General features: G+C 71.1%; 50 protein-coding genes (1 of these 50 only partly in view). 30 read left to right on the top strand and 20 right to left on the bottom strand.

The window, feature by feature from the left end:
• Window positions 1–69 precede the first annotated feature (69 nt).
• The 11 genes from AB0J58_RS05585 (at window position 70) to AB0J58_RS05635 (ending at window position 10,052) form a co-directional block, all read left to right on the top strand.
• Window positions 70–369, top strand: coding sequence for a DUF503 domain-containing protein (locus AB0J58_RS05585; protein WP_030904200.1), 300 nt, complete (start codon window positions 70–72; stop codon window positions 367–369).
• 67 nt (window positions 370–436) lie between these two features.
• On the top strand, window positions 437–919 hold the full coding sequence (gene rbfA, locus AB0J58_RS05590; protein WP_364210686.1) for a 30S ribosome-binding factor RbfA: 483 nt from the start codon (window positions 437–439) through the stop codon (window positions 917–919).
• Window positions 916–1,914 carry a DHH family phosphoesterase gene (locus AB0J58_RS05595; protein ID WP_343973853.1) on the top strand — a complete coding sequence of 333 codons (999 nt, stop codon included), beginning with the start codon at window positions 916–918 and terminating at the stop codon, window positions 1,912–1,914. Before rbfA ends, AB0J58_RS05595 begins: the two co-directional genes overlap by 4 nt.
• 33 nt (window positions 1,915–1,947) lie before the next feature.
• Window positions 1,948–2,847: a tRNA pseudouridine(55) synthase TruB gene (gene truB / locus AB0J58_RS05600; RefSeq protein WP_364210690.1), complete on the top strand. Its 900-nt coding sequence runs from the start codon at window positions 1,948–1,950 to the stop codon at window positions 2,845–2,847.
• Between the two features lie 136 nt (window positions 2,848–2,983).
• On the top strand, window positions 2,984–3,937 hold the full coding sequence (locus AB0J58_RS05605) for a bifunctional riboflavin kinase/FAD synthetase (protein ID WP_343973847.1): 954 nt from the start codon (window positions 2,984–2,986) through the stop codon (window positions 3,935–3,937).
• 257 nt (window positions 3,938–4,194) lie between these two features.
• Window positions 4,195–4,464, top strand: coding sequence for a 30S ribosomal protein S15 (rpsO, locus tag AB0J58_RS05610; protein WP_030904195.1), 270 nt, complete (start codon window positions 4,195–4,197; stop codon window positions 4,462–4,464).
• Between the two features lie 318 nt (window positions 4,465–4,782).
• A complete protein-coding gene (locus tag AB0J58_RS05615) occupies window positions 4,783–7,107 on the top strand; it encodes a polyribonucleotide nucleotidyltransferase (RefSeq protein ID WP_343973843.1) in 2,325 nt (774 codons plus the stop codon).
• Window positions 7,107–8,420, top strand: coding sequence for a pitrilysin family protein (locus AB0J58_RS05620; RefSeq protein ID WP_364211047.1), 1,314 nt, complete (start codon window positions 7,107–7,109; stop codon window positions 8,418–8,420). The genes AB0J58_RS05615 and AB0J58_RS05620 overlap by 1 nt, the downstream gene beginning before the upstream one ends.
• A gap of 154 nt (window positions 8,421–8,574) precedes the next feature.
• Window positions 8,575–9,312, top strand: coding sequence for a 4-hydroxy-tetrahydrodipicolinate reductase (dapB, locus tag AB0J58_RS05625; protein ID WP_364210693.1), 738 nt, complete (start codon window positions 8,575–8,577; stop codon window positions 9,310–9,312).
• A 79-nt stretch (window positions 9,313–9,391) separates the two neighbouring features.
• Window positions 9,392–9,574 (top strand): hypothetical protein, encoded by a 183-nt coding sequence (locus AB0J58_RS05630; protein ID WP_343973837.1) that lies wholly within the window; start codon window positions 9,392–9,394, stop codon window positions 9,572–9,574.
• Window positions 9,543–10,052 (top strand): GNAT family N-acetyltransferase, encoded by a 510-nt coding sequence (locus AB0J58_RS05635; protein ID WP_364210696.1) that lies wholly within the window; start codon window positions 9,543–9,545, stop codon window positions 10,050–10,052. The genes AB0J58_RS05630 and AB0J58_RS05635 overlap by 32 nt, the downstream gene beginning before the upstream one ends.
• 49 nt (window positions 10,053–10,101) lie before the next feature.
• Here AB0J58_RS05635 and AB0J58_RS05640 read toward each other — a convergent pair whose 3' ends face one another.
• The 4 genes from AB0J58_RS05640 to AB0J58_RS05655 form a co-directional block, all read right to left on the bottom strand.
• Window positions 10,102–10,971 (bottom strand): 1,4-dihydroxy-2-naphthoate polyprenyltransferase, encoded by an 870-nt coding sequence (locus tag AB0J58_RS05640; RefSeq protein WP_364210699.1) that lies wholly within the window; start codon window positions 10,969–10,971, stop codon window positions 10,102–10,104.
• A 25-nt stretch (window positions 10,972–10,996) separates the two neighbouring features.
• Entirely contained in the window at window positions 10,997–11,608 is a 612-nt protein-coding gene (locus AB0J58_RS05645; RefSeq protein WP_030904184.1) for a GNAT family N-acetyltransferase, read from the bottom strand.
• A gap of 132 nt (window positions 11,609–11,740) precedes the next feature.
• On the bottom strand, window positions 11,741–12,316 hold the full coding sequence (locus AB0J58_RS05650; RefSeq protein WP_364210702.1) for a CGNR zinc finger domain-containing protein: 576 nt from the start codon (window positions 12,314–12,316) through the stop codon (window positions 11,741–11,743).
• 214 nt (window positions 12,317–12,530) lie between these two features.
• The gene (locus AB0J58_RS05655; RefSeq protein ID WP_364210705.1) at window positions 12,531–13,928 is read right to left on the bottom strand and encodes a PLP-dependent aminotransferase family protein; all 1,398 of its coding nucleotides are present in this window, start codon (window positions 13,926–13,928) and stop codon (window positions 12,531–12,533) included.
• Window positions 13,929–14,019: 91 nt separating this feature from the next.
• On the opposite strand from AB0J58_RS05655, the gene AB0J58_RS05660 reads away from it, so the two are divergent.
• Together AB0J58_RS05660 and AB0J58_RS05665 are read left to right on the top strand one after the other, a co-directional pair.
• Window positions 14,020–15,015 carry a DMT family transporter gene (locus AB0J58_RS05660; RefSeq protein WP_364210708.1) on the top strand — a complete coding sequence of 332 codons (996 nt, stop codon included), beginning with the start codon at window positions 14,020–14,022 and terminating at the stop codon, window positions 15,013–15,015.
• A gap of 146 nt (window positions 15,016–15,161) precedes the next feature.
• A complete protein-coding gene (locus tag AB0J58_RS05665) occupies window positions 15,162–15,632 on the top strand; it encodes a peroxiredoxin (protein WP_364211050.1) in 471 nt (156 codons plus the stop codon).
• Window positions 15,633–15,683: 51 nt separating this feature from the next.
• Here AB0J58_RS05665 and AB0J58_RS05670 read toward each other — a convergent pair whose 3' ends face one another.
• Window positions 15,684–16,409: a GntR family transcriptional regulator gene (locus AB0J58_RS05670; protein ID WP_364210711.1), complete on the bottom strand. Its 726-nt coding sequence runs from the start codon at window positions 16,407–16,409 to the stop codon at window positions 15,684–15,686.
• A 540-nt stretch (window positions 16,410–16,949) separates the two neighbouring features.
• Between AB0J58_RS05670 and dapA the strand changes: the two genes are divergently transcribed.
• From dapA to AB0J58_RS05700, 6 genes are all read left to right on the top strand, one after another.
• Window positions 16,950–17,876, top strand: coding sequence for a 4-hydroxy-tetrahydrodipicolinate synthase (dapA, locus tag AB0J58_RS05675; protein WP_364210714.1), 927 nt, complete (start codon window positions 16,950–16,952; stop codon window positions 17,874–17,876).
• A 164-nt stretch (window positions 17,877–18,040) separates the two neighbouring features.
• Window positions 18,041–19,726 (top strand): ribonuclease J, encoded by a 1,686-nt coding sequence (locus tag AB0J58_RS05680; RefSeq protein ID WP_343973813.1) that lies wholly within the window; start codon window positions 18,041–18,043, stop codon window positions 19,724–19,726.
• Between the two features lie 435 nt (window positions 19,727–20,161).
• The gene (gene kduI / locus AB0J58_RS05685) at window positions 20,162–20,974 is read left to right on the top strand and encodes a 5-dehydro-4-deoxy-D-glucuronate isomerase (protein WP_364210717.1); all 813 of its coding nucleotides are present in this window, start codon (window positions 20,162–20,164) and stop codon (window positions 20,972–20,974) included.
• The gene (locus AB0J58_RS05690; protein ID WP_364210720.1) at window positions 20,974–21,711 is read left to right on the top strand and encodes an SDR family oxidoreductase; all 738 of its coding nucleotides are present in this window, start codon (window positions 20,974–20,976) and stop codon (window positions 21,709–21,711) included. The genes kduI and AB0J58_RS05690 overlap by 1 nt, the downstream gene beginning before the upstream one ends.
• Before the next feature lie 17 nt (window positions 21,712–21,728).
• Entirely contained in the window at window positions 21,729–22,496 is a 768-nt protein-coding gene (locus tag AB0J58_RS05695; protein WP_364210723.1) for an IclR family transcriptional regulator, read from the top strand.
• Window positions 22,497–22,582: 86 nt separating this feature from the next.
• Complete coding sequence (locus AB0J58_RS05700) at window positions 22,583–22,801, top strand: tautomerase family protein (protein ID WP_364210726.1); 219 nt, start codon at window positions 22,583–22,585, stop codon at window positions 22,799–22,801.
• A 114-nt stretch (window positions 22,802–22,915) separates the two neighbouring features.
• Here AB0J58_RS05700 and AB0J58_RS05705 read toward each other — a convergent pair whose 3' ends face one another.
• Window positions 22,916–24,412, bottom strand: a complete 1,497-nt coding sequence (locus tag AB0J58_RS05705; protein ID WP_343973798.1) for a sodium:solute symporter family protein — start codon at window positions 24,410–24,412, stop codon at window positions 22,916–22,918.
• Window positions 24,413–24,631: 219 nt separating this feature from the next.
• Here AB0J58_RS05705 and AB0J58_RS05710 point away from each other — a divergent pair, with 219 nt between their 5' ends.
• From AB0J58_RS05710 to AB0J58_RS05735, 6 genes are all read left to right on the top strand, one after another.
• Complete coding sequence (locus AB0J58_RS05710; protein ID WP_364210729.1) at window positions 24,632–27,160, top strand: DNA translocase FtsK; 2,529 nt, start codon at window positions 24,632–24,634, stop codon at window positions 27,158–27,160.
• Window positions 27,161–27,259: 99 nt separating this feature from the next.
• A complete protein-coding gene (locus tag AB0J58_RS05715) occupies window positions 27,260–28,015 on the top strand; it encodes a helix-turn-helix domain-containing protein (RefSeq protein WP_364210732.1) in 756 nt (251 codons plus the stop codon).
• A 216-nt stretch (window positions 28,016–28,231) separates the two neighbouring features.
• Complete coding sequence (gene rimO, locus AB0J58_RS05720) at window positions 28,232–29,641, top strand: 30S ribosomal protein S12 methylthiotransferase RimO (RefSeq protein ID WP_364210735.1); 1,410 nt, start codon at window positions 28,232–28,234, stop codon at window positions 29,639–29,641.
• 25 nt (window positions 29,642–29,666) lie between these two features.
• On the top strand, window positions 29,667–30,272 hold the full coding sequence (gene pgsA, locus AB0J58_RS05725) for a CDP-diacylglycerol--glycerol-3-phosphate 3-phosphatidyltransferase (protein ID WP_364210738.1): 606 nt from the start codon (window positions 29,667–29,669) through the stop codon (window positions 30,270–30,272).
• Window positions 30,269–30,772, top strand: coding sequence for a nicotinamide-nucleotide amidohydrolase family protein (locus tag AB0J58_RS05730; RefSeq protein WP_364210741.1), 504 nt, complete (start codon window positions 30,269–30,271; stop codon window positions 30,770–30,772). Before pgsA ends, AB0J58_RS05730 begins: the two co-directional genes overlap by 4 nt.
• Before the next feature lie 207 nt (window positions 30,773–30,979).
• Window positions 30,980–31,327 carry a helix-turn-helix transcriptional regulator gene (locus AB0J58_RS05735; RefSeq protein WP_030904158.1) on the top strand — a complete coding sequence of 116 codons (348 nt, stop codon included), beginning with the start codon at window positions 30,980–30,982 and terminating at the stop codon, window positions 31,325–31,327.
• Here the strand turns inward: AB0J58_RS05735 and AB0J58_RS05740 are convergent.
• The 3 genes from AB0J58_RS05740 to AB0J58_RS05750 all read right to left on the bottom strand — a co-directional run bounded on the left by AB0J58_RS05740 (window position 31,324) and on the right by AB0J58_RS05750 (window position 34,331).
• Window positions 31,324–32,118 (bottom strand): DNA-formamidopyrimidine glycosylase family protein, encoded by a 795-nt coding sequence (locus AB0J58_RS05740; protein WP_364210744.1) that lies wholly within the window; start codon window positions 32,116–32,118, stop codon window positions 31,324–31,326. The two genes, AB0J58_RS05735 and AB0J58_RS05740, sit on opposite strands and share 4 nt — an antisense overlap.
• A 78-nt stretch (window positions 32,119–32,196) precedes the next feature.
• Complete coding sequence (locus tag AB0J58_RS05745) at window positions 32,197–32,646, bottom strand: Rrf2 family transcriptional regulator (protein WP_326637143.1); 450 nt, start codon at window positions 32,644–32,646, stop codon at window positions 32,197–32,199.
• Between the two features lie 20 nt (window positions 32,647–32,666).
• Entirely contained in the window at window positions 32,667–34,331 is a 1,665-nt protein-coding gene (locus AB0J58_RS05750; protein WP_364210747.1) for a condensation domain-containing protein, read from the bottom strand.
• Window positions 34,332–34,679: 348 nt separating this feature from the next.
• On the opposite strand from AB0J58_RS05750, the gene AB0J58_RS05755 reads away from it, so the two are divergent.
• Complete coding sequence (locus tag AB0J58_RS05755; RefSeq protein WP_364210750.1) at window positions 34,680–35,858, top strand: ROK family protein; 1,179 nt, start codon at window positions 34,680–34,682, stop codon at window positions 35,856–35,858.
• A 114-nt stretch (window positions 35,859–35,972) separates the two neighbouring features.
• Here AB0J58_RS05755 and AB0J58_RS05760 read toward each other — a convergent pair whose 3' ends face one another.
• The gene (locus AB0J58_RS05760) at window positions 35,973–37,484 is read right to left on the bottom strand and encodes a glycoside hydrolase family 3 N-terminal domain-containing protein (RefSeq protein ID WP_364210753.1); all 1,512 of its coding nucleotides are present in this window, start codon (window positions 37,482–37,484) and stop codon (window positions 35,973–35,975) included.
• Window positions 37,485–37,653: 169 nt separating this feature from the next.
• Between AB0J58_RS05760 and AB0J58_RS05765 the strand changes: the two genes are divergently transcribed.
• Window positions 37,654–38,775 carry a condensation domain-containing protein gene (locus AB0J58_RS05765; protein WP_364210755.1) on the top strand — a complete coding sequence of 374 codons (1,122 nt, stop codon included), beginning with the start codon at window positions 37,654–37,656 and terminating at the stop codon, window positions 38,773–38,775.
• 32 nt (window positions 38,776–38,807) lie between these two features.
• On the opposite strand, the gene AB0J58_RS05770 is transcribed toward AB0J58_RS05765, so the two are convergent.
• From AB0J58_RS05770 to AB0J58_RS05785, 4 genes are all read right to left on the bottom strand, one after another.
• Window positions 38,808–40,262 carry a glycoside hydrolase family 3 protein gene (locus AB0J58_RS05770; protein WP_364210758.1) on the bottom strand — a complete coding sequence of 485 codons (1,455 nt, stop codon included), beginning with the start codon at window positions 40,260–40,262 and terminating at the stop codon, window positions 38,808–38,810.
• 107 nt (window positions 40,263–40,369) lie between these two features.
• Window positions 40,370–41,251 carry a carbohydrate ABC transporter permease gene (locus AB0J58_RS05775; protein ID WP_364210761.1) on the bottom strand — a complete coding sequence of 294 codons (882 nt, stop codon included), beginning with the start codon at window positions 41,249–41,251 and terminating at the stop codon, window positions 40,370–40,372.
• Window positions 41,248–42,261, bottom strand: a complete 1,014-nt coding sequence (locus AB0J58_RS05780) for a sugar ABC transporter permease (protein WP_364210764.1) — start codon at window positions 42,259–42,261, stop codon at window positions 41,248–41,250. The genes AB0J58_RS05775 and AB0J58_RS05780 overlap by 4 nt, the downstream gene beginning before the upstream one ends.
• A gap of 2 nt (window positions 42,262–42,263) precedes the next feature.
• Complete coding sequence (locus AB0J58_RS05785; protein ID WP_343982538.1) at window positions 42,264–43,601, bottom strand: extracellular solute-binding protein; 1,338 nt, start codon at window positions 43,599–43,601, stop codon at window positions 42,264–42,266.
• 198 nt (window positions 43,602–43,799) lie between these two features.
• On the opposite strand from AB0J58_RS05785, the gene AB0J58_RS05790 reads away from it, so the two are divergent.
• Both AB0J58_RS05790 and AB0J58_RS05795 read left to right on the top strand, forming a co-directional pair.
• Window positions 43,800–44,972, top strand: coding sequence for an ROK family transcriptional regulator (locus AB0J58_RS05790; RefSeq protein WP_364210767.1), 1,173 nt, complete (start codon window positions 43,800–43,802; stop codon window positions 44,970–44,972).
• A 184-nt stretch (window positions 44,973–45,156) separates the two neighbouring features.
• Complete coding sequence (locus tag AB0J58_RS05795) at window positions 45,157–45,801, top strand: M15 family metallopeptidase (protein WP_364210770.1); 645 nt, start codon at window positions 45,157–45,159, stop codon at window positions 45,799–45,801.
• Here AB0J58_RS05795 and AB0J58_RS05800 read toward each other — a convergent pair.
• The 6 genes from AB0J58_RS05800 to AB0J58_RS05825 all read right to left on the bottom strand — a co-directional run bounded on the left by AB0J58_RS05800 (window position 45,780) and on the right by AB0J58_RS05825 (window position 56,276).
• Window positions 45,780–46,133: a hypothetical protein gene (locus AB0J58_RS05800; RefSeq protein WP_364210772.1), complete on the bottom strand. Its 354-nt coding sequence runs from the start codon at window positions 46,131–46,133 to the stop codon at window positions 45,780–45,782. The genes AB0J58_RS05795 and AB0J58_RS05800 overlap by 22 nt on opposite strands.
• A gap of 9 nt (window positions 46,134–46,142) precedes the next feature.
• The gene (locus tag AB0J58_RS05805; protein ID WP_364210775.1) at window positions 46,143–47,975 is read right to left on the bottom strand and encodes a N,N-dimethylformamidase beta subunit family domain-containing protein; all 1,833 of its coding nucleotides are present in this window, start codon (window positions 47,973–47,975) and stop codon (window positions 46,143–46,145) included.
• A 112-nt stretch (window positions 47,976–48,087) separates the two neighbouring features.
• Complete coding sequence (locus tag AB0J58_RS05810) at window positions 48,088–49,446, bottom strand: condensation domain-containing protein (protein WP_364210778.1); 1,359 nt, start codon at window positions 49,444–49,446, stop codon at window positions 48,088–48,090.
• Between the two features lie 29 nt (window positions 49,447–49,475).
• On the bottom strand, window positions 49,476–49,727 hold the full coding sequence (locus tag AB0J58_RS05815) for an acyl carrier protein (protein WP_364210781.1): 252 nt from the start codon (window positions 49,725–49,727) through the stop codon (window positions 49,476–49,478).
• 47 nt (window positions 49,728–49,774) lie between these two features.
• Window positions 49,775–49,948, bottom strand: a complete 174-nt coding sequence (locus tag AB0J58_RS05820; protein ID WP_364210784.1) for an MbtH family protein — start codon at window positions 49,946–49,948, stop codon at window positions 49,775–49,777.
• Window position 49,949: 1 nt separating this feature from the next.
• On the bottom strand, window positions 49,950–56,276 hold the full coding sequence (locus AB0J58_RS05825) for an amino acid adenylation domain-containing protein (RefSeq protein ID WP_364210786.1): 6,327 nt from the start codon (window positions 56,274–56,276) through the stop codon (window positions 49,950–49,952).
• A gap of 366 nt (window positions 56,277–56,642) precedes the next feature.
• Between AB0J58_RS05825 and AB0J58_RS05830 the strand changes: the two genes are divergently transcribed.
• Window positions 56,643–57,054, top strand: the 5' end (the start) of a protein-coding gene (locus AB0J58_RS05830; protein ID WP_364210789.1) for a class I adenylate-forming enzyme family protein. The gene runs 1,067 nt beyond the window's last position; the window shows 412 of its 1,479 coding nt (coding positions 1–412); the start codon lies at window positions 56,643–56,645; its stop codon lies off the right edge, out of view.

Here is a 57,054-nt window from a genome sequence, read left to right on the forward strand (position 1 = left end):
CCTCCGGGGCGGCCGGCGGACGGTCGGCCCCTGAGGTGGCACAGTGACGATCGTGGCGGGTGATCCACTATGTATGTAGGTGCCCTGACATTGGACATCCTGCTCGGCGAGGTCCACTCGCTGAAGCAGAAGCGCTCGGTGGTGCGTCCCATCGTCGCCGAGGTGCAGCGACGGTTCCCGGGCGTGGCCGTGGCGGAGACCGGTCATCTCGACCTGCACCGCCGTACCGAGATCGGGATCGCGGTCGTCTCCGCCACCGCGGCCAACTGCGGTGCGGTGCTGGACGACTGCGAGCGGCTGATCGCCTTCCGCCCGGAGATCGAGTTGCTGTCCGCCAGACACCGGCTCTACAACGAGGACGAAGACTAGGTGTGGAGACGGCCGGCGGCGGAGGCACCCCTCCCGCTCCGGCCGTTCCCACAAGAAGGGGGGAGCTATGGACGCCGCACGAGCACGCAAGATCGCCGACCGGATCCAGCAGGTCGTGGCGGAGATGCTGGAGCGCCGGATCAAGGACCCCAGGCTGGGGTTCGTGACCGTGACGGACACGCGGATCACCAACGACCTGAGCGACGCCACGGTGTTCTACACCGTTTTCGGCTCTGAGGCGGAGCGAGCCGACTCCGCCCTGGCGCTGGAGAGCGCCAAGGGGCTCATCCGTTCGGAGGTGGGCCGCCAGACGGGTCTGCGGCACACGCCGACGCTGACGTTCACCCACGACCCGCTCCCGGACACCGCCCGTCACCTGGAGGACCTGCTCGCCGAGGCGAAGGCCAGGGACGTGGAGATCGCCAAGCGGGCCGAGGGGGCCCTGCACGCGGGGGACGCCGACCCCTACCGCAAGCCCGAGGACAGGGACCACGATTTCGCGGACGAAGAGGACGAATCCTCGGAGCGTGCGGGACGCTCCGCGACGTGACGCCCGATCCGCGTGACGACGGCCCGGTCTCCGGTCAGGACTGGGACCGGGCCGTCGAGCTCATCTCGGCCGCGGACGAGGTCGCGCTGGCCTGTCATGTCTCGCCCGACGGTGACGCGCTCGGTTCCACGCTGGCCGTCGGGCTCGCGCTGCGCGCGGCGGGCAAGCGGGTCACCGCGTCCTTCGGTGACCGGAGTTTCCAGGTGCCCAGGCTGCTCCGCTTCCTGCCGGGGCAGGACCTGCTGACCGACCCCGCGCACTATCCCGCGGTGCCCGAGGTGATGGTCACCTTCGACGTCCCCACCGTCGAGCGCCTTGGCACGCTGGCCGGAAACGCGGTCAGGGCACGAGAGCTGATCGTGCTGGACCACCATCCGTCCAACACCGGGTTCGGCACGCTCAACCTGATCGATCCCGCCGCCGCCGCCACCGCCGTGCTCGCCGAGGAGTTGATCCGCAGGCTCGGCCTGCCGATCGACGCGGCCATCGCGACCTGCCTGTACGTCGGGCTCGTCACCGACACCGGCTCGTTCCGGCACTCCTCCACCACCCCGCGGGCGCACGCCATGGCCGCCCGGCTGGTGGCATGCGGGCCTGACCCCGAGCAGATCGCCCGCGAGCTGTGGGACCGCTCTCCGTTCGGCTACCTGAAGGTGCTCGGTGCCGCGCTGGAGCGGGTTCGGCTGGAGCCCGAGGTGGGCGGTGGCCTGGTCTGGACGTTCGTCACCCGGGCCGACCGGGCCGCGCACGGGCTGCCGTACGACGAGGTGGAGGGGATCATCGACGTGGTCCGGCGCACCAACGAGGCGGACGTCGCCGCGATCCTCAAGGAGGACGACGAGGGTGCCTGGCAGGTCTCGACGCGCTCCAAGGGCGGGGTGGACGTCTCGCGCGTCTGTGCCGAACTGGGCGGCGGCGGGCACGCCAAGGCGGCGGGTTTCACCTCCCACCTGCCCGTCGAGGAGACGATCGCCAGTCTCCGGGCACTGCTGTAGAACTCCCCTGACACGTCTGTCGAAGGAATCCCATTGAGCACGGCTCGCGCCAAGCGCACCCCGCCGCCGAGCGGGCTGATCATCGTCGACAAGCCCGCCGAGTGGACCTCGCACGATGTCGTGGCCAAGCTCCGCGGCATCGCGGGCACCCGCAAGGTCGGCCACGCGGGCACCCTCGACCCGATGGCCACCGGGGTGCTGGTGGTCGGCGTCGAGAAGGCCACCCGGCTGCTCGGCCACCTCGCGCTCACCGAGAAGGGCTACGACGCCACGATCCGCCTCGGCCAGACCACCAACACCGACGACGCCGAGGGGGAGATCATCGCTACGGCGTCGGCGGCGGGTGTCGTCGAGGAGGACGTCCGCAACGGGGTCGCCGCACTGACCGGTCCGATCATGCAGATCCCGCCGCAGGTCAGCGCCATCAAGGTGAACGGCGAACGAGCCTACAAGCGAGCCAGGGCGGGGGAGGAGGTCGCGCTCAAGCCGCGCCCGGTGACCGTGTCGGGTTTCGAGATCACCGCGGTGCGACGGCACGGTGACCTCGTCGACGTCGACGCCTCGGTCTCCTGCTCCAGCGGCACCTACATCCGCGCGCTCGCCCGCGACCTGGGCGCCGGCCTGGGCGTCGGAGGCCACCTGACCGCGCTGCGCCGTACCCGGGTGGGCCCCTACGACCTGTCGGCGGCCCACACCCTGGAGGGGCTCGCCGCCGAATGCGTGATCCTGCCGATGGCCGACGCCGTCGCGGCGGCCTTTCCCCGCCGGGATGTGACCGCGGCGGAGGCGGGCTCCGTCGCGCACGGTGGCCGGCTTCCCGCGCTGGGCATGGGGGAGGGGCCCATCGGGGTGTTCGGCCCCGACGGCACGCTGGTGGCGCTGGTGGAGGAGCACGGCAAGATCGCCAAGTCCCTGGCGGTGTTCGTCCCCTGACGGCCGTACCGTGGTGGGTGCGCCTTCGACCGACGTCAGGGGGCGCGCCGACGCCAAGGGGCTCCCCGATTGGGGAGAAGGTCCAAGAGCATGGCAGGCTTTAGGGGTCGATCCGCTACAAGGGGAAGAGGCTGCGGTGCGAGGCTGGCACGGATTGGACGACGTGCCCGAGGACTGGGGCAGGTCCGTCGTCACGATCGGCGTCTTCGACGGCGTTCACCGCGGGCATCAGCAGATGGTGGCTAGAGCCGTCGCGATGGCCGCAGATCTTGGTGTGCCCTCGGTGGTGGTGACCTTCGACCCGCATCCGGAGGAGGTGGTGCGGCCCGGCACGCACCCTCCGAGGCTGACGACGGCCAGGCACCGCACCGAGCTTCTGGCCGGGCTGGGGGTCGACGCGGTGTGCGTCCTGCCGTTCACCCTGGAGTTCTCCCGGATGAGCCCCGACGAGTTCGTGCAGACCGTGCTCGTCGACCGGCTGCACGCCGCCGGGGTCGTGGTGGGGGAGAACTTCCGCTTCGGCCACAAGGCCTCCGGCGACGTGGAGACGCTGCGCACCCTCGGCGAGAAGTACGACTTCGTGGCCGAGGCGGTCCCGCTGGTCAGCGACGGTGAGACGATCTCCTCCACGCTGATCCGCGAGCAGATCGCCTCCGGTGACATGGAGGCGGTCAGGCTGACGCTCGGCCGCCCGCACCGGGTCGAGGGCGTGGTGGTCCGCGGCTACCAGCGCGGCCGGCAGCTCGGTTTCCCGACGGCCAACCTGGAGTCGCCGGAGTTCACCGCGATCCCCGCCGACGGTGTCTACGCCGGCTGGCTGCAGGGCGTCGAGACCGGCAACCTGCCCGCCGTGTACGGGGGCGAGCGCTGGCCCGCGGCGATCTCCGTGGGTACCAATCCGACCTTCGAGGGCGTGCCCCGAACCGTCGAGGCGTACGCGCTCGACCGTGACGACCTCGACCTCTACGGCGCGCATGTGGCCGTCGACTTCGGGCCGAGGCTCCGCGGCAACACCAGGTTCGACTCGATCGAGGCGCTCATCGAGCAGATCCACGCGGACGTGGACGAGGTGCGGCGCCTGACAGGCTGATCTCTCTCGCGCCGGTCCCCGGCCCACAAGGCCGTCACCGTCCCCGCGGGGCCCCTTTGAGGGGCGGTTCCCGGGAAACGGAACCATGGTGCTCCCGCATGATGTGCGGGGGCTGCGAGGCCGATGGTAGCCTGGCATGTCAGCTCTGTAATCGGTGTCTCGTGATCCCGATGCTGATCTCGCCACGGCGACTGTAGGCACGCACGGTCGTTCGGGGAGCCGGAATTGCGCGTGCCCGTAGAGGTTCAAGGAGAGAAGTGTCGCTCGACACCGCCGCAAAGAAGCAGATCATCGGTGACTACGCCAAGGGTGAGACCGACACCGGTTCCCCCGAGGTGCAGATCGCGCTGCTGAGCAAGCGCATCAGCGAGCTCACCGAGCACCTGAAGGTGCACAAGCACGACCACCACAGCCGTCGCGGTCTGCTGCTGCTCGTCGGCCGCCGCCGCCGGCTGCTGAAGTACCTGCAGAGCAAGGACATCGCGCGCTACCGTTCGCTCATCGAGCGGCTCGGACTGCGCCGATAGAGTCATGAGGGAGCGGCCCGCGTGCCGCTCCCTCATCTCATATGGCTCGGTGTCGGCGCGTCGCGCCATGAAGACACCGTTCCAGTGAGCAAACTGAATAGCCGAGACAGTGCCCCGCGTCCGCAAGCAAGCGCGCCCCACGGCGTCGGAGGGCCGGTCCTCGGTAGTGGCCCCCGGTCATCTTGGCACAAGCCATACGGAACCGGGCGCTTCGATCGAAGACCGGCGCTGCACCTACGGGGAGCCGGCAACACGACGAACCAGGCGCGCACGTGCGTCTGGCCGGACGCGGGCGACCGACCCACAAGGAGGTCCCCCGTGGAGGGTGTCCACAGCAGCGAAGCCGTTATAGACAACGGTTCATTCGGCACGCGTACCATCCGGTTCGAGACCGGGCGGCTCGCGCGCCAGGCGGCGGGTTCCGCCGTCGTCTACCTCGATGACGACACGATGGTCCTCTCCGCGACCACCGCGTCCAAGAATCCCAAGGAGAACCTCGACTTCTTCCCCCTCACGGTGGACGTCGAGGAGCGGATGTACGCCGCGGGCCGCATTCCCGGCTCGTTCTTCCGGCGTGAGGGCCGTCCCTCCGAGGACGCCATCCTCACCTGCCGCCTGATCGACCGGCCGCTGCGCCCCTCGTTCGTCAAGGGCCTGCGCAACGAGATCCAGGTGGTCGCCACCATCATGGCGCTCCACCCCGAGCACCTGTACGACGTCATCGCGATCAACGCCGCGTCCCTCTCCACCCAGCTGGCGGGGCTGCCCTTCTCCGGCCCGATCGGCGGCGTCCGCGTCGCGCTGATCGAGGGCCAGTGGGTCGCCTTCCCGACCAACTCCGAGCTGGCGAACGCCACCTTCGACATGGTGGTCGCGGGCCGCGTGCTCGACGACGGCGACGTCGCGATCATGATGGTCGAGGCCGAGTCGACCCGCGACACGCTCAAGCTCGTCGCCGAGGGGGCCACGGCGCCGACCGAGGAGACCGTGGCGCAGGGCCTGGAGGCCTCCAAGCCGTTCATCAAGGTGCTCTGCGAGGCGCAGGCCAAGGTCGCGAAGGTCGCCGCCAAGGAGACCGCCGAGTACCCGCTCTTCCTCGACTACCAGGACGACGTCCTGGAGGCCGTGACCGGCGCGATCAAGAGCGAGCTCGCCGCCGCGCTGACCATCGCGGGCAAGCAGGAGCGCGAGACCGAGCTCGACCGGGTCAAGGCCCTGGCGATGGAGAAGGTCGGACCCGACTTCGAGGGCCGCGAGAAGGAGATCAGCGCCGCCTTCAGGTCGCTGACCAAGAAGCTCATGCGCGAGCGCGTCATCGCCGAGGGCGTCCGTATCGACGGCCGTGGCGTCAAGGACATCAGGCAGCTCAGCGCCGAGGTCCACGTCGTGCCCCGGGTGCACGGTTCGGCCCTGTTCGAGCGCGGTGAGACCCAGATCCTGGGCATCACCACCCTCAACATGCTGCGCATGGAGCAGATGATCGACACGCTCAACCCCGAGCGCACCAAGCGCTACATGCACAACTACAACTTCCCGCCCTACTCCACCGGCGAGACCGGCCGGGTGGGTTCTCCCAAGCGGCGCGAGATCGGCCACGGCGCGCTCGCCGAGCGGGCGCTGCTGCCCGTCCTGCCGCTGCGCGAGGAGTTCCCCTACGCGATCCGTCAGGTCTCCGAGGCGCTGGGTTCCAACGGCTCGACCTCCATGGGCTCGGTCTGCGCCTCGACGATGGCGCTGCTCGACGCGGGTGTCCCGCTCAAGGGCATCGTCGCGGGCATCGCGATGGGGCTCATCAACGAGGGCGACCAGTACGTCACGCTGACCGACATCCTCGGGGCCGAGGACGCCATGGGCGACATGGACTTCAAGGTCGCCGGCACCAAGGACGTCATCACCGCGCTCCAGCTCGACACCAAGCTGGACGGCATCCCGGCCTCCGTGCTGGCGGCCGCGCTGAAGCAGGCCAAGGGCGCCCGCCTGGCCATCATCGACGTGATGCAGGAGGCCATCGACTCCCCGGCGGAGATGAACGTCACGGCCCCGCGCATCATCACGATCAAGATTCCGGTGGACAAGATCGGAGAGGTCATCGGCCCGAAGGGCAAGATGATCAACCAGATCCAGGACGACACCGGCGCCGAGATCACCCTCGAGGACGACGGAACCATCTACATCGGCGCCACCGACGGCCCGTCCGCCGAGGCGGCCAGGTCGGCGATCAACGCCATCGCGAACCCGCACATGCCGGAGGTCGGAGAGCGCTACCTGGGCACGGTCGTCAAGATCGCCGCCTTCGGCGCCTTCGTCTCCCTCATGCCGGGCAAGGACGGCCTCCTGCACGTCTCCCAGATCCGCAAGCTGCACGGTGGCAAGCGCATCGAGAACGTCGAGGACGTCATGAACGTCGGTGAGAAGATCCAGGTGGAGATCGCCGAGATCGACTCGCGCGGCAAGCTCTCCCTGGTGCCCGTCGAGGTCATCGAGAAGGAGGCCGCGGCCAAGGCCGAGGCCGGCGACTCCGACACCTCCGCGGCCCCGCAGGCCGAGGCACCCGCCGACGACCGGCCGCGCGAGGAGCGGCCCCGCCGCACCCGTACCCGCAGCAGCGGCAGCCGTGGCGGAGGGGAAGACCGCAACTCGTGATCACCACCACTCTGCACCCCGGTAAGGACGGCGCCGGGGTGGTGAAGCGCACCGTCCTCCCCGGTGGGCTCCGGGTGGTGACCGAGTCCATGCCGACCGTGCGTTCCGTCGCGGTCGGCATGTGGGTCGGCATCGGATCGAGAGACGAGTCCCCCCGGCACATGGGCTCCTCCCACTTCCTTGAGCACCTGCTGTTCAAGGGGACCCCCACGCGGGACGCGCTGGAGATCTCCGCGGCCATCGAGGGCATCGGCGGCGAGATCAACGCCTTCACCGCCAAGGAGTACACCTGCTACTACGCGCGGGTCCTCGACTCCGACCTGCGGGTGGCGATCGACGTGCTCGCCGATGTGGTGACCTCCTCGCTCATCACCCCCGAGGACGTCGAGGCCGAGCGGGGCGTGATCCTGGAGGAGATCGCCATGCACGACGACGACCCCTCCGACGTGGTGCACGAGCAGTTCTCCGCCGAGCTGTACGGCGACACGCCCGTCGGCAGGCCGATCCTCGGCACCGTCGAGTCGATCACCGCGGTCACCCGCGACCGGATCGCCGAGTACTACCGGCGCTACTACCTGCCCACCCACACCGTGGTGTCGGTGGCGGGCAACATCGACCACGAGCGGGTCGTGGCCCTGGTCGCCGCGGCCTACGAGCGGGCGGGGGCCCTGGGCGGGGACGCCTCGCCGGTTCTCCCGCGCCTGTCGGGGCCCGGTGTCGACGCCCGCTCGGGTATCCGGGTGGTGCACCGGCCGACCGAGCAGGCCAACCTGGTCCTCGGTACGACCGCGCTGACCCGCACCGACGATCGCCGCTTCGCGCTCGGCGTGCTCAACGCGGCGCTCGGCGGCGGCATGTCGTCGCGGCTGTTCCAGGAGATCAGGGAGAAGAGGGGGCTCGCCTACTCGGCCTACTCCTACACCTCCGCCCTCGCCGACACCGGCCAGTTCGGCATCTACGTCGGCTGCCTGCCGTCGAAGATCGACGACGTGCTGAAGATCTGCCGCGAGGAGGTGCTCCGCGTGATCGCCGACGGCATCACCGAGGAGGAGATCGTCCGGGGCAAGGGGCAGATGCGCGGTGGTCTCGTGCTCGGCCTGGAGGACACCGGCTCCCGGATGTCCAGGATCGGCAAGGGCGAGCTGGTCTTCGACGAGCTGCTCTCGGTCGACGACCTGCTCGGCAGGATCGACGCGGTGACCCCTGAGGAGATCACCGCGGTCGCCGCGGACGTCCTCAACCGCCCGATGTCCCTCGCGGTCATCGGCCCCTACGACGAGGACAGGGACTTCAGCGAGGTTCTGGCCGGCTGACGACCCCGTCCGCGAGCGGCCCCGGCGTTTCCCGCGCCGGGGCCGCCCGCGTCTCCGAGACCGCTTCCCGGCCCCCCGTACGGCCCGTCCGGCGCGGGGGCCGGACGGTGGTCCGCGACGGCCCGGCGGGCCCGCACGGTATAGCCTTGGGGCCGTGATCAGGGTTGGAGTTCTCGGCGCCCGAGGGCGCGTCGGTGTCGAAGTGTGCAGGGCCGTCGAGGCGGCGGACGATCTGGAGCTGGTCGCGGCGGTCGACCAGGGCGACCCGATCGAGGAGCTGGAGCGGGCCGAGGTGGTGGTCGACTTCACCCACCCCGACGTCGTCATGGACAACCTCAAGTGGTGCGTCTCCCACGGTGTCCACCCGGTGGTCGGCACCACGGGCTTCGACGCCGGGCGGCTGGCGACGGTCAGGGGCTGGCTGGACGCCAACCCGGGCGTCAACGCGCTGATCGCCCCCAACTTCGGCATCGCGGCGGTGCTCATGATGCACTTCGCCCAGCGGGCCGCCCGCTACTTCGAGTCCGCCGAGATCGTCGAGCTGCACCACCCCAACAAGGCGGACGCGCCCTCGGGCACCGCCCGCCACACCGCCGAGCTGATCGCCGAGGCCCGGCGTAAGGCCGGTTCCGCGCCGATGCCCGACGCCACCAGCACGGAGCTGGACGGGGCCCGCGGCGCCGACGTCGACGGGGTGCGGGTGCACGCGGTACGGCTGGCCGGGCTCATCGCCCACCAGGAGGTCATCCTGGGCGGCGCCGGCGAGATCCTGACCATCCGTCACGACACGATGAACCGCTCGTCGTTCACCCCCGGCGTGCTCCTGGGCGTGCGCCGGGTCCGCGAGCTCCCCGGCCTGACCGTCGGGCTGGAGCCCCTGCTCGACCTCTGACGGCTGCGAGACGGTCCGTCGTTCCGGTGAGGTCCCTCCGGGACCTCACCGGAACCCCTGCGTGGGAGCCGTTCGTTGCGTGACCATGACGGAATCCAAGCTTTCCTGCCCGCTCTGCCACGGCACCGAGTTCCAGAAGGAGAAGGGCAGGCTCGACAGCCGCTGGGGCGTCACCTCCCACCGGGTGACGCTTATGATCTGCGCACGGTGCCGCTATATCCTCCAGTTCTATGACAAGCATTCGATCTTCGACTTCGACTGAGGTCCGCTGGGCGCGGTCGGAGGAGTTGCCCGGGCTGGCGGCGGTGGAACTCGCGGCCGACGGGCTGTTCGCCGAGGTCGGGATCACCTTCCCGCCGGGGACCACGATGATCGAGGAGACCGAGGACCCCGGCCGGGTGCTCGTCGCGGGTGACCCGCCGATCGGGTTCGCCATGGTCGGCCTGGTCGACGGGCAGCTCCACCTCGACCAGCTCGCCGTCCATCCCGACCACGGGCGCAGGGGAGTCGGCGGGCGCCTGCTGGAGGCCGTCTGTGACCACGCGGTCTCGACCGGTCTGGCCGCCGTGACGCTGACGACCTACCGCGACGTGTCCTGGAACGCTCCCTGGTACGCCCGGCACGGCTTCGCCGTGCTCGACCCCGCCGAGTGGGGTCCGGAGCTGGCGGAGCTGGTGCGCCACGAGCGGGAGCTGGGCATCGAGATCGCTCCCCGCGTCGTGATGCGCCGCGTCCTCTGAGCCGCCCGCCGCCCCTCCGGCGGAAGCCGGGGAGGCGTCCCAGGGCGGGTCAGAGCGCCAGGCCGATGGTCAGCAGCAGCCCGTACCCGAGCTGGAAGCGGCCCGTCTGCTGGAGCGTCGCGATGAGCGCCGGGCCCGTGGCGCCCGCCCGGACCGCCTTCACCGGGGCGACGGCGAGCGGGGCGGCGAGCAGCGCGAGCGCCGCGAACGGCTGCCAGGGCGCCAGTGCGGGGGCGATCAGCAGGGGCAGGACCAGGCAGAGGGTGTAGAGGACGCGGGTGCGGCGATCGCCGAGCACCACGGCCATGGTGCGCTTGCCCGCCGGGCCGTCGGTCACGATGTCGCGCAGGTTGTTGACCACGAGCATCGCGCAGGCCAGCAGGCCCGCCGGGACGGCCGCCGCCACCGCGAGCGGGGGCAGGTACTCGAGCTGGACGTACGTGGTGCCCGCCACGGCCACCAGACCGAAGAAGACGAACACCGAGATCTCGCCGAGCGCGCGGTAGCCGTACGGTTTGGAGCCGCCGGTGTAGAACCAGGCGGCGGCGATCGCCGCGGCGCCGACCAGCAGCAGCCACCACGCCCCGGTGGCCACGACGAGCACCAGTCCCACCAGCGCGGCGACGAGGAAGCAGGCGAGGGCCGCGGCGAGGACCTGGCGGGGCGGGGCGGCGCCCGAGCCGACCAGGCGCATCGGGCCGACCCGGCCCTCGTCGGTGCCGCGCACCCCGTCGCTGTAGTCGTTGGCGTAGTTGACGCCCACCTGGAGGGCGAGAGCCACGAACAGGGTCAGCAGGGCCCGCCACCACACCCCTCCGCCGTATCCGATCGCGACTCCGGTGCCGATGGCGACGGGGACGACGGCGGCGGGAAGGGTGCGTGGACGTGCTCCGGCGATCCACTGGCTCGGGGTGGCCATGGGGGTGCGGTGTTCCTCTCCGGCTCTAGCTGATGTCGGTCGCCAGGCGGATCATCCGCACCGTACGGCCCATGTCGATGACCCGTTCGGCTCCGTCGGCACCCCAACCGGCGGACTCCAGGAAGCCGAGTACCGCGTAGTTGTCGGCGAACACCCAGGTCACGATGGTGTGGTAGCCGTCGTCACGGAGGTAGTCGACGGTGGCGTTGAGCAGCCGGCTACCGTGACCGCGCCGGACGTGGTCGGGGTCGATGAGGAAGGTGAGCATCTCGCCGGCGATGGTCGGGTCGAGGTCGGGGTCCTCTGCCGGGGCGTGCGAGGCCAGGCCCGCGACCTTCTCGGCGCCCTGCATCGCCGCCATGGCCTCGATGCCGCCGGGGCCGAGCGCGGGGAAGGCGTCGGTGTCGAGGACCACCTGCTCCACGGCCACCAGCACGCGGTGCCGGGAGCTGGGCGGCGAGGTGATCGCGTCGTCCCACTGCTGCCGCCACATGTTCTCGGCCGCCGGGCCGGTCATCTGCTCCAGCGGTCCTTCGGGAAGGAAATCCCGGTAGCCGTACTTCCAGGCGCGGATCTGGGTGCTCGTCACCGCGGCGACATCCTCGTGCCGAGCCGCCCGCACGCCTACGTCTGCCATCTCGGCCCGCTCCTTCTCTGCCGTCTGCCGTCGCCTCGGAACGCGCTGTCTCGCGGACCTCGTGCCACGCGAGCGGGCATCAGGCGGGTGGATCCGTGAGTCAGGCTCTTACACCGTATCGGGGAATCCGACTCAGAGATGACGTGAACCCGGCTCCGTCTGCCGACGGGCCCGATATGCCCTTGTCTTTGTGCGGTTGCCGCAGACCCTCATGGAGCACCACGAGCGTGAACGGTTCTTGGAGGAGTCGACGAACGCCCACTGGCAGGTGCTCTCGGCGCAGACCTTCAGGCGCGGCCACATCCCGCACGCGCGGGTGCTCATCACGGCTGCGGCGATCTCGGCCAGCCCGCCGAGTGCTCCCGTCACGACCGGTTCGAGCACCGGGCCGTCGGCGGTCAGGGCGACCCGGAGCGGGAGGGCGGGGAACGCCCGCGGCAGCCCGGCCCCGTGGCCGCCCTCGTGGTCGTTCTCACCACCGGGACGGTCACGGTTGTGCCGGAGCGCCGCGCGGATACCCTCGCGAAGGCCGGCGGCCGTCGCCAGGTCCGTCTCGTCGGCCACCTCTCCCGGCCGGATCAGGCCCCGCTCGCCGAGCCAGGCGGCCAGCGCCGCGGGAGTGGGAATCGAGTCGGCGTCGCTCTCGACGTCGTAGGTGTTGACGAAGTCGATCACCAGGTCGGCGGGATTGCCCATGTCTTCACTCACCTCTCCGCAACCACTGTACGCCGTTAGGGGGTTGTGATTCCTGGGTGGTGTCCCGAAAAGCGGTACCGCGTGTTCGGGGAGGGCCGCAGGCGCGAGTCGCACTGTGGGAGCAATCATGATCATGGGGGTGTGGAGAGGCCGGAGACGGCCGTTTCCCGGCCGAGGGTGAGTTCACGGCCACCCGTCGTCCTGGTGTCTCCCGCGGGGCGAAAGGTCAGGAGGCGTCCAGGGCGGTGGCCAGTCTGCGGACCCCCTCGACCAGCTCGGCCGGATGGACGGCCGCCGAGTGGGTCACCCTGATGCGGGGCCCGGGAGGCTCGGCCGGGTAGTAGATGCGTCCGGGGCTCACCAGGGCGCCCGCCCTCTTGGCCGCCTCCACCACGGCGTCCTCGTCTTGGTCGTCGGGCAGCCGTACCCACATGTGCAGGCCGCCGCGGGGGACGAGGTGGATCTCGGCGGTGGGTATGTGGGTGGTCAGGGCGGTGGCGAGGGTGTTCCTGCGGAGCGTCAGCTCGGTGTTCAGCGCGGTCAGGTGGCGTCGCCAGGAGGGCGAGCTGACGAACTCCAGGGCGGTCTCCTGGAGCGGCCTGGCCACGAAGAACGACTCCACGAGCTGGTTCGCCCGTACTCGTCGTGCGGCGGGGCCCCTGGCGACGACCCCGGCGACCCGCACGCTGGGTGACAGGGCCTTGGTCAGGGAGTTGATGTGCACGACCGTGCCGTGGGTGTCCAGGGTGACCATGGGCGGCGGTGGCGGGGACGAGGTCAGGTAGCGCGCGTAGTCGTCCTCGATCACGAAGGCCCCGGCGGCGCGGGCGATCGCCAGCACCTGCTCGCGCCGTTCGAGGGGCAGGATCGCGCCGGTGGGGTTGTGCAGGGTCGGTTGGCAGAAGAAGACCCGCGCCCCGGTGATGGCGAACGCCTCCGCCAGGAGCTCGGGTTTGACCCCGTCGCGGTCCATGGGAACAGCCGTCGCGCGGAGCCCGGCGGCCCGTGCCGCGGCCAGCGCGCCCGGGTAGGTGGGGGTCTCGACGAGAAGGGGCGTGCCCGGGGCGGCGAGGGCGCGGAAGGTGTGAACGAGCGCCGCCTGCCCGCCGCTGACGACGAGGACGTCCGACGGGGCGATGTCGCCACTCAGCTCCTGGGCGAACCACCTGCGCAGCTCGGACACGCCGGCCAGGGGTGGCATCGCCCAGACGTCGGGCCGCCGCAGTGCGCGGGAGGCAGCGGCCGACAGGGCGCCGGAGGGGCGCAGGGCTGTATTGAAATAGCCGCCGGTGAGCGGGATGACTCCTTCCGGCGGGGAGGCGAGCAGGCCGCTGACCCCGCTGTCGTCCACCATCCGGTCGCCGAGCGCCACCGTCTGCCAGGACATGTCGGTGCCGTCACCACCGTGCGTGATCGACGGGGCCACGTAGGCGCCGCTGCCGGGTTTCGTGATCACCCGTCCTTCGGCGGCGAGCCTGCCGATCGCGCGCGACACTGTCACAGGGCTCACGTTGTGTAATCGGACCAGCTCACGGCTCGACGGTAGCCTGTCGCCGGGGCGGAGCCGCCCGATCTCGTCGCGCAGCGTGGCGGCCAATCGGGCAATACTGCTATCGTCATTCATGAGAGATAAGAGTAGCGCTATCGTGCCAAATCGAGTAGCGGCCGGCGACACTCCGGGCGAATCCACGGTCGCGGGACTCGTGTCCTCCGATGTGACGGTTGTGACGGCGCCCGGCGCGGTAGTGCAGGGAGAAGCGCGCCAGGGCCGTAAAGGCGCCGGCCGTCGACCGGCCGGAGCGGCGCCGTCCGGTGGCGCGCAGCCGGGCGAGCGGGAAAAGACGGCGAGGGCGCGGCGGGGGACCCTGCTGGCCGGGCTCGGGGTGCTGTCGTTCTCGGGATCGTTCCCCTCGGCGGTCTTCGCGATGAGGGGCTTCGACCCCTACCTGGTCGCGATCGGACGTGCCGCCATCGCCGCCGTCGCGGCGGTCGCCTTCCTGCTCGTGGCCCGAGCGCCACTGCTGCCGCCCAGGTCGCAGCTCCGGTCGTACCTCGTGATCGTGGCGGGCGTGGTGTTCGGCTTCCCTCTCTTCAGCGGTCTGGCACTCGACGCCGGCGCCTCCACCTCGCACGCCGCCGTGGTGATCGGGCTGTTGCCTGCGGCCACCGCCGCCTGTGCGGTGCTGCGGGCCGGGGAGCGGCCCAGAGCGCTGTTCTGGGTGTCCTGCGGCCTCGGGGCCGTGGCGATCACGGCCTTCACCCTCAGCGTCGGCGGCGGCCACATCACCGGGGCCGACCTGCTGCTCGTCGGCGCCCTGCTGTCGGCCGCCGTCGCCTACACCGAGGGTGGGCGCCTGTCCCGCGAGACCCCCGGCTGGCGGGTGATCTCCCACGCCCTCGTCCTCGCCGCCCCGCTGACCGTGCCGATCACGGTGACGCTGGCGCTGACCACCGACGTGCGGCCGGACGCCGCCTCGCTGTCCGGGCTCGCGTACGCCGGGCTGGTCTCGATGTTCCTCGGCTTCATCCCCTGGTACGCGGGCCTGGCCATGGGCGGGATCGCCCGTGCGGGGCAGACCCAGCTAGCCCAGCCGCTGCTGACGATGCTCTGGGCCTGGCTGCTGCTCGGCGAGTCGGTCGGCCCGGTCACGATCGCGGCGGCACTGGTGGTCCTCGCCTGCGTGGCCCTGACGCAGCGATCCCGCTCCTGAGAACCGAGGCGGGCGGGGCCCTGTTGTGCCGTCGGTGATTCGCCGGAGAATGGGGACGGCACAACGGCCTCCGCTCTGGCCGGGTACGAGGATCCCGGCGGTGCGAGCGGAGGTCCTCCGACGGCGTAGGGAGACGACCCGTGGGCATGAACCTCGCGGTGGGAGACATGGTCGAGGATTTCGAGCTTCTCGACGAGACGGGCACGCGAAGGCGGCTCGGTGAGTTTCTGGCCAAGGGACCGGTGGTGCTCTTCTTCTATCCGGCGGCCATGACGTCGGGATGCACGGCCGAGAGCTGCCACTTCCGCGACCTGGCGGCGGACTTCGCCGCCGTGGGGGCGACCAGGATCGGAATCAGCCGTGACGGGGTCGACCGGCAGGCGAGGTTCGCCCAGGCCAACCAGCTGGGCTTTCCGCTGCTGTCCGACCCGGACGGCGCGGTCGCCCGGCGCCTCGGCGCCCGCCGCACCGTCGCGGTGGGGCCCTTCCTCACCCGCCGGATGACCTTCGTCATCGGCGAGGACCACCGCCTGCTGGAAGCGATCCACAGTGAGACCCATATGGAGGCCCATGCGGACCGCGCCCTGGAGGTGCTGCGTTCCCGTCCCCGCCCCTGACCTCTCGCCCATCCGGGCGAAAGGCGCGGGCAGGGCGGTGGCCGAGGTCTCTCAGGGGTGCAGGGGGTAGGAGTAGACCAGGCGGAAGCGATCGCCGGGGATGACGATGTCACTGGTCTCCACCGGGCGGTCTCCGGCCCAGTGGGTGCGCTCGACGTGCAGGACGTTGACGCCCGCGGGCAGGGCGAGGGCGTCGCTCTCCGTGGGCTGCGGCACGCGGGTGTGGACCTGCTCGACGACCTCGGTGATCTTGACGCCGAAGGCGGACAGGCGGGCGATCAGGCTGCGCGGGTTCTCCTCGGTGACGGGCTCGCCGAACTCGGCGGGCTCGTAGGAGGTGGTCAGCTGGATCGGCTTGCCGTCGCCGCGGAAGACGTAGCGGGTGCGGGTCAGCGGGGCGGATTCGTCCAGCCGGAGGCGGTGGGCGATGTCGGGGGTGGCGTCGGCCGGCTCGGCCCGCCAGTCCCAGGTGGCCCGGGTGCCCTGCGACTGGATGTCGGCCGCGAAGGGGGCGTGGTGGTCGTGGAAGCGCCAGCGGTGCAGCGGGAGCAGCGCCGGCTGTTCCCGCACGTAGTGACCCGAGCCGACGCGGCCGACGATCAGGCCTTCGGCGGTGAGCACCCGCAGCGCGTGCCTGGCGGCGGTCTCGCCCACGCCGTACTTCCTGGTCAGCTGGGCGCGAGAGGGGATCGGGGCGCCGGGGGGAAGGGAGCCGTCGACGATCTGGCGCCGGATGTCGGCGACGACGCGCAGGTAGACAGGATCGGAGCTTGCCACGTGTCCATCCCTGGGTTCTGGGGCGTTGTCCCATCCTGTCGTATTCGATGCGCAACGCAGGGTGATGGTGGAGATTTGGAACTCCAACTTTGCGTGCCGCTCCCAGAAGTGCCCAAAAATATCTCAGAGACCGTGTAACGCCCGCGTAAGGAGCGCCGATTCAACGGTAGAGGTCGTCGATGTGTGTACCCCCGAGCACATATCGGCGGCCTCTTTTCCTTCAAGGAATTCCCCGTCGCCGCCGAAGCGGACAAAAGTATCGTTAACCATGTAACCGGATGCGAAGCCCTGGATGTCGCCGCCGGCCCCTGATCACCCCAGGTCATCCCCGGGTCGATGTGCACGGTTCCGGCCGCGTGGCGGGCCCGGAGCCCCGTGACGAGTGCGGATCGGAGTCCCCCGCCGCGGCGTCGTATATCCGCGTGTACGGTGTGCAGCGGGCACCTTGGGGAGATGCTCACTCTTGGGCCCATCGGTGGACGGAGGTTAGGCGGGGTGGCGGGGTCCACCGTTTCAGCGGATCCAGGTAGCGTTCGGTCTATGGCAGCGCCAACTGGAACCTACGACGCCCCCTTCGGCCGCATGCTGACCGCCATGGTCACGCCGTTCACGAGTGACGGAGCGGTCGACTACGAGACAGCGCGTCGTCTGGCCACCTATCTGGTGGACGAGCAGCGCAACGACGGCCTTGTCGTGAGCGGCACGACGGGAGAGTCCCCGACGACCACGGACGAGGAGAAGGAGCGCCTGCTGCGCGCCGTCGTCGAGGCGGTCGGCGACCGGGCCACGGTCGTCGCCGGAGCCGGCACCAACGACACGCACCACAGTGTCGAACTGGCCCGAGCCGCCGAGCGTGCCGGGGCCCACGGTCTCCTGCTGGTGACGCCGTACTACAGCAAGCCCCCCCAGGAGGGGATCTACCATCACTTCTGTACAGTGGCAGACGCCACGGCCCTGCCGGCCATGCTCTACGACATCCCAGGTCGCAGTGGTGTGCCGATCCAGAGGGAGACGCTGACGCGGCTCGCCGGGCACGAGCGGATCGTCGCGGTGAAGGACGCCAAGGCCGACCTGTTCGAGGGCTCGCAGGTCATCGCGTCCACCGGCCTCGCCTACTACTCGGGTGACGACACGCTCAACCTGCCGTGGCTGTCGGTGGGGGCCGTGGGGTGTGTCAGCGTGATCGGCCACGTCGCGGGCGCGGAGATCGCCGCGATGATCGAGACGTACCGCTCCGGGGACGTGGCGGGTGCGCTCGCCGTCCACCGCCGACTGCTCCCCGTGGTCTCCGGGATCATGATGCAGGCCGGTGGCGCGATCATGGCGAAGGCGGCGTTGAGCCTGGTGGGGCAGCCCGCGGGACCGATGCGGCCGCCTCTGGTGGAGGCGACCGATGAGCAGCTCGCCAGGCTGCGCGAAGACTTGATCACGGGCGGTGTGAAGCTGTCCGACGAAGTTGTGACATGAGAGCGACGACCGCGGCCCTCACCGGCCGCATCCGGGAGGAACGAGAGTTTGCGAGAAAGAAGACACACTGGTCCGCTTGGGGACGGGGTGCTCGGCGAGAGAGTGGTCCTGCTGTCCACGGGGGCCTTTGTCGCATGTGAGACCGCTGAGAGAGGTGTGGCCCGATGAGTCACCCCCACCCTGAACTCGGGCCGCCGCCCATGCTGCCCGAAGGCGCCCTGCGCATCGTCGCTCTGGGCGGCCTCGGTGAGATCGGCCGCAACATGGCCGTGTTCGAGTACGAGGGCCGTCTGCTGATCGTCGACTGCGGGGTGCTGTTCCCCGAGCCCGACCAGCCCGGCATCGACCTGATCCTGCCCGACTTCGAGTACATCCGGGGCCGCCTGGACGACGTCGAGGCCGTGATCCTGACCCATGCGCACGAGGACCACATCGGTGCCGTGCCGTACCTGCTGCGCGAGCGCCGCGACATCCCGGTCGTGGGGTCGAAGCTGACGCTGGCGCTGATCGAGGCCAAGCTCACCGAGCACCGCATCCAGCCGGTCAAGCGCGAGGTCGTGGAGGGCGAGCGGCACAGGTTCGGGCCGTTCGAGTGCGAGTTCCTCGCCGTCAACCACTCCATCCCGGACGCGCTGGCCGTCGCGATCAGGACACCCGCGGGCATCGTCCTGCACACCGGTGACTTCAGGATGGACCAGTTGCCCAGCGACGGGCGGCTGACCGACCTGGGCGGGTTCGCCAGGCTCGGCGCGGAGGGCGTCGACCTGCTGATGTCCGACTCGACCAACGCCGAGGTACCGGGCTTCGTCACCAGTGAGCGGGAGATCGCGCCGGTCATCGACGAGGTCGTCCGCACGGCGGGCAAGCGCGTGATCGTGGCGAGCTTCGCCTCCCACATCCACCGCGTCCAGCAGGTCATCGACGCGGCTGAGAAGCACGGTCGCAAGGTCGCGCTGGTCGGTCGCTCGATGGTGCGCAACATGGGCGTCGCCCGTGACCTGGGCTACCTGAGGGTCTCGCCGGGGCTGATCGTCGACTCCAAGGAGATCGAGGGCTGGCCGCCGGAGGACGTGGTGCTGATCTGCACCGGGTCCCAGGGCGAGCCGATGGCGGCGCTGTCGCGGATGGCCAACCGCGATCACCCGATCCGGATCGCCGAGGGCGACACGGTTCTCCTGGCATCCTCGCTGGTGCCGGGTAACGAGACCGCGGTCAACAACGTGATCAACGGCCTGTCCCGCTGGGGTGCCCGCGTGGTGCACAAGGGCAACGCGAAGGTGCACGTCTCCGGGCACGCCGCCGCGGGCGAGCTGCTGTACGTGCTCAACCTGACGCGGCCGTCCAACTTCATGCCGGTGCACGGCGAGTGGCGCCACCTGCGGGCGCACGCCAAGCTCGCCGCGCTGACCGGGGTGCCGGACGACCACATCGTGATCGCCGAGGACGGCGTCGTGGTGGACCTGGTCGACGGCCGGGCCAAGATCGTGGGCGCGGTTCCCGCCGGTTACGTCTACGTGGACGGCACCTCGGTGGGCGACGTCACCGACTTCGCGTTGAAGGACCGCCGCATCCTGGGCGAGGAGGGCTTCATCTCCATCGTCATCGTGGTGGACACCGCCACCGGCAAGCTCGCCGGGGGCCCGGAGATCCACGCCAGGGGGTCCGGCATCGACCCGGCCATGTTCGACGACATCCTGCCGCAGGTGGAGCGGGCGCTGCAGGAGAACGCGGCCGACGGGGTGGTGGACATCCAGCAGGTCCGCCGCGTGGTCCGCAGGACCGTGGGGCGCTGGGTGAGCGACACCTACCGCCGCCGCCCGATGATCGTTCCGGTCGTCATCGAGGTCTGATCCTCACCTCCGTACGGCGGCCGCACCGGTCGTCGTACGGACGCGGGTGCCATCCCTTCTGCCGGTCGAGGCGGGTCGGCGGACGCCGCGCGGGAAGCAGGCCCCGCTCGCCGTCCTCCCGGCGTTCCCCAGCGGCTCGGCGAAGTCGCGGTCACGCCCCCTCCAGCGGTCGCCGGACCGGAGACGGACGGCCGGGGCGCGGCCCTCGCGAAGACGGCCGCGAGGGGCCCGCCGCCAGGCGGATCGCCGTCCGTGTCACGCCGGTCATGTTTCGCCTCCCATCCGTTGGGATCTGGGCCGGGTGGGGAAGGTTCGGGCTCCGGAGGGGATCGTTTTCCGGGCGCCGGTGGTGGGCGCGGGGAGGGGCGCCGTTGTATGCTCACATTGTTCTATGTAGCAGCTTGTAATTCCGTGTAATAGAACAATGGAGGGTCGATGGAGGTACGGCACGCCACGGCACCCGACCAGATCGCCGGGATGACGACCGACTGGCTGCGCCGCCGGTTCCTGGTGGAGCGGCTCTTCGTGCCCGGGGAGGTCCGCCTGCTCTACTCCCATGAGGACCGGATCGTGGTCGGCGGAGCCCTGGCCGGAGACGAGCCGCTGAGGTTGCACTGCCCCGATCCGCTCAGGTCCGCGTACTTCCTGGAGCGCCGCGAACTCGGCGTGGTCAACGTGGGCGAGCCCGGCACGGTGACCGTGGACGGCACCGCGTACCCGCTGGCCCACGGGGAGTGCCTCTACGCCGGCCGGGGGGCCCGCGAGGTGGGCTTCGAGGGGGGCGCGTTCTACCTGGTCTCCACCCCCGCGCACGCGACCTTCCCGACGGCCGCCGCGACCACGCGGGACGCCGAGCCGGTGCGACTGGGCGGCCGGGACGGTTCCAACGACCGGACGATCTACAAGTACATCCACGCCAAGGGCATCCAGAGCTGCCAGCTCGTGCTCGGCGTGACGGTGCTCGAACCCGGCAGCATGTGGAACACCATGCCCTGCCACACCCACGAGCGCAGGACCGAGGTCTACCTCTACTTCGATCTGCCGCAGGGCGAACGGGTGATCCACCTGATGGGGCGCCCGGAGGAGACGCGCAACCTGGTGGTCGCGGACCGGCAGGCGGTCATCTCCCCGTCCTGGTCGGTGCACTGTGGCTTCGGCACGAGGAGCTACTCCTTCGTCTGGGCCATGGGCGGGGAGAACCAAGCCTTCGAGGACATGGAGCAGGTCGAGATCGGCGAGCTGCGCTGATGTTCTCGCTGGAGGGCAGGACCGCGCTCGTCACCGGCGCGCGGACCGGGATCGGGCGGGCCCTCGCGGTGGGCCTGGCGGCGGCGGGGGCCGACATCGTGCTGCACGGCCGAGACGACGACCTGGACGAGGTGGAGGCCGAGGTCCGCAAGACCGGCAGGCGGGCCTCCCGGTGGATCCTCGACCTGTCGGACCCCGGAGCCGTAGGCGCGGCGGCCGGGCGCCTGGGGCCGGTCGACGTGCTGGTCAACAACGCGGGGGTCATCCGCAGGGCCCCGGCCGCCGAGCATCCCTACGGGTCCTTTCGCGAGGTGCTCGACGTCAACCTGGACGCGGTCTTCCTGCTCAGCCAGGTCGTCGGGAAGCGGATGCTCGCCAGGGGCTCCGGGAAGATCATCATGATCGCCTCCATGCTGTCCTTCCAGGGAGGCGTCAACGTCGTGGGCTACACCGCGGCGAAGCACGGTGTCGCCGGGCTCACCAGGGCGCTGGCCTGCGAGTGGGCGGGCTCGGGGGTGCAGGTCAACGCGATAGCCCCCGGCTACATCAGGACCGGCAACACCGAGCGGCTCTGGGACGATCCCGTGCGGGAGGCGGAGATCAGGACGCGCATCCCCGCCGGGCGCTGGGGCGCCCCCGAGGATCTCGTGGGTGCCGCGGTCTTCCTGGCGTCCGGCGCCTCCGACTACGTCAACGGGCACCTGCTGGCGGTCGACGGAGGCTGGTTGGCGCGCTGACCAGTAGGCTCATGATCGTGGTCAGGGAAGGCAGTTCCATCGACAAGGCGCTGGCGGTGCTGGAGGCGATCGCCGAGCACCACCGCGTGACCGATATAGCCGTCGCTACGGGCGTGTCCAAGTCAACGGTCCATCGCATCCTCCAGTCGCTCGTCGAGTGGGGGTTCGCGCGGGCCGACGGCCGCGGGGGCTACGAGCCGGGTCCCCGGATCCTCACGCTGGCCGGCCGGGTCATGAACCGTTTCGACCCGGCCCGTCAGGCCTCCGGCGCGCTCAACGCCCTGCACGAGCGGATCGGCTACACCACCCACTTCGCCATCCGCAGCGGGGACGAGGCGGTCTACGTCGACAAGCTGGAGGGGCGCAGGCCCTACCAGATGCCCTCCCGGATCGGCATGAGCCTGCGCCTGCACTGCACCGCGATCGGCAAGGCGGTCCTGGCCCAGCTCGGCGCCGACGAGGTCCGCGCGATCTGCGCCCGTACCGGTATGCCCACCCCGACCGCCAACACGCTGGCGACGCCGGAGGAACTGCTGGCCGACCTGGCGTTGGTACGGTCCCGCGGGTACGCGATCGACGACGAGGAGAACCTGCCCGGCGTCCTCTGCGTGGGGGCCCCGGTCTTCGACCACACCGGTCAGGTGCTCGGCGGCATCTCCATCTCCGCCCTGGCGATGGACATGAGCCGCGAGGACGTCGAGCAGTTCGCGCCCGAGGTCGTCTCCGCCGCCCGCGAGGTCTCCGCGGCCCTCGGTGCCCCCGGCGCGCCGGTGCCCAACGGCTGACCGCGCCGCGCCCGCGTCACCCCTCCGTCCCGCCTGCCCGATACGGCCACGCCCACTTCTTGTTCTATGTAGTGAAATCTGATCTCATGTTATGCAACATTATGAGCCTGGAGGTCAGCATGCCGAACATCACCGTCGAACTCCTGTCCGGCAGGACCCTCGACCAGCGCCGCGAGTTCGTGGCCGCGCTGACCGAGGCGGCCGTGGACATCCTGAAGGCACGCCGCGAGGCGGTGCGTGTCGTCTTCACCGAGATCGAGAAGTCCGACGTGGCCAACGGCGGTGTTCTGGAGTCCGACAAGTAGTCCGGACCCGCGAAAGCACCGCCGGCTCCCTCGTGCCCTCTCGGGGCGGGGGAGCCGGCGGGTGGGCGGGCGGGGTCGGAGGAACCGCCGCGCCCGGGGGCGGTCGCGGAGCCGTCAGCGGGCCGAGTCGGCCCGCTCCGGCTCGGGATCGGTGGACAGCGAGTCGACGAGCGCGTCGCGATCCCCGCGGTTCTCCGGCTTCAGCAGCCCGATGGCCACGTACAGGATCAGCGAGGTGACCAGCGGCAGGCCGACGACCACGGCCGTGTCCTTGGACTCGACGATCCACTTGACGTACGCCCAGACGCCCAGGCCGGCGGCCCAGGAGGCGATGGCCGCGGTCGGGCCGCTCCGCCGGAACCACGGCAGCATGCCCAGCATCAGCGGGATCGAGATCGGCCCCATCGTCGCCGCGACCAGGTCAACGACGATCTTCAACACGACGCCCTGGCCCTCGGTCAGGATCGCGATCGCCATGCTGACCAGCACGAAGGTGAAGGTGGTGACCCGGGCGAAGGTCAGCTCGGCCCGCTCCGACAGCTCGCGCACCCTGCGGACGATCACCGGGGCGATGTCCCTGGTGATGACGGAGGAGATCACGTTGGCGTCGGAGGCGACCATGGCCATGGTGTGCGAGAAGAAGCCCGCGAGCACCAGGCCGATCACACCCTGCGGCAACAGGGTCTGCGCCAGCCGCACGTAGGCCTCCTCGGCGTTGGCCAGGCCGGGCACGATGAGCGGCGCGGCGAACATCGGGATGAACAGGACCAGCGGCCAGACGAGCCAGAGCACGCTCGACAGCAGCGCCGAACGCCTGGCCGCCGAACCGGAGGGGGAGGCCATGTAGCGCTGGGCCAGGTTCCACATGCCGCCGTTGTACTCGAAGGTCTTGATGAAGAGCAGCGCGAGGAAGAACGTCATGGTGTACGGCCCGGCGAACGGGTCGCCGTGGCCGGGCGGCAGCTTCTCCCACATGGTCCACAGCGTGGCGACGCCGTCCAGGTGGGCCATGATCGCGACGAACATGGCGATCCCCGCGACTCCCTGGATGACGAACTGCCCGAAGTCGGTCAGCACGTCCGCCCAGAGCCCTCCCGCGGTGATGTAGACCATCGTGACGGCCCCGGTGACCAGGATGCCCCACTGGATCGGGATGCCCGCGAAGCCCCTGAGCAGAATGGCGATCGCCACCCATTTGGCGGCGATGTCCACGACCTTCAGCAGCGCGCCGCTGTAGGCCAGCACCTGCTGGGTGGGCAGGTTGTAACGCCGGGCGAGGTACTCCAGCGGGGAGACCACGCCGTGCTTGGAACGGAGCCGGTTCCAGCGGGCCGCCCAGACGAAGGCGCCGATGCCGACGCCGATCCCGATCGTCAGCGCCCACCAGACGTACATCGCGAGCCCGTAGTCGTAGGCGACGGCCGCGAACGCCACGAACATGATCGCGCTGTATCCCGACATGTGGTGGGAGATGCCTGACAGCCACCAGGGGATGCGGCCTCCCGCGGTGAAGAAGTCGATCACGTTTCTGATGCGGCTCTTCGACCACACGCCGATGCCGACCATGACAAGGAAGTACGCGCCCAGAACGGACCAGTCGAGTGCGGACATGTGTCTCCTCCCAACGCCCTGTTGGTGAGGAGGTTCTACTACATGAAACGCAATGTCAATACATAGAATGGAATGCGCTTTCCTGAGGATTAATGGGATCTTTGGTGCTCTTCATCACCGTTCACGAGATATCAGCCGATTTTGTGAAAGATTGGGGAGAGGGTGCCCTTCCGGCGAGTCGGCGAGCAATCCACCACCCGTCTCGTTAACCTCCCTAGCATGGCCACCCGTACGTCTAAAGGCTCCTCAGGAAAGCCCCCCGGCAAGGGCTCCCCCGGTCGTTCGGGCGCCTCCCAGGCCCGTACGGCCCCCGCTCGGCGGGCGTCCGCCAACCGGGGGAGGGGAGCGGGTGCGGCCCGCAGGCCGGCCTCGCCGCAGCACGACCCGATCAGCTGGGTTCTCACCATGATCGGCAAGCTGTTCATGGGCATCTGGATGCTCCTCGCGGGAGGCATCGGCAGCGCCGCGCGGGCCCTGGGGCAGAACGCGCGCGAGCTCGACCCCGTCCACCGCCGCGACGGGCTGGGCCTGGCGGTGTTCGCCGGGGCGATCGTGCTGGCGGCCATGACCTGGCGGGAGAACACCGGCACGGTCTCCACGGTGGTCGACGAGGTCATGCGCGCCGTCTTCGGATCGCTGACCTGGCTGGTCCCGATCCTGCTCGTGCTGCTGGCCTGGCGGCTGCTGCGGCACCCCGACCAGAACGCCGACACCGGCCGGATGATCATCGGGTGGTCCGCCCTCACCATCGGTGTGCTCGGCGTCGTGCACGTCGTTCACGACACGCCGTACCCCTCGGGGGGCGGCTCGGACGGCATGGACAAGGTGGCGGCCGCCGGAGGCATGATCGGCTTCATCGTCTCGGCGCCCCCGGCGAGCATCCTGCCCCCCTTCATCACCATCCCGCTGCTGCTGATCCTGTCGGGCTTCGGCATTCTGGTGATCACCGCCACCCCGGTGCACCGGGTTCCCGAGCGGCTGGCCGAGATCAGGCACATGCTCTTCAACCGGGACCTGCCCACGGCGCCGCGGGCGTCCCAAAAGCGGTCTCCCGCCCGCAAGAAGCCGGACCCCGGCGGGGCCGAGCCGGGCGACCACGTCAAGCCCTACGACACGCCCGTGGTCGCCGAGTCGCCGGGAGGGCTCGGAGACCACTCCCCGGAGATCGTGCCCGGCCTGGTGGACGAGGCCGAACCCGCGCAGGTCAGGGCCGACACGTCCGAGCCTCCCGCCCCGACCCCGGCGCCGCGCAAGGTCGAGCAGCTCGTCCTGTCCCCGCAGGCGGGCCCCTACACCCTGCCCGAGTCGCAGCTCCTGCGCCCCGGCACCGCCCCCAAGCCGCAGACGAAGGCCAACACGGTGGTCGTCAACGCGCTGACCAGCGTGCTGGAGCAGTTCGCCATCGACGCCCAGGTGATCGGCTTCACCCGGGGGCCGACGGTGACGCGCTACGAGATCGAACTCGGCCCGGCGGTGAAGGTCGAGAAGGTCACCGCGCTCACCAAGAACATCGCCTACGCGGTCAAGTCGGCCGACGTCCGGATCCTGTCTCCGATCCCCGGCAAGTCGGCGATCGGCGTCGAGATCCCCAACACCGACAAGGACCTCGTCTCCCTGGGCGACATCCTGCGCTCCCCGGTGGCCCAGGCGGACCACCACCCGATGATCGTCGGGCTGGGCAAGGACGTCGAGGGGCGCACGATAGTGGCCAACCTGGCCAAGATGCCGCACCTGCTCATCGCGGGTGCCACCGGTGCCGGAAAGTCGGTCTGCGTCAACGGCCTGATCACCTCGATCCTGATGCGGGCCACCCCCGACGAGGTCCGCATGGTCCTGGTCGACCCCAAGCGGGTCGAGCTCAGCGTCTACGAGGGCATCCCGCACCTCATCACGCCGATCATCACCAACCCCAAGAAGGCCGCCGAGGCCCTGGAATGGGTGGTCGGGGAGATGGACCGCCGCTACGACGACCTGGCCGCCAGCGGCTTCCGGCACGTCGACGACTTCAACAAGGCGGTGCGCACGGGCAAGCTGGTGCCGCCACCGGGCAGCGAGCGGGTCTACCAGCCCTACCCCTACCTGCTGGTGATCGTCGACGAGCTCGCCGACCTGATGATGGTCGCCCCGCGCGACGTCGAGGACTCCATCGTCCGCATCACCCAGCTCGCCCGCGCGGCCGGCATCCACCTGGTCATCGCGACCCAGCGCCCCTCAGTGGACGTGGTCACCGGGCTGATCAAGGCCAACGTCCCCTCCCGGCTGGCCTTCGCCACCTCCTCGCTGGCCGACTCCCGGGTCATCCTGGACCAGCCGGGCGCGGAGAAGCTCGTCGGTCAGGGCGACTCGCTCTTCCTGCCGATGGGCGCCAGCAAGCCCATGCGACTGCAGAACGCGTTCGTCTCCGAGAAGGAGATCGGCGAGATCGTCGGGCACTGCAAGGCCCAGATGGCCGTCGAGTACCGCGAAGACGTGGCCGCCGCGACGACCTCCAAGAAGGAGATCGACGAGGACATCGGCGACGACCTCGACCTGCTGATCCAGGCGGCCGAGCTCATCGTGACCACCCAGTTCGGCTCGACCTCGATGCTCCAGCGCAAGCTCAGGGTCGGCTTCGCCAAGGCGGGCCGGCTGATGGACCTGCTGGAGAGCAGGAACGTCGTCGGGCCCAGCGAGGGGTCGAAGGCCCGGGAGGTCATGGTCAAGCCCGACGAGCTTCCCGGTCTGCTGGCCGACCTGCGTGGAGGATGACACACCGGGAGGGAACGGACCCCCCGCCGCACACCTTCCGTCCGGTTACTGATTGAATGGGAACCGCTACGCAACGTCGGGGGCTGGGGGGCGTGCGCCATGGGCATTGGAAGCGATCTGGCGGATGCCAGGCGGTCTATGGGGATGACCGTTGGGCAGTTGAGCGCGCGGACACGCATCCGCGAGGTGCTCATCCAGGCGATCGAGAGGAACGATTTCTCCCAGTGCGGAGGTGACTTCTACGCGCGGGGACACATAAGGAACATCGCCAAGGTCGTCGGGCTCGATCCGGAGGCGCTGGTGCACTGCTACGACGAGCAACACGGGGGTGTCCCGCTGCCGGTGCGGGCCTCCAGCGTCTTCCAGGCCGACATGCCGTTGAAGATCCGTGAGCGTCGCTCGCCCAACTGGACGACGGCCATGGCGGTGGCGCTGGGCATCGTGGTCATCTTCGGGGTGGTACGGACCATGGGCGGAGGCGACACGCCCATAGCGGACGTCCACCCCGCGCCGGTGCCGGCCGCGCTGCCGCCGCCGGTCGGCGGCGTTCCCGGCTCACCGGGCCGGGCGGCGTCCCTGGCCGAGAAGAAGCGCAAGGACATGGTCGTCCTCCAGGTCAGGGCGGAGCGCACCTCCTGGCTGGACGTGGAGGACGCGGGCGGCAAGAGGCTCTTCTCCGGAACCCTCAAGGAGGGCAAGACCTCGACCTGGAAGGCGAAGGACAGGATGAGGGTCACCTTCGGCGACGGAGGGGCGTTCACCCTGAAGGTGAACGGCAAGAGCCTGGGCGCCCCGGGGAGTCCGGGGCAGATCGTCAACCGCTCCTACGAGGCCCCCGCCGCCAAGGAGCGCTGAGGTGGCGACCGGGAGTTCCGCCGGGGCCGCGGTGACGGCTCCGGCCGGGCCCGGGGGGCACCCGGTCGGGTGAACGTCCCTGGTCGGCGCGGTGCTCCTCGCCTTTCGGGCCCCCGTCCTCACGGCGGGACACCCGGGGCGGACGGGGATGCGGCGGTGCTGGAGTGGGGGAGGTGCATCGGGTAGTGGCCAACTCCCGATACCGTAGTGTTCACCATGTCATCCCGCCGAACCGCATCGCTGATCACACTTGGTTGCGCGCGCAACGAGGTCGACTCCGAAGAGCTCGCCGCTCGTCTTGAGGCTGCCGGCTGGCAGCTGGGCGACGACGATCCCGACGTCGTCGTCGTCAACACGTGCGGCTTCATCGACTCAGCGAAAAAGGACTCCATCGACACGCTGCTCGCCGCGGCCGACTCCGGGGCCAAGGTGGTCGCCGCGGGTTGCATGGCGGAGCGGTACGGTGACCAGCTCGCCGAGGCGCTGCCCGAGGCCGCGGCGGTCATCTCCTTCGACGACTACACCGAGATCGGCACCCGCCTCGACGACGTGCTGGCGGGCAGGCCGCTCGTCCCGCACAGCCCCCGTGACCGCAGGACCCTGCTGCCCATCTCCCCGGTGGAGCGTGCCGCCGCCCCCAAGACCGCCATTCCCGGCCACGGCGAGCTGCCCGAGGGCCTGGCACCCGCCAGCGGTCCCCGGCCGCTCCGCAAGCGCCTGGGCGAAGGGCCGGTGGCCTCGCTGAAGCTGGCCTCCGGCTGTGACCGGCGCTGCACCTTCTGCGCCATCCCCGCCTTCCGCGGGGCGTACGTCTCACGCCGCTCCGAGGAACTCCTCGCCGAGGCCGCCTGGCTGGCCGAGCAGGGCGTCAAGGAGCTGGTGCTGGTCAGTGAGAACTCCACCTCCTACGGCAAGGACCTGGGCGACCTGCGGGCGCTGGAGAAGCTGCTGCCCTCGCTCGCCGCGACCGAGGGCATCAAACGGGTGCGCGTCAGCTACCTGCAGCCCGCCGAGCTCCGCCCAGGGCTGCTGGAGATCATCTCCTCGACGGAGGGGGTGGCCCCCTACTTCGACCTGTCCTTCCAGCACGCCAGCGGTCCCGTGCTCCGCCGGATGCGCCGCTTCGGTGACCCCGCGCGCTTCCTCGACCTCCTGGAGTCGATCCGCGCGCACGCTCCCGAGGCGGGCGTGCGCTCCAACTTCATCGTGGGCTTCCCCGGCGAGACCGAGGAGGAGTTCGGCGAGCTGGTGGGCTTCCTGGAGAAGGCCAGGCTCGACGTGATCGGCATCTTCGGTTACTCCGACGAGGAGGGCACCGAGGCGGCCTCGCTCCCGGGCAAGCTCGACCAGGAGATCGTCGACGCCAGAGTGTCCGCGCTCACCGAGCTGGCCGAGGAGCTCATGGCCCAGCGGGCCGAGGAGCGGATCGGCACCGAGGTCGACGTCCTGATCGAGGAGGATCTGGGCGACGGCGGCTACGAGGGCCGCGCCGCCCACCAGGGGCCCGAGGTCGACGGCTCGGTGACGGTCCAGGGCATCGGACTGGTCCCCGGCCAGATCGTCCGGGCCGTCGTGGTCGACTCGGAGGGGGTCGACCTGATCGCCCGTATCAAGGCGGCCCCATGAACGCGCCACCGGGCCGGGAGAGCGTATGACCAACACGCCAGAGACCGGCACCGACTCGACAGCGGCACCCGCGCGCCCCAAGGTGAGCGCCTGGAACATCGCCAATGTCGTGACGGTGATACGACTGGCGATGGTTCCGTTCTTCGTGGCCTGCCTCTTCCTGCCGGGATCCGGCTGGAGGGTCGCCGCGCTGGTGGTCTTCATGGTGGCCTCGCTCACCGACCTGCTCGACGGCGAGCTGGCTCGCCGCTACGGTCTGATCACCGATTTCGGGAAGATCGCCGATCCGATCGCCGACAAGGCCCTCATCGGTGCCGCACTGATCAGCCTGTCGGTGCTGGGGGAGCTGCCCTGGTGGGTCACCGTCGTGATCCTGGGCAGGGAGCTGGGTGTCACCGCGCTGAGGTTCGCGGTCATCCGGCACGGCGTCATCCCGGCCAGTTACGGTGGGAAGGTGAAGACCGTCCTGCAGATCGCTGCGATCGTCTCCTACATCTGGCCGGGTGTGCCCGACCCGGTCCGCTGGGTCGTCATGGGAGCGGCGGCCGTCGTCACCGTCGGCACCGGCCTTGACTACGTGATCCGGGCGATCAAGCTCAGGCAGGTCGCGAAGCGGGCGCGGGCCGTATGAACCACCGCCTGCTCGCGACCACCACGGTCCTCTCCCTCCTCGTCCGCAGGGGCGAGACGGTGGCGGTGGCCGAGTCACTGACCGCCGGGCTGATCGGGGCGGCCCTCACGGAGCCGCCGGGAGCCTCCGCGGCCTTCCTGGGAGGGGTCATCTCCTACTCCACCGAGCTCAAGCAGCGGCTGCTGAACGTTCCCGCGGACCTGCTCGACCGTGAGGGCGCCGTGCACCCGCGGGTCGCCGCCGCCATGGCGACCGGGGTGCGCCTCCTGGCCGGCTCCACCTACGGTCTGGCCGTCACCGGTGTGGCCGGTCCCGAACCACAGGATGGTAAAACGGTCGGTACGGTTCATCTGGCCGTTAGCGGTCCGGACGGACGGGTATGGCACCGGGACCCGCAACTCGCGGGAACTCGTGAGCAGATCCGGGAATCGACGGTGAATGAGGCCGTAGACCTTCTCCGAGGTGTGCTGGAGGCGAACGTGGGGGAACATTCCGGGTGATTACCGCGTTACGTCCCCAGCGAACATGCTCACCATGGTCTGCCGCGGCGTCGGTGGATACAGGTACGGTGGAACTGTGAGTGAGGTAAAGGTCAAGCGATGATGACGGCGAGGAGTATGTACCAAGGGTCGCGTTCGAAGAACGGGCGGCACGAACCGATAGCGCGGAGTGTCGCGAAGGCATCCGCGCCGGGGAGGGAGCGACAGATGGTCCTGCTGCGTCAGCTGCTCGGTGACGTGCTGCGGCGGCTGAGGGTGCGGCAGAGTCGCACCCTGCGTGAGGTGTCCACACTGGCTCGGGTTTCTCTTGGCTACTTGTCCGAGGTGGAGCGTGGCCAGAAGGAGGCATCTTCAGAGCTGCTCGCGTCGATTTGCGGTGCTTTGGGCGTGCCGCTTTCACAGGTTCTCCGTGAGGTCTCCGACCAGTTCGCGTTGGCCGAACTCCAGCACGCCCCGGTGCTGGCGGGCGATGTCCCCGAGCGGGAGCGTCTGCCGATTCCCGAGACCGTGCCCGACTCCGTCTTTCCCGAGGTCAACGACATGGTCGCCGCCTAGCCGGTCGGTTCTTCCGGCTGGCAGTGACGGCACCAGACGATCAGCCGTTCCTGCGGCTGTGCGCCCATCTCCCCGCGACTGATCCGATGCCCGCAGCGCAGGCAAGGCCGCCCGGCCCTGCCGTAGACCCAGGTGCCCCGTCCCGGACGGGGGTCGCCCGTCGTGGTCCTGTTCGGGCGCTCCTTGTTCGCGTCCATCAACCGTCGCGCGAGCGAAACGATCGCCTCCAGATCCTTTACCGCACCCACCGGTCGCCACGGCCACACCCCGGTGAGAAAAAGCGTCTCGGCGCGATAGATGGTGCCGATTCCCGCCAGGTTGCGCTGATCGAGCAGCGCGACCCCGATGCTCGTCTCAGGCCGCCGGGCCAGCCGCCGTACGGCTTCGGCCTCGTCCCAGTCACCTCCGAGCAGGTCGGGTCCGAGATGCCCGACGAGTCGCTCCTCCTCCTCGGCGCGTACCAGGTCGACCATGCCCAGCCGGACCCCCACCGCCTGCCACTCCGCGTTGGCCAGCACCAGGCGGACGACGTCGCCCCGGGGCAGTCCTCCCCGCCCCGAGGGCGAGATCTGCCAGCTCCCGTCCATCCTCAGATGGGTGTGGACGGTCAGGCCGCCTTCGACGCGGGTGAGCAGGTGCTTGCCGCGTGAGACGGTCTCCAGCACCGCACGCCCGGTGAGATCGGCCGTGGAGTGGCGCGGCACCCGGAAGTCCGAGCGGGTCAGCGTCCGCCCGTCGAGTGCCCGGCCGAGGCGCAGTGCGGCCTGGTGGACGACATCACCCTCGGGCACGGCACCCGCCGGGAGACACGTGCCGGCCGCGGGCGGGCGGTACCGGCACGATCACGGGGGATGTCACGGGCGGCACGGTCAGTCCCAGGCCGCGGGGTCGGCTGACAGGCTGCGAACCCGCTCGGGCAGGGCCCCGGTGGCCACGTTCTCAAGCGTGACCTCCTCCAGGATCGCCCGCTCACTGGCGCGCAGTGCGATCCAGACCTGCTGCAGCGACTCGGCGGGACCCCGATAGCCGACGTGCTCGGGCCGTTCCCCCCTGACGTTGGCGAGCGGGCCGTCAACGGCACGGATCACATCGGCCAGGCTGATCTCGGCGGGCGGGCGGGCCAGCACGTAGCCCCCCTCGGGACCACGCTGGCCGCGGACCAGCCCGGCGCGGCGCATTTGGAGCAGGATGTTCTCAAGATACTTGGGAGGCATGTCCTGCTCTTTGGCCAGCTCCCCTACCGTGGTGGGGCCGTCACCTGCGGCGGCGAGTTCGGCGGCGGCACGGAGGGCATAGTCGACACGAGCGGATAGGCGCATGTAACCGATTATCCCGCCTGCTATTGGTTACTTACGCGCGAGGGGCACCGAGACGTCGAAGGACGTCCGTCGCCCTCGGTGAGGACGGGGCCGTAAGGCGACGCGCCGGTGGGTGCCGGCGCGTGCACGACGTAGCGGTGGGGGGCCATCGCGGCGGTGCGGCCCGGCAGCAGGGCGAGGCAGGCCGCGTGGATCTCCTCGGCGGTTCCCGAGGTGACGTGGCAGGTCAGGAGCCCGTCCGGGGTGTGTGTCACGAGATGAGGTCCTCCCTGGACCGCCTCACCGACGAGCCGCTCCACCGAGCGAAGGCTCACCCAGCAGGAGTCGGTGTAGATCCAGTCCGCATCACGCTCGATAGGCGAAATTCCCGATATATTCGTAATGTCGCAAGCTTGGACGTCCCCGTCTCCGGCCGCGATCAGGAGCCGGGCGAGCCCGGTCCCGAAGCCCTCCGCCTGCTCTCGGTTCATCACTCGCGGATCGATCCAGAGCGTCAGGTCCACCACCTCCGTCAGCTGGTTGGCCCAGAGCGCGAGGTGTGCGGGAAGCGAGGCCTCCGGTAGCCAGTCGCACTCGACCTCGGCGGCGGGCGCCGGTTCCGGGGCGGAGCCGGTGACACCGCTCATGTCGTTGAAGACGCAGTCACGGGCGAAGTTCACACCCCGCTCGGCGTTGACCGCCTCGATCACCTCCCAGAGCGCCGTGGAGTCGAAACGGCTGTGCTGGTATCCGGAGAGGGAGGCGCCGCGGAAGCGGCGGACGGCCTCGTCGAAGGTGTGGACGTCCAGCTCCGTGGTGATCAGCGCGTCTTGGGCCAGCGGCCCGACGTAGTCACGCAGCTCGGGCCGTACCCGGTTGCTCGCCAGCGACGCGATCACGCAGGTCCGCTGCGTGTTCCACAGGCCGATCAGGACGCCCAGCGCGGCGAGTGTGATCGCCGAGCGGCTGGCCCCCGTGCGGCTCGCGACGGCTTCCAGCGCCTTGGCCGCCGGCGCCGAGCGGATCCGCAACCGGGGCCGGATCGCGTCGGCGTCGGCGGTCTCGTCGACCGTGAACATCGACTGCGGTGCCCGCCGCAGGCCGTCCTCCCAGTGCCGCAGCGCCGCCTCGGTCCGGCGCAGGGCCACCGGGGTGCCCTCGGCGGTCGCGAGGTCCAGCGGCTGCATCGGGTACGGCGCCGGTACGGCGACTCCCCGGATCAGGCGCTCCCACTCCCGCATGAGGACGGCCAGGCCGATGGCGTCGACCGAGGTGTGGGGCAGGACGAACACCACCAGGCGAGGCTCCCCGTCCTCGGTGATCACGGCGGCCCTGATCGGAAGCTCGCCCTCCAGATCGAACCGGGTGCCCTGCATCCGCAGGCCCACATCCTCGGCGACCTCGTCCGCGAGGCCGGTCCCGGCATCGTGCACCCCGACGGGCAGCGAGCCGGAACCGGCCACGACCTGGACGCCGGAGTGGATGGTGGCCCGCAGTCCCTCGTGCCGGGAGAGCAGCCGTCCGATCGCCTCGGCGACGGCGGGCAGGGACCTCCTCCCGGGGAGGCGCTTGGTGACGCGGAAGTTCATGTGCAGCGGTGGGTCGCGGAGCACGCAACGCGCCATGTTGGCCTGGCCCATGGTCACGGGCCCCCGCCGGGCCTGTGGCCCCGTGTAGTCGGCCGTGATCCTCGGGACGGTATCCATGTCGAGACCTGCCTAGTCACCGGTCGGCAAGGGGCTTACTGAAAAGAATCTTTACCATTTCTGGGAGTGTTCCACGCACCGTGTCGACGTCGCAAGCCCTTGATTTTCTGGATTCGCGGTGGTTCACCGTGCCTGGGCGGCGGTGCGCGGGCGACGCGCGAAAACCGGAGAGGCCCGTCCTGGGGGACGGGACGGCGAGCGGGGGTGTGGCGCGGCGGGGGACCCTCGAGGCACCTCCGCCGGGCCTCCGCCGGGCTAAACTATCGGGAAGTCTTATTAATGAATAGAACCGTTATTCTTGCTTGAATGTAATTGCGACGGGGAAACGGCGAACAAGAGAGCATGCGTATGGAGCGACGTCCTGGCGTGCCCAGGCTATTGAGGGAGATCAACGACAGGGCCGCCCTGGAGTTGTTGCTCGCCTCCGGGCCGCTGACACGGGGGCAGATCGGGGAGCTCACGGGTCTTTCCAAGGTGACGGCCTCCCAGACGCTCGCCCGCCTGGAAGGCCGCGGCCTGGTGGAGGTGGCAGGGGAGCAGGCGGGGGGACGCGGGCCTAATGCCGCGCTTTATGGGATTATTTCCTCCTCGGCCTATGTGGCGGGCCTGGATGTCGGCCCGGAATTCGTCACGACCGCCATCGCGGATATCCATGGGGAGATCATCGCCGAAGCGCGGGTGGCGCCGAACGGGCATGAGGATCCGGTCGCCCTCGTGCACAGCGGGGTGGTCAAGGCCTGCCGGTCCGCCAAGGTCGCGCTCTCCAAGCTGCGCGCGGTCGTCATCGGCACTCCGGGCGTGGTCGACCCCCGCACCGGCGACGTGCGGTTCTCCTTCGACCTGCCGGGCTGGCACGAGGGCATCCACGAGGCGCTCGCCCGTGACCTGCGCCGCGACGTCAGGATAGAGAACGACGTGAACCTCGTCGCCATCGCCGAGCGCACCCTGGGTGCCGCCCGGGAGGCCGACGACTTCGTGCTCCTGTGGGTGGGCCGCGGCATCGGCCTCGGTGTCGTGCTCGGCGGGCGGCTGCACCGCGGCCGGTCCGGCAGCGCGGGTGAGATCGGCTATCTGCCGGTGCCCGGCGTGCCGCTGGCCGAGGACGTGCGGGCCGTGCCGGGCAGGCTGCCGTCGCTCGCCGGTGGCCTGCAGTCCCTGGTCAGCGCCGAGGCGGTCGCCGAACTCGCCGCGACGTACGGTTTCGAGGGGGAGAGCGCCGCCGAGTGCGTCGCGGCGGCGGTCGCGGCGGGGGAGCGGGGAGAGCCTCTGATCGACGACATCGCCGGGCGGCTGGCGCTGGGCGTGGCGTCGGTGTGCGTCGTGCTCGACCCCGGGCTCGTGGTGCTCGCCGGCGAGGTCAGCAGGGCCGGAGGTGACGCGCTCACCTTCAGGATCGAGGAGGCGGTGGCCAGGAGCTGCCCGGTCCGGCCGCAGGTGGTGGCCAGCGAGGTGACCGGCAACCCGGTGCTGCGCGGGGCCGTCATCGCGGCTCTGGAGCAGGCCCGGGAAGAGATCTTCGCCTCCTGAGACGGGTTTTGTGGATCTTCGCCCGCGCCGCGGACCGGCCGGGCGGACGTCCCGCGAGGCGGAGGAGGAGCTCATGACGGAGTCGCGGGCGACGACAACGCCGCAGAACATGCTCTAGTCCCGCGGCCGGTGGTGGCCCGCCAGGATTTCGGCGGCGGCCCGTCCCGAGGCGGCGGTCGCACCGTGGGTGGTGATGTGCGTGGCACCGGGGGTGGCCGGACCCGGCAGGCCCATCTCCACCACGATCGCGTCGGGGCGGCGTGACAGCAGGGCGCCCAGGCGGTCCGCGACCCAGGCGTGCCGGTGGGCGTCGCGGACCACGATCACCAGCGGGCGCCCTGCGGCGGGAGGCGGGAACGCGTCTTCGGCGCCGAGCCGGAGAGCCGTCGTGCCCGGCAGCAGTGCGGCCAGCGGCGAGGCGACGCCCCACGGGGTGGCACGGTCGACGGCGATGTTCGTCTCGGAGACGAGTTCGATCACCTGCGGCGCCGAGGGCAGCGGGAGCCCGTCGCCGCGGACCCGCAGGGCCCGCCTGGCCGCGGCGAGGCCGGCGGATCCGCCGCCCGGGACCGCCGCCCCGGCCGTCCGGCGCCGCGCGGCGGACCAGGCGGCCAGGCTGCGGACCCGGGAGGCGGCCTCGGCCAGGCGCTCCTCGGGAAGGGTGCCGTCTGCCACCGCGGCCATGATGGCGTTGCGGATGAAGCCGACCACTCCGGGCCCCTTGCGCTCACCGCCCACACAGATCGCGTCGGCCCCGGCGGCGAGGGCGCGGACCGCCGCCCCGGTCACGCCGTACCGCCCGGCGACCGAGGGCATCTCCACACCGTCCGTCACGATCAGCCCGTCGAAGCCGAGTTCCTCCCTGAGCAGCCCGACCAGGATGCGGCCGCTCATGGTGGCGGGAGAGTCGGGGTCGTAGGCGGGGACGAGCAGGTGGCCGGTCATCACGGCCCGTACCCCGGCCTCGATGACGGCCCGGTAAGGCGGGAGCGTGGTGGCCGCGAGTTCCTCGGCCGAGTAGGCGACGGTCGGCAGGTCGTCGTGCGAGTCGACGGCGGTGGCGCCGTGACCGGGGAAGTGCTTGGCGCAGCCGGCCACCCCGGCGGACTGGAGGCCGGTGACCCAGGCGCGGGCGTGCCGGGCGACCAGCCGGGGGTCGGTGCCGAACGCGCGGGTGCCGACGACGGGGTTGTCCAGGTCGGAGTTGACGTCGACCACGGGGGCGTAGTCGAGGTCGATGCCCGCGGCGGCCATGTCCAGCCCGACCTCCCGGGCGATGAGCTCGGTCAGCTCGGGGTCGTCCACCGCGCCGAGTGCGAGGTTGCCGGGGCGCGAGCTGCCGGTGAGCGCCTCCAGCCGGGTGACGTCGCCCGCCTCCTCGTCGGTGGCGATCACCACGTCGGGGTTCTCCGCGCGCAGGGCGGCGGTCAGTGCTCTGACCTGCTCGCCGTCCACGAGGTTCCGGGAGTAGAGCGCGACCCCGCCGAGCCCTCCGGCGAGCCGCCTCCGCAGCCAGTCGGGCGCCTCCACGCCCACGAATCCGGGTTGCAGCACGGTGTCGGCAAGCCGGGCCAGTTCGGGGCTCGCGCCATTGGGCCCGCCCGTCCGGCCGCCACGAACGATCATCAATGCCTCCGGCTCGGTTCGTCACACGTCGCTTGTCTCAGGCGTACCACATGTGTAGCATTCAGGATGCATAAATAAACAAGAAACTTTCCTAATAATTTTCTGCCGGGCGTGACCCGCGCCCCGGCGCCCACCCGAGGAGAGATCACCTGCGAGGGAGCAGGACAGGATGGCGCACACCCCCTTCGACCTGCGGGGAATCCCGCTGGCGCTGCACCTGAACGGCCCCGTCGACACCCCGGCGCTGCTGGGCGCGTGCGCCGCCGTGGCCGGCAGGCACCCGGTGCTCGGCCGGGTCAGGGTCACCCGTACGGAGTCGACCCCCGAGGGCTACCCCGGGGTCGCGACGGCCGAGGCCACCCGCCCGTTCGACCTGGAGCGCGGTCCGCTCGCCCGGTTCACACTCGTCAGGGTGGGGCCCGAGCGCGTCCGGCTGCTCTTCACCGCGCACGCGCGGGTGTTCGACGCCGGTTCCAAGGACCTCCTGGTCCGCGACCTGGCCGACGCCTACTTCTCGCGTGCGCCCCTTCCGCCGCCGGACGGTACGCCGTCCGCGACATGGGACCCGGCACCGCCCGACGGTGCCGAGGAGTTCTGGAGGAGGCGCGAGCGCGAGCCCGTCGAACCGGTCCTGCCCGGCCTGCGCACCGTCCCGCACGGCACCGGTCCCGGTGAGATCGTCGAGATGGTGCTCGGCGCCGCGGAGTCCGGCGCCCTCACCGAGGCCGCCGCGACTCTCGGCGCGACCAGGTTCGAGCTGCTCCTGGCGGCGGTGGGCGTGCTGCTGCGGGGCTACGGCACCGTCGCCTCGCCGCTCGCCCTCGACCTCGGGACCCGCACCCGCCGGACGCGCGAGCGCATCGGGCCGTTCGTCGCGCGGGTGCCGTTCGCCCCGCACCCCGGCCCCGACGAGGAGTTCCCCGCCTACCTGCGTACGGTCCGGGCCGAGCTCCACGCCATGTACCGGTTCCGGCACGCGCCACCGGAGCCGCCCGCCGCACCGGTGCTGTTCGGCTACCGCAGGAGGGCGGCCGTCCCGGAGTTCCCCGGTATCGGGGCGGGGGTGGAGTGGACCGTCTTCAACGGGGTGGCCCACGGCGCGCTGCACGTCCAGGCCGTGGACGCGGCGCGGAGTCTCACCCTCGGCCTCCGTTTCAACCCCGCCGTGATCGGTCACGACGATGTGTCCCGGATCGCGGGTCACCTGCGCGCGCTGCTGCGCGCCCTCGCCGCGGAACCCGGCGCGAGGGTCTCGGAACTGCTGGAGCCTCCCCGCCCCGAGCCCTCCTAGGGCCCCGGGGCGGGGAGGAGGGGTACGGGCGCTCAGACGCCGAGGAGCTCGGCGGCGGCCTGCGCGTTGGCGCGGGCGGCGCCGTAGGTGGCCACGTAGGTCACGCCCTCGGGGCGCCAGATCGGCAGGCCCATCTCGACCACCGTGGTGTCGGGGCGGGCGGCCAGCAGCGCGGAGATCACCGACTTGCTGGCCTCGTAGCGATGGGCGTCCTTGACGACGACGATCAGGGAGCGGCCCGAGGCGCGTTCCAGGATGCCCGGCACGTCGGCGGCCTCCGGTTTGACCCGCAGCACCTCCGCCCGCGGCAGCAGCGGCGTGAAACCCCACGGCACGTCGCCGACCGCGATGGTCGGCGGGGTGTCCACCTCCACCACCAGCGGGTCGACCGGGGGAGGCGCCGAGCCGGTGAGGCTGACCGCGCGGCGGGCGGCGGTGAGGCCGATCACGTCCCGCTCGGCCTCACCCGTGCGGGGCGTGCCGAACCAGGCGCGCAGGGCGGACACCCGCTCGGCGGCCTCCTCCAGGCGGGACGTGGGCAGCCGCCCGTCCAGTACGGCGGCGACGATCTCGTCCAGGATCCGGCGGACGTCGTCCTCGGTGGGGATCGGGCCGAGGCAGAGCAGATCGGCTCCGGCGGCGAGGGAGAGCACCGAGCCGCCTGCCAGGCCGTAGGTGTCGGTGACGGCCCGCATGTCGAGGGCATCGGTGACGATCACACCGTCGTAGCCCAGCTCGCCGCGGAGCAGGCCGGTCAGGGCGGCGGGGGAGAGCGTCGCGGGGAGCCCGCCGGTGACGGCGGGGACCCGCACGTGCGCGGTCATGATGGACCTGGTTCCGGCCTCGATCGCGGCGCGGAAGGGCACGAGTTCGCGCTCGCGCAGCAGTTCGACGGAGGCGTCGACGAGCGGGACCTCCAGATGGGAGTCCTGCCGGGTCGCGCCGTGGCCCGGGAAGTGCTTGACACAGGCGGCCACGCCCGCCGACTGCAGGCCGTGTACGGCGGCGACGGTGTGCCGGGCGACGAGCGCGGCCTGGGCCCCGAACGAGCGGGTGCCGATCACCGGGTTGTCCTCGGCGGTGTTGACGTCCGCGGACGGGGCCATGTCCAGGTTGACGCCGCACCGGGCCAGATCGTCGCCGATGGACCGGTAGACCCGCCGGGTGAGCTCGACGTCGTCCACGGCGCCGAGGGCGGCGTTGCCGGGATACGGGCTGCCGACGTGGTAGGCGAGCCTGGTGACGTCGCCCCCCTCCTCGTCCAGTGAGATGACCGGGTCGCTTGTCTCACGCAGCCGGGAGGTGAGGGCGGACAGCTGCGCGGCGTCGGCGACGTTGAAGCCGAAGAGCGTGACGCCGCCGAGACCGTTCGCCAGCTCCCGCAGGACCCACTCGGGTGCCTCGGTGCCCTGGAACGCGGCGAGCAGAGTGCCGGCCGCGAGACGACGCAGCCCCTGATCGCCGCGATCCGCGATGAGCTCAGACATGGCGGTAGGTGTTCCTTACCTGAGATGTAGGGGGAGCGGACATGGAACAGGCAGGGCTGGTACGGCTCGCGCCTTGTGGGTGCGAGCCGTACCAGCACCGATGGGGATCAGCCCTTGACGGCGCCCGCGACGAGTCCGGAGACCATCCGCCGCTGCACCAGGAGAAAGAAGACGATGACCGGGATGGTCATCAGGGTGGAGGCGGCCATGATGGCGCCCCAGTCCACCGACCGCTGGCTGACGAAGTAGCGCAGCGCCACCGGCATGGTGTAGCTGCCCTGGTCGCCGATGAGCGTCAGCGCGAACACGAACTCGTTCCACGCGGTGATGAACGAGAAGATGCTCGTCGCGACGAGGCCGGGGGCCACCAGCGGGAACAGCACCCGCCAGAAGGTGCCGAACCGGCTCGCGCCGTCGATCCAGGCAGCCTCCTCCAGCTCCTTGGGAACCGCCGCGACGAAGGTGCGCAGCATCCAGATGGCGAACGGCAGCGTCATCGCGACGTTCACCACGATGAGGCCGAGGAGCTGGTCGTACAGCCCGGCCCGCCTGACCATCATGAACAGCGGGATGAGCAGTGCCTCGCCGGGGACCATCTGCACGATGAGCAGCAGGATCAGGAACGAGGTGCGCCCGCGGAAGCGGAAGCGGGCCACCGCGGTCGCCGCCAGCAGCGAGAAGACCGCGCCGATGAGCACGGTGCCGAGGGCCACGATGGAGCTGTTGAGCAGGTAGCGCCAGATGGAGTGGCCGGCGACGCCCTCGGTGAAGACCCGCCGCACGTGTTCGAGGGTGGGATCGGTGGGGAAGGGGATGAAGTCCGTCGTGAAGATCTGCTCGCTGCTCTTGAAGGCGGTGCTCACCATCCAGTAGACGGGGAAGACCGCGAACAGGAACACCAGGACGGCCGCGGTGTTCAGGCCGATGGTGCCGAGTTGCTTACGCCGCCGGAGAGCTCCCTGCGGCCCGCGCCTGCCGTACGTCGTCATCGCACGTCCTCCGTCTTCACGATCTGGCGGACGTAGAAGAAGGTGATGAAGAGCAGGATCAGCGTCAGCACCACCGCGATGGCCGCGCCCATGCCCATCTTGGGCGGCGCGCTGAAGGCCTGGGTGAAGGCGAACAGCGACAGGTTGAACGCCTCCCGGTTGGAGGTGCCGCCCGCCAGCACGAACAGCTGGGTGAAGACCTTGAAGTCCCAGATCACCGAGAGCACGGTGAGCACCGCGAAGACCGGCTTCAGCAGCGGGAAGGTGATCTTCCAGAAGATCCGCCACGCGGAGGCGCCGTCCACCCTGGCCGCCTCGTACAGCTCCTTGGAGATGCTCTTCAGCCCGGCCAGCACCGAGACCGCGATGAACGGGAACGACGCCCAGACCACCGCGATGATCAGCACCAGGTAGATGGTGAACGCGTCGTTCAGCCACGGCTCGCCGGTCCAGTCGGAGCGGCCGAACAGCAGGGAGGAGAGCCAGTCGGGCAGCGCGTTGAGCGCCCAGTTGATGACGCCCGACTCCGCGTCGAACAGCCAGCGCCAGATGATCGCGGTGGCGATCTGCGGGGTGGCCCAAGCGGCCATGATGCCGATGATCAGGAAGGTCGACATCTTCTTGCTTAGCTTGTGCAGGAGCAGGCCGACCAGCGTGCCCAGCAGCAGGGTGAGCGCCACCGTGACGACGGCGAAGACCACCGTGTTGCGCAGCGAGGTCCAGAACAACTCGGACTCGATGAGCTTCTGGTAGTTCTCCAGGCCGACGGACTCGGCGGGTACTCCCCGGATCTGCCGCAGTCCCACGTTCTGGAAGGACATGACGACCATCTGGAAGAGCGGGTAGAGCAGCAGGCCCGCGATGACGATCAGGCCGGGGACGAGCAGCGCGTAGGGGACCACCCGGACGGGCAGCCCGCTGGACCTGCGCGGGGGCTTGGCGCCTCGGTGCCCCCGCGCCGGGACGGAGGGGGAGCCCCCGTCCCGGGCGATGGTTGAGGTGTTCGCCATGACTACTGGTTCAGGATCTCTTCGAGTTCCTTGTTGGCGTCGGCCAGCGCGGTGTCGACGTCCTTCTTACCCTCGATGACCGAGCGGGCCGCGCTCTGCAGGACCGCCTTGGTGTCGTTGGCCTCGGCCCAGTTGGTGTCGTTCGGGAAGCCCTTGGCGACCTTGAAGGTCTCGGCGAACGGCGCCTGCACCGGGTCGGACGCGTACTCGGTCAGGGCCTCCGGGTAGAGCGGCAGCAGGCCGCCCTCCTTGGCGTAGCGGGTGCCGAACTCCTTGCCGGCGGCCAGCTTGACGTACTCGGCGGACAGTTCGAGGTTCTTGGTGTCCTTCCAGATGGCGATGTCGTTGCCGCCCTGGAAGGCAGGGGCCGGGCCGCTGCCGTCCTTGGCCGGGAGCGAGAAGAAGGCCATCTTCGAGTCGTCGACCTTGCCGCCGCTCTGCTCCTTGATCGTGGTGATGTCCCAGCCGCCGGTCACGTACATGCCGACCTTGCTGTTGGCGAAGCGGGTCGCGATGTCCACCGAGTTCTGGGTCAGCGCGGACTTGCGCGAGACGCCGTGCTTGGTGACCAGGTCGGTGTAGTACTGGAAGCCCTCCTTGAACCCGGGCTCGGTCAGCTTGCCGACCCACTTGCCGCCCTCGAACGCGGCGAAGTCGCCGCCGGCCGACCAGACGAACGGGGAGAGCGACATGTTGGCGTCGGAGCCGCCGTTGAAGGCGAAGCCGTCGACGTCCTTGCCCTTCTCGGCGACGATCTTCTTGCCCGCCGCGACGAGCTCCTCCCAGGTCTTGGGCACCTCGATCTTCAGGTCCTCGAACCAGTCCTTGCGGTAGAGGACGGCGCGGGTGCCGCCACCCCACGGGGCGGCGTAGATCTTGCCGTCCACCGTCTCGTAGCCCCACAGGTTCTGCGGGATCTGCTGGAAGTCGGGGTTGGCCTTGACGATCTCGGTGATGTCGGTCAGCGCGTCCTGCGCCACCCAGGCGGCGACCTGGTCGTTGCCGAACTCGGTGACGTCGGGGCCCTCGCCGCCGGCGAGCGCGGCGGTCCACTTGGCCTGCGCGTCGGGCCACGGCACCCACTGGAGCTTGACCTCGGCGCCGGTGGTCTCCTTGAACTTGGCGTTCAGGTCGCCCATGAGCTTGTCCTGCTTCTCGTCCGGAGCGCCGAGGCGCCAGACGGTCAGGGTCTGACCTGCGAACTTGGGGCCGGACGCGGCGGGTGCCGACGCGTCGGAGCCGGCGGCCGGGGTGGCGGGCTCGTTGCTGCCACACGCGGCGAGACCCAGGGCGAGGGCGGCCGTGGTGGCCGTCGTGGTGGCGATTCTCGCGAACTTCACTGGAGTTCTCCCTTTCAGGCTTTCGCCGGAGTTTGCACTCATCTGTTATGGCCGGGGCCCCCGCGACCCGTTGCACTCACTGGGAGCTGTCGCAACCCGCGGTTCCGATCACTTGCCTGCGGGCTGGCTAGGGTTAAACTAACAAGAAACTTTCTTAAAAGAAACGATCGTTAGCGGATCGTGACGGGGAGGACGGCCTTGTCCACACGCCCGGGAACACCCCGGCTGCTGCGCCAGCTCAACGACCGCGCGGCGCTGGAGCTCCTGCTGTCCAGCGGCCCGCTGACCCGGGCCGAGCTGGGAGAACACACCGGGCTCTCCAAGGTGACCGCGGGTCAGCTGCTCGCCAGGCTCCAGGAGCGAGACCTCGTCGCGGTGGTCGGCGAGCAGGCCGGCGGGCGCGGCCCCAACGCCGCGCTCTACGGGGTGGTGCCCTCCTGCGCGTACGTGGCCGGGCTTGACGTGCTCCCGGACCGGATCACTGCCGGGATCGCCGACATCACCGGCACACTCGTCGCCGAGGTCTCGGCAGACCCCAGCGGGCACGACGACCCGGTACGGCTGGTGCGCGGTGCGGTCGGCCAGGCGTGCGGGGCCGCGGGCATCGCCGCGGACCGGCTCCGCGCCTTCGTGATCGGCACCCGGGGCGTCGTCGACCCCGGCACCGGCGACGTGCGGTTCTCCTTCGACCTGCCCTCCTGGCACAACGGCGTGCTCGCCGAGCTCCGTCGCGACCTCGGCGTCCCGGTGACGATCGAGAACGACGTGAACCTGGCCGCGCTGGCCGAGCGCGCGCACGGCGCGGCGCTGGGCGTCGACGACTTCGTGCTCGTCTGGGCCGGGGTCGGCCAAGGGCTCGGCGTCATGCTGGGCGGGCGGCTGCACCGCGGTTTCACCGGCGGCGCGGGTGAGATCGGCTGGCTTCCCGTCCCGGGCGAGCCGCTCCCCACCGACGTGAGCGAACCCCAGTCGGGCTCGTTCCAGCGCCTGGTCGGCGGCGACGCCGTGGCCGGGCTCGCGAGCGCCTACGGCATCGGTTCCGTCACCGAGGCGACCCCGGTGGGGGAGCGTGTCCGCACGGCCGTCGCGGCGGGTGCCGAGGCGTTCCTGGACGAATTGGCCGGACGGCTGGCGGTCGGCGTCGCCGCGGTCGCCGTGGTCCTGGACCCCGGGTTGATCGTGCTCAGCGGCGACGTCGGCAGGGCGGGAGGGGACGCGCTCGCCGCCAGGGTGCAGGATGCCGTGGCCCGGGTCTGCCCGAGCCAGCCCAGGGTCGTGGTCTCGCGGGTCAGGGGCAACCCCGTACTGCGCGGCGCGCTGGTGTCGGCGTTGCAGCAGGCTCGGGAGCAGGTGTTCTCCGACACCGTCTGACGTCACCGTCTGACGTCACCGTCTGACGTCACCGTCTGACGTTCTTCCGCCCGGAGGACGCCGGCGGCCGACGGAGCTCCGCTCTGCCGGGAAGGCCGAAGTTGACGATCCGCCGACCGGGCCATGCCCTCCTTCTGGAGAACCGGGTCTCCAGCCGGCGGGTGTTTGGTGAAGAATTGCCGTCATGCGTGACATCGTGCTGATCTCCGACGCCCGAGTCGCCTCGATCCCCGTCGAGGAGTCCGGTGAACCCTTGATCGACGTGCGGGGGCGGTTGGAGACGGACCGGCGCCTCGCCGACGCCGAGGGGGCCTTCGCCCACCTGCGGCTCGGGCTGCTGGACCGGCTGGAGAAGGCGCAGGCGCAGCTTCCCGGGGGATACCGGCTGCTGGTCGTGGAGGGCTACCGGCCACCGGCGACCCAGAAAAAGATCTTCGATGACTACTCGGCGGAGTTGCGGGCGACATTTCCGGAAATGTCGCCTGCAGAGCTCCGGAGCGCGGCGAGCCGCTACGTCTCGCCCGTCGAGATCGCCCCGCACACCGCGGGAGCGGCGGTCGATCTGACCCTGTCCGCCGAGGACGGGACCGAGCTCGACATGGGCACCCCGCTCAACGCCACCCCCGAACAGAGCGGCGGCGCCTGCTACACCGAGGCCCCGGGCCTGTCCGCCGAGGCCCGTCACCACCGCAGGATCCTCGGTACGGCCCTGGAGGCGGCCGGCCTGGTCAACTACCCCACCGAGTGGTGGCACTGGTCCTACGGCGATCGCTACTGGGCCATGACCACCGGAGCCCCCTGCGCCGTCTACGGCCCGACCTCCACCTGACCTCCGTGCCCTCCTCCGTGCCCTCCGGGCACGGGCCGGATGCCGCTCGCCGCTCCGCCGTCCACACCGGGGAGCGCGGCGGCCGGGCGCAGCCCGAGCACCGCGTACGTGCCCAGCAGCCAGGCGGCGCTGACGTAGATCCCGACCCCTATCCCGAGCGGGATCATCACGATCAGCCCCCCGCACAGCAGCGGATGCCGGCGCAGGAAGCCCCGCCAGGCGGCCACGCCGCCCATGACGAGCGTGCAGAGGTCGGCCGGCGGCCAGCAGACGTCGACGACGACCAGCCAGAGCGGCATCTGGTCGTAGGTCTCGTACCAGAACCCGGCCACGCTGTACACCTAGGGCGTGGGGGTCCGCCAGCGCAGCGGGCCGCCGGGAGTGGTGCCGATCAGGCGGCCGGCGTGGGCGGTGAGCGTGGTGCTCCCGTCGGCGGGGCAGAGGTCGGCCCACTCGCCGGGGCCCGGCAGCGGCAGCCGGGTGCGGACCCGCCCGGCGAGGTCGACGGCGTAGAGGCGGCCGTTCATGGCGGTCATGGCCACCGCGCCCGGGAGCTCGCCGGTGTTCTCGTCGGCCGGGATCCACTCCGCGGCGTCCGGGGGCAGGCGCCACAGCCCACCGGCGGTGGTGACGGCCCACAGGTCGCCGTCCACCAGGGCCAGTCCCACCCCGCCAGGCGGGGCGTCGCCGAGGGTGACCCAGGGGGCCCGCGTGCCCGGGTCGCGGTAGACGAGACGCCCGTCGCCGGTCAGCCCGTACAGGCCGACGGGCCTGGTGCCGGACGCCTCGCGCGGGGTGGCCATGGCCACGACGCCGCCGCCCGAGTCGATGCGGCGCCAGCGCAGGTTCTGGCCGCCGACGTCCCTGCGGTACAGCGCGTCGTCGGTGCCCACCCCGTACAGCCGCGAGTCGCACGCGGTCAGCGCGCGGATCGAGCCGCCGGAGCCGATCACCTCCCAGCCGGAGACGCGGCGGGAGAGCCGGTCGAGCACGTTGCGGGTGATCCGCTCCACCGCCGGGTCGTGCAGGGTGTTTCCCCAGTTCACGGTGGAGGCGGTGAACACGGTCCCGGCGCCGAGGCCGAAGACGCCCATGGTGGCCATGCCGCCCTGGCCGTACCGGTGCCAGTGCCGCAGGTCGGCGGTGGCCAGGATGACGAAGGAGGGCGGGGTGCCGTCCCGCCCGGTGGCCACAGGCACGCCGTCCACCTCGGTGAAGTCGCAGGCATCGGTCTCGTAGCCGATGGCGCCCCTGCCGAAGGTGTCGCCCTCGCCCAGCTTGGTGCCCCCGAACACCCAGTGTTCGGGGAAGCGGACCGTGTAGGACTCCTCGTGCATCAGCCGCATGTACGGACCCCAGGTCCCCGCGCCGTGCCGGAAGCTGACCCCGGTCAGGCCGTTCTCCGGACGGTTCACCGGCGCGCTGGACCACTCGACGGTGGTGAGGGCGGGATTCACCGTGGCCATCGGATCGGCGACCGCGTCGCGGTAGCAGACCATGGTGCGCCCGTCGTCCTCCAGCCGGAACTGCCACCAGCAGGTGTTGCCGGAGAAGACGGCCAGGTTTCCGCCCCGGCCGACGAACTCCTCGACGCTGTCGCGCATCCCCGCCGACCAGTACTCGTCGTGCCCGCTGACCATCAGCAGCCGGTAGCCGGCCAGCAGTTCGCGCCCGGAGTGCAGGTCCAGGGCGGAGCAGTAGTCGACGTCGTATCCGGCGGGGCCCAGCCAGCGGATCATGCCCTCCTCCCAGCGCTCGGGCGGCGGCCCGCCGCCCGGCCGGTCGAAGGAGACGCGCGAGGCCCGGGTGGCCTGCTCGGTCCAGTAGATGGACTCGCCGGGAATGCCCGCCCGGTTGTAGGCCTGCCAGGTCGGGAACGGGATCGACAGCAGGATCGGCGAGCCGGCCCTGGCGGCCCGTACCACGAAGTAGACCTCGCAGACACCCTCGTCGGCGGTGAAGATCGCGCGGTAGAGCGAGCTGGGCCAGCCGGCGGAGACGTCGAGCCTCCAGGACGGGCCGGTGAACCCCCCTTCGAGCACCGCCAGGTCCGTGGCCACGTCCTCGATCAGCACCGAGCCGCACAGCGGGGCCCGGGAGGCGCGGGCGAGGTGGAAGCGGAGTGAGCCGCCCTGGACGCAGGACGTCGACTCGGCGTAGGCGTGGACCGTCATCGGGCTCCGGTTCCGGGCAGGAGGCCGGGCGGTGGGCGCCGGCCGGGGTGGGCATGGACCGTCGTCGGGCACCTCCGGCGGGGAGCGTCCGGGGGCCGGTCCGGGAGAGGAGTCAACCGACGGGCTCCAGCACCTCGCGGAACGCGGCCTCGACCAGCAGGGACTCCAGATCGAGGAGATAGCGTTCCATCGCGGGGCGGGACAGGTGGCGGGTGTCGGCGGTGAGCGAGACGCCCAGCCCGCCGGGCTCGCCGGTCACGTGCAGGCAGAACCGGCAGTTGAGCTTCTCCTGGCTGAGCGGCCAGCCGAGGGTCGTCTCCGCCAGCGCGTCCCGCACGGTCCGCTCGTCGGGGGAGGCGTCCACCTGGTCGGCGAAGCGCATGTCGTTGAAACAGCAGTACGGGTGGATCGGCGTGCCCCGTTCCCGGCTGACCCGCTCGGTGACCCCGTCCCGCTCGGCGGGGTCGTGGTAGGCGGATCGGTAGGCGCGCAGCGCGGCGGGCCTGGCCGCGCGCAGCAGCCCGGTGAAGTCGCCCCGGCGCAGGTCCAGCACGAACAGGCCCTCCTGGGAGAGCGTGGTGACAGCGCCGGCCGTGTCGCCGCGGAAGCGGTTGCCCACGATCGGCAGCATCGCGCACACGTCGTGGCCGCTCACCTTCCCGGCGAGTACGGACGCGGCGGCCAGCAGGACCGTCGAGGTGCTCGTGCCGCGCACGGCGGCGATCCGCCGCACCGCCAGGTCCATCGCCCGCGAGACGAGTCGCGCCCGCCAGATCGGCGGATCCGCGGGTGCCTGCTCGCGCCGGTCGAACATGGTCGGCGGGATGCGCCGGTACTCGCTCTCCCAGTGCTCGGCGGCGATCCTCGCGACCTTCAGACCCCGCTCGGAGCCCTGCCAGCGGGCCAGATCCAGCGGTGAGGGCGGGGGCGGGCCCGGCAGGGAGCCGCGCAGCAGGAGCAGCCGCAGATCCGTGACCGCCACCTCGGCCCCGAGGCCGTCGGCGGCCAGATGGCAGAAGACGAGCACGATGTGGGTGACCTCGCCGCGCTCGACGACGAGCCCGATCCGCAGCGGCCACTCGTTCCGGTAGTCGAAGGCGGTCTGTGCCAGCGCGTCCCGCAGCCGCTCGGGGTCGCCCTCGGAGACGGTGACCGGGACGGCCCCGCCGGTCTCCAGCACCTGCCACGGCTCCGGGCCGCCGCTGTCTCCGTACCCGCGGGCGTCCGGGGTACCGTACGGGGGGTCGCCCAGCCTGGTGCGCAGCGACTCGTGCCGCTCCACCAGCGCGCGCAGCACCTCGGCGGCCCGCGCCACGGTGAGCGGTCCGGCCCGCCGGGGCACGGCGAGCACCCGGCCGAAGTTGAAGTAGTGGTCGTCCGGCGCCGTCCTTTGGATCGTGTCCCAGATGGCGCGCTGCCCCCAGGTCAGCGGTGCCGTCCCCGACCGGCTCCCCGAGAACCGGATGTCCATGTGCTCCCCCTGCTGTTAGGAGTCGGAGGTCAGGAGTGCGAGCGCCGTGCCTCGTCGATGTGGCGCTCCAGCGCGCCCAGGTCGTCCAGCAGGTCGAGCCCGTCGTCCGACAGGTCGATCTCCACTCCGAACTCGGCCTCCACCGCGTCGATCAGCCGCATCTGCGCCAGGGAGGTGACCCCCAGCGCGGACAGCGGGACCGTGGCGCTCAGTGCCTCCCCGGCCGTGACCGCGCCGTCGGACGCCGAGGCCACCATCGCCGCCAGCCGTTCCCTGACCATGACGGTCTCCTCTCGTGCGCTCCCAGGCACCACTCGGTCGGACATCTTCAGGACCTCCGCGCGCTGAGCGGGCGCAGGTCGGTCCAGACCCGGTCGATGTGGGCGAGGCAGTCCTCCCTGGTACCCCGGACGCCCTCGTGCCGCCAGCCGTCCGGCAGGTCCCGGCCGTCCGGCCAGATCGAGTACTGCTCCTCGTGGTTGACCACGACGTGGTAGTCCATCTCAGCTCCCGGTCTCCATGAGGCGCGCGGCCTCCTCGTCGGACAGTTCGGCCAGCTCGGCGACGAGCAGTTCCTCCACCGCCGCCGCGAGGTCGGCCACGGTGCTCCGCGCGAACAGGGTGCGGATCGGCACGTCCACCTCGACGGCGGCCCGGAGCCTGGCGACGGCGCGGGTGGCCAGCAGCGAGTGCCCGCCCAGCGCGAAGAAGTCGTCGAAGGCACCGACCTCCTCGATGCCCAGCACCTCGCCGAAGATCTCGGCCACCAGCTCCTCGGCGTCGCCGCGCGGGGCGGTTCTCGTCCGGGGACCGGCCTCGGGCGCGGGCAGCGCGGCCCGGTCGAGCTTGCCGTTCCCGGTCAGCGGCAGGGTCGTGAGGTTCACCCAGAGCGTGGGGACCATGTGGGCGGGCAGCGCCCCGGCCAGGTATCCGGCCAGTTCCTCGCCGCCGGCCGTGCCGACGACGTAGCCGACCAGGGTCTCCCGGCGCACCGCCACCGCGGCCTGGCCGACACCGGGGTGGGTCAGCAGCCACGCCTCGATCTCGCCGGGCTCGATCCGGAAGCCGCGGACCTTGACCTGGTCGTCGAGGCGGCCGAGGAACTCCAGCCGCCCGTCGGACCGCCAGCGCGCCAGGTCGCCGGTCCGGTAGATCCGTTCTCCGCGCAGGACGGGGAAGCGCTCGGTGGTGAGGCCCGGCCTGGCGAGGTAGCCGGTGGCCACCCCGGCCCCGCCGACGCAGAGCTCACCGGGGGCTCCCGGCGGGACCTCCTGGCCGGCGGCGTCCAGGAGCAGGACCGAGGTGTCGGCGATCGGGACGCCGATGGGCGGCCGTCCCTGGGAGCCGTCCAGCTCGGCGGCGGTGGCGATGATCGTCGCCTCGGTCGGGCCATAGGTGTTGACCAGCCGTATCCGGTCGCCGAAGCGCCGGCGCCAGCGGGCCACGGCCGCCTCGTGCACCTGCTCGCCGCCGAGGATCACCAGGCGCAGGGTCGGCGGCCAGGCGATCTCGTCGATGTCGTCGACCAGCGCGTGCCAGTAGGCCGTGGGCAGGTCGAGCACGGTGACCTGGTCGAGGTGGTCGGGCAGGGTGACGCCGCCCTCGGGCAGCAGCTCCAGCCGGGCCCCGGCGGCCAGCGCCGGGTAGATCTCCTCGGCGTGGGTGTCGAAGCTCAGCGAGGCGAACTGGACCATCCGGTCGCCCGGACCCAGCCCGTACGCCTCGCGCATCCACCCGACGCGGGCGGCCAGGTTTCGGTGCGAGACCACGACCCCCTTCGGCGTTCCGGTGGACCCGGAGGTGTAGATCACGTAGGCGGCCCCGCCGTCCGGTGCCGCCGGATCGGCGGGCCGGCCGGTTTCCGAAGCGGGGGGCCGGTCGTCCAGCCGGACGACCGGGGTGGTGGGGGGCAGCCGGTCGCGCAGGGCCGCCGAGGTGAGGACGAGGCGGGTGGCGCTGTCGTCCAGCATGAAGGCGAGCCGTTCGGCGGGGTGGTCCGGGTCCAGCGGCAGATAGGCCGCCCCGGCCCGCCAGACCGCGAGCAGGGCCGCGACGGCGTCGGGCGATCTGTCCAGGCAGACGCCGACCACATCGCCACCGGTGACGCCGTGCCCCCGCAGCAGCGCGGCCAGCTCGTCGGCGCGGGCGTCCAGCCCGGCGTAGCCGAGCGTGGCACCCCCGCAGCCGATCGCGACCGCGTCCGGCGTGTCGCGTACGGTCGCCGCGAACAGGTCGGGCACCGAGGCGGAGGTGGACCGCACCGGGCCGCGGGAGAGGCGCAGGAGCAGGGCGTCGTCGTCCTCGGTGCGCAGCGGCAGCTCCGAGACGCGGTCGCCGGACGCGCCGGGCAGCGCGGTGAGCAGCAGGTGGAACCGTGCGGCCATGGCCTCGACCGTGGCCCGGTCGAAGAGCTCGGCGTCGTAGGCGAAGCTGAGCATGAGCTCGTGCTCGTCCTGCCATGCCTCCAGCATCAGCTCCAGCTTGGCCTGCCGCATGCCGTGCTCGAACACCGTGGCGGTCAGCCCGCCGAAGGCGTCGCGGGCCTGCCCGGAGTCCTGCGTGTGCAGGATGAGCATGGTCTGGAACAGCGGTGTGCGGGTGAGGTCGCGCTCGACCCCCAGGGCCCGCACCAGCTCCTCGAACGGCACGCCGCGGTGGGAGAAGGCGTCCAGGACACCGGTCCTGGTCTCCCGGAGCAGGTCCGAGAAGGCGGGGTCGGCCGACAGGTCGCCGCGCATGACCAGGGTGTCGCTGAGATAGCCGACGACCGGTTCGAGCTCGACCCGGTCCCGGCCGGCGGTGGCCGTACCGACGAGGATGTCGCTCCGGCCGCTGTGCCGGGACAGCAGAACCTGGTAGGCGGCGAGCAGGACCATGAACATGGTGGCGCCGTGCTCCCTGCCCAGCCAGGCCAGGGCGGCGGCCTCGGCCTCGTCCAGCCGGACGGTGACCACCTCGCCGCGCCTGGCGGCCCCGGCGGTGCGCGGCCGGTCGACCGGCAGGTCCAGCGGGGTGGGGTCGGCGAGCCTGTCCCGCCAGTAGCCGAGCAGGCCGCCGAGGTCGCGCTCGCGCTGCCAGCGGGCGACGTCGCCGAACTGGAGCGGGACCGGGGGCAGGGCGGTGTCGCCGGAGTACAGGCGTGACACCTCGTCGAAGACGAGGTTGAGCGACCAGCCGTCGCCGAGGATGTGGTGGAGCACGACGCACAGGACGTGGTCGTCCTCGGCGATCCGGATCAGCGCGACGCGCAGGGGCGGCCCGGCGGCCAGCTCGAAGGGCGCGTTGGTCAGCGCCGAGACCAGTTCCAGTGCCTCGGCCTCGTCCGCGGCGTTCGTCTCGTCGAGGGCCACGGGACCCGGTGGATCGATGACCACGACCGGCACGCCGTCCACCTCGGGGAAACGGGTGCGCAGGCTCTCGTGGCGGGCGATCGTGCCCGCCAGGGCGCGGGCCAGGGCGTCCCGGTCCAGCGGCCCGCGCAGCCGCCTGACCAGGCACATGTTGTACGACGCGTCGTCTCGGTCGAGCCGGTTGAGGAACCAGAGCCGTTCCTGGCCGAAGGAGAGCGGCGGAGCGGTTCCCTCGGGCCTCGGGCGCGGCCCGTCGCTCTCGCGGGCCGCGACGCCGAGGCCGGGCCCCGCTTCCGCGACCGGGACGCCGGGGCCGGGCAGCAGTTCCGCGAGCCCGGCGACCGTCGGCCGGGTGAACACCTCGCGGACGGGAATCTCCGTTCCGGACAGCGCCGCCAGCCGTGAGGTGACCATGGTGGCCAGCAGCGAGTGCCCGCCCAGGGTGAAGAAGTCGTCGTGCGCCCCGACCTGCGCCGTCCCGAGCACCTCGGCGAAGACCTGGGCGACCATCCGCTCGGCGGGGGTGCGGGGGGCGGTCGCGTCCCGCACGGGCGTCCGGTCCACCGCGGGAAGCGCGTTGCGGTCGACCTTCCCGTTGGGGGTCAGCGGCAACGCCTCCACCTCGACGAACACGCTGGGCACCAGGTAGCCGGGCAGCTCGCGCGCGGCGTGCTCCCCGAGACCGTGGAGCGCTCCGCGGCCGTCGGATCCTGGCCGCGCGGGAGGTGGCGCGGCGGGCACGACGAAGGCCACCAGCCGGTCCCCGCGCACCGCGACGACCGTCTGCCGCACGCCGGGGTGGGCGTCGAGCACCGCCTCGATCTCGCCGAGCTCGATGCGGTGACCCCGTAGTTTGACCTGGTCGTCGGTACGGCCGAGGAACTCCAGGGTGCCGTCGTTGCGGAGACGGACGCGGTCTCCCGTCCGGTAGTGCCGCGAGCCGCCGGGGCCGGGGACGAAGCGCTCCGCGGTCAGGGCCGGGCGGCCCAGATAGCCGGTGGCCACTCCCGCGCCGCCGATGAGCAGCTCTCCGGCCACCCCGATCGGGCACGGTCCGCCGGCGGGGTCGGTGACCTGGACGACGGTGTTGGCGATCGGGCGGCCGATGACGATCTCGCCGGGATGTTCCGGAACGTCCCAGGCGGTGGACCAGACGGTGGTCTCGGTCGGACCGTAGACGTTGACGAGCCGGTCGAGGCGCGGGCGGAGCTCGCGGGCGAGCCGGGGCGCGAGCGGCTCACCGCCGGTCAGGCCCACCACGCGCGGCAGGTCCCCGGTGAGCAGGACCCGCCAGCCCGAGGGGGTGGCCTGGACGTGGGTCACGCCCTCGTCCCTGATCAGGCACGCGAGCCGCGCGCCGTCACGGGCCGTCTCCGCGTCGGCGACGACCACCCGGCCACCGGTCACCAGCGGCAGGTAGAGCTCCAGGGCGGAGATGTCGAACGACAGCGAGGTCAGCGCCAGCCACACGTCCCAGGGCTCGGAGCGCAGCAGCGCGCGCATCGCCAGCAGGAGGTTGGTCAGCGCCCGGTGGGGCACCGTCACCCCCTTCGGCCGCCCGGTGGACCCGGAGGTGTAGAGCACGTACGCGGTGTCGCCGGGGCGTGGTCGCGTGATCACAGCAGGGGTCACGGCGGGGGTCACGGTGGGGGTCACGGCGGGGGTCACGGTGGGGGTCACGGTGGGGGTCACGGTGGGGGTCACGGTGGGGGTCACGGTGGGGGCCGCGGTGGGGGCCGCGGTCGCCGGGGGAAGGTCGTCGAGGCCGGTCAGGACCAGCGCGGCCGCGGAGTCCTCGATCACGTACGTGACACGGGCCTCGGGGTAGTCGGGGTCGACGGGCAGGTAGGCCGCGCCGCTCATCGCCACGCCCAGCAGGGCGACGAGCATGTCGGCGCCGCGTTCCATCCGGAGCGCGACCAGCGAGCCAGGCCCGATCCCGGCCGCGCCCAGCCGCCCGGCGAACTCCGCCGCCCGCCCGGCCAGTTCCGCGTACGTGAGTTCCTCCGCTCCGGATCCGCCCGCCGGCGCGGTGCCGGCGGGCACGGCCCGTACCGCGATCGCGCCCGGGGTCGCCGCGGCCTGTTCGAGCAGCAGGTCGACCAGTGTGATCTCGGGCGTTTCGGTCCCGGTGTCGCTCCACTCCGCCAGCAGGGCGAGCTCGGCGTCCGGCAGCATCCGCAGCGAGCTCACCGGCGAGCCGGGGTCGGCCACCACGGCCGCGAGCAGTTCCTGGAAGCGGGCGACCAGCCGTGCCACGCTCTCGCGGTCGAACAGCTCGGTGCTGTAGATGACGGTGCCGTACAGGTGGCCGTCGTCGCCGGGGGAGAGGTCCATGGACAGATCGAGCCGGGCACGGGACCAGCCGTTGGGGAAGGGCGCGGCGTCGAGGCCGGGCAGGGGCTCGGCCCACTCGCCGTGGGTGTGGAAGGCGAACATGGTCTGGAACAGCGGCGTGCGGCTGAGATCACGTTCCAGGTCGAGGTCCGCCACCAGGCGCTCGAAGGGGATCTCCTGCCGCGAGAGCCCGTCCAGCACCATCCTGCGGGTGCGTCTGAGCAGTTCGTCGAAGGTGGGGTCGCCGGACAGGTCGCAGCGGAGGGCCAGCGTGGTCGCGAGGAAACCGATCATGGTCTCCAGTTCGGTGCTGCCGCGACCGGCCGAGGGGGTGCCCACGCAGAAGTCGCGCTGGCCGGTGTGCCGGTGGAGCAGGACCTGGTAGGCCGCCAGCAGCACCATGAACGGCGTGCACCGGGCACGCCGGGCGAGGGCGCCGATCGAGGCGGCCAGATCGGCCTCGATCCGGAAGTCGACCTCGGCGCCCTCGCCGGTCCGCCGGGCGGGGCGCGGCCGGTCGGTCGGCAGTTCCAGGGCGGGCACCCCGGCGAGCCGCTCGGTCCACCAGCGGAGCTCGGAGTCCGCGGGGCGCAGGTCGCGCGCGTACTCGCCGTACTGCAGGGGAAGCTCGGGCAGCGGCGCGCCGCCCCGGCTGCCGTAGTGGACGGCGACCTCGGAGCGGAGCACGTTCAGCGACCAGCCGTCGCCGTTGATGTGGTGCAGGACGACGCAGAGCACGTGCTCCTCGGGGCCGAGCTCGATCAGCGAGACCCGGAACGGCGGCGCGGCGGTCAGGTCGAAGGCCGTGTTGGTGAGGGCGGAGACCAGCGCGGCGGCCTCCCGCGCGTCCCGGGCCGCCAGCCGCTCGACGGCTACCGGCGAGGGCGGGTCGACGATCGCCAGGGGCTTCCCGTCCACCTCGCGGAACCTGGTCCGCAGGCTCTCGTGCCGGGTGGCCACGGCGGTGAACGCGGCCTCCAGGGCGGTCCTGTCAAGGCGACCTTTCAACCTGTAAACATAGGATGTGTTGTAGGTCGAGTCGCCCGGGTCGAGCCGGTGCAGAAACCAGAGCCGCTGCTGGCCGGGTGACAGGGGGTACTCCGTCACCGGCCGGCCGGTTGGAACGGTCTCTGATTGGAACACGCAGGGCTCCTTTTTCGGCCGCGGGCCCGGTCGCTCACGCAATCGCGCTGGAAATTGGTACGCAAAAGGCCCACTCCGTGCGTATTTACCCAGTTGGGCGGGCCTCGGGAAAGGTCACTTTCTGGAAAGAAACCTTTCAGTTAGTTCTGGGTGGTCAGTGTTACACCTCCACTCCGAGGGCGCAAGGCCCACTCTCGCGAGGGTTTCGTCCCTCCGGCGAACCTCAGCCAAAGGTCTTGCAAGGCTGTGGCGATCATGTAAGACTGGCGCTCGATTTTGAATAGTAAAGATTCTTTCCTGTATTGCTCTCAATGGCCACTCGCCCTGATTGCATATACATCCGATCTTTAGTGGGAGGTTCACCCGGTGAACCTGACCGTCCCCCAACTGCTCAGAGACCGGGCGCTCGCCGACCCCGACGGGATCGCGCTGATCGTGCACGACTCGGCCCGGCTCACCTACCACCAGTGGCACGAGCGGTCCCTCGCGCTCGCGAACGGCCTGCTCGCGCGCGGTGTCACCTCGGGTGACCGGGTGGGCCTGGTGTTCGGGGCCACCGACTGGACGGACTACGCCGTGGCGTTCTGCGGGGTCCTGGCGGCCGGGGCGGTGGCCGTACCGCTCTCCGACCGCCTCGCCCCCGATGACCTGCGTCTCATGCTGGCCGGCTGCCGCGCGACCGGGATCGTCCACGCGGCCGGCCTCAGCGCCGACCTCACCGCCGGCCTCGCCGTGCCCGAGGCCGGCTGGAGCGCGACCGTCGACCGCCTGAGCGCCG

The organism is Streptosporangium sp. NPDC049644 (genome assembly GCF_040675205.1).
GTDB lineage: Bacteria > Actinomycetota > Actinomycetes > Streptosporangiales > Streptosporangiaceae > Streptosporangium > Streptosporangium fukuiense.

What these genes read in the sequence shown, in the direction of transcription:
- AB0J58_RS05680 (WP_343973813.1), top strand. Translation starts at nt 18,041, where the DNA reads ATGAGTCACCCCCACCCTGAACTCGGGCCGCCGCCCATGCTGCCCGAA.
- AB0J58_RS05755 (WP_364210750.1), top strand. Translation starts at nt 34,680, where the DNA reads ATGGAGCGACGTCCTGGCGTGCCCAGGCTATTGAGGGAGATCAACGAC.
- AB0J58_RS05655 (WP_364210705.1), bottom strand. Translation starts at nt 13,928, where the DNA reads ATGAATGACGATAGCAGTATTGCCCGATTGGCCGCCACGCTGCGCGAC.
- AB0J58_RS05700 (WP_364210726.1), top strand. Translation starts at nt 22,583, where the DNA reads ATGTTATGCAACATTATGAGCCTGGAGGTCAGCATGCCGAACATCACC.
- AB0J58_RS05820 (WP_364210784.1), bottom strand. Translation starts at nt 49,948, where the DNA reads ATGGACTACCACGTCGTGGTCAACCACGAGGAGCAGTACTCGATCTGG.
- AB0J58_RS05805 (WP_364210775.1), bottom strand. Translation starts at nt 47,975, where the DNA reads ATGACGGTCCACGCCTACGCCGAGTCGACGTCCTGCGTCCAGGGCGGC.
- AB0J58_RS05775 (WP_364210761.1), bottom strand. Translation starts at nt 41,251, where the DNA reads ATGACGACGTACGGCAGGCGCGGGCCGCAGGGAGCTCTCCGGCGGCGT.
- AB0J58_RS05745 (WP_326637143.1), bottom strand. Translation starts at nt 32,646, where the DNA reads ATGCGCCTATCCGCTCGTGTCGACTATGCCCTCCGTGCCGCCGCCGAA.
- AB0J58_RS05645 (WP_030904184.1), bottom strand. Translation starts at nt 11,608, where the DNA reads ATGGCAGACGTAGGCGTGCGGGCGGCTCGGCACGAGGATGTCGCCGCG.
- AB0J58_RS05690 (WP_364210720.1), top strand. Translation starts at nt 20,974, where the DNA reads ATGTTCTCGCTGGAGGGCAGGACCGCGCTCGTCACCGGCGCGCGGACC.
- AB0J58_RS05715 (WP_364210732.1), top strand. Translation starts at nt 27,260, where the DNA reads ATGGGCATTGGAAGCGATCTGGCGGATGCCAGGCGGTCTATGGGGATG.
- AB0J58_RS05815 (WP_364210781.1), bottom strand. Translation starts at nt 49,727, where the DNA reads ATGGTCAGGGAACGGCTGGCGGCGATGGTGGCCTCGGCGTCCGACGGC.
- rimO (WP_364210735.1), top strand. Translation starts at nt 28,232, where the DNA reads ATGTCATCCCGCCGAACCGCATCGCTGATCACACTTGGTTGCGCGCGC.
- AB0J58_RS05635 (WP_364210696.1), top strand. Translation starts at nt 9,543, where the DNA reads ATGACAAGCATTCGATCTTCGACTTCGACTGAGGTCCGCTGGGCGCGG.
- AB0J58_RS05795 (WP_364210770.1), top strand. Translation starts at nt 45,157, where the DNA reads ATGCGTGACATCGTGCTGATCTCCGACGCCCGAGTCGCCTCGATCCCC.
- AB0J58_RS05665 (WP_364211050.1), top strand. Translation starts at nt 15,162, where the DNA reads ATGAACCTCGCGGTGGGAGACATGGTCGAGGATTTCGAGCTTCTCGAC.
- pgsA (WP_364210738.1), top strand. Translation starts at nt 29,667, where the DNA reads ATGACCAACACGCCAGAGACCGGCACCGACTCGACAGCGGCACCCGCG.
- AB0J58_RS05710 (WP_364210729.1), top strand. Translation starts at nt 24,632, where the DNA reads ATGGCCACCCGTACGTCTAAAGGCTCCTCAGGAAAGCCCCCCGGCAAG.
- AB0J58_RS05640 (WP_364210699.1), bottom strand. Translation starts at nt 10,971, where the DNA reads ATGGCCACCCCGAGCCAGTGGATCGCCGGAGCACGTCCACGCACCCTT.
- AB0J58_RS05770 (WP_364210758.1), bottom strand. Translation starts at nt 40,262, where the DNA reads ATGTCTGAGCTCATCGCGGATCGCGGCGATCAGGGGCTGCGTCGTCTC.
- AB0J58_RS05730 (WP_364210741.1), top strand. Translation starts at nt 30,269, where the DNA reads ATGAACCACCGCCTGCTCGCGACCACCACGGTCCTCTCCCTCCTCGTC.
- kduI (WP_364210717.1), top strand. Translation starts at nt 20,162, where the DNA reads ATGGAGGTACGGCACGCCACGGCACCCGACCAGATCGCCGGGATGACG.
- AB0J58_RS05705 (WP_343973798.1), bottom strand. Translation starts at nt 24,412, where the DNA reads ATGTCCGCACTCGACTGGTCCGTTCTGGGCGCGTACTTCCTTGTCATG.
- AB0J58_RS05760 (WP_364210753.1), bottom strand. Translation starts at nt 37,484, where the DNA reads ATGATCGTTCGTGGCGGCCGGACGGGCGGGCCCAATGGCGCGAGCCCC.
- AB0J58_RS05750 (WP_364210747.1), bottom strand. Translation starts at nt 34,331, where the DNA reads ATGGATACCGTCCCGAGGATCACGGCCGACTACACGGGGCCACAGGCC.
- AB0J58_RS05735 (WP_030904158.1), top strand. Translation starts at nt 30,980, where the DNA reads ATGGTCCTGCTGCGTCAGCTGCTCGGTGACGTGCTGCGGCGGCTGAGG.
- AB0J58_RS05780 (WP_364210764.1), bottom strand. Translation starts at nt 42,261, where the DNA reads ATGGCGAACACCTCAACCATCGCCCGGGACGGGGGCTCCCCCTCCGTC.
- AB0J58_RS05585 (WP_030904200.1), top strand. Translation starts at nt 70, where the DNA reads ATGTATGTAGGTGCCCTGACATTGGACATCCTGCTCGGCGAGGTCCAC.
- AB0J58_RS05765 (WP_364210755.1), top strand. Translation starts at nt 37,654, where the DNA reads ATGGCGCACACCCCCTTCGACCTGCGGGGAATCCCGCTGGCGCTGCAC.
- AB0J58_RS05810 (WP_364210778.1), bottom strand. Translation starts at nt 49,446, where the DNA reads ATGGACATCCGGTTCTCGGGGAGCCGGTCGGGGACGGCACCGCTGACC.
- dapA (WP_364210714.1), top strand. Translation starts at nt 16,950, where the DNA reads ATGGCAGCGCCAACTGGAACCTACGACGCCCCCTTCGGCCGCATGCTG.
- rbfA (WP_364210686.1), top strand. Translation starts at nt 437, where the DNA reads ATGGACGCCGCACGAGCACGCAAGATCGCCGACCGGATCCAGCAGGTC.